The sequence below is a fragment of the Pseudomonas canadensis genome (assembly GCF_030980095.1).
Lineage (GTDB): Bacteria > Pseudomonadota > Gammaproteobacteria > Pseudomonadales > Pseudomonadaceae > Aquipseudomonas > Aquipseudomonas canadensis.
Genome location: NZ_CP133298.1, coordinates 5,770,343 through 5,828,013 on the forward strand (window position 1 = coordinate 5,770,343; position 57,671 = coordinate 5,828,013).

The following is a 57,671-nucleotide window of genomic DNA, read 5'->3' on the forward strand; positions in this document are numbered from 1 at the left end:
CAGGCCGACGCTGTCGCGCACGGCCAGGCATTCGCGTTTCACCGCCGCATGCAGGTCTTCACCGTTGCGCGGGAAGTACCAAGGGCGCTTCCACTGGCCGACGTCTTCAAATTCGGCGCCGTTCTTCACGTGCCAGGCGTGCAGCGCGGTGTAGCGCACCGGCTCGAAGATGTGCCCGCAGTGACGGCCCGCCACCGCGCCGAAGGTCACCGGCGTGTAGTTGGGACGGAACATGGTGGTGCCCATCTGCGGGATGGTCACGTTCAGCGAACGAGCGGCAATCGCCAGGCCGTTGACGTTGCCCAACTTGCCCTGGTCGGTGCCGAAGCCCAACGCGGTGTAGCGTTTGACGTGCTCCACCGACTCAAACCCTTCACGGGTCGCCAGTTCGATGGCGGCGGCGGTCACGTCGTTCTGCAGGTCGACGAATTGCTTCGGCGCCCGTGCGGTTGGCTTGTCGTGCGGCACTTGGTAGATCGCCAGCGTCGGCTCTTCCAGGCGGCTCAGGGCTTTCGGCAAGGTGCCTTCCACTGGCGCAAAACCGGCTTCGCTGGCTGCGCGCACGCCCCCTTCAAAACCGTCTGCCAGGGAATCGCCAAGGCCGTAGACACCGTTGATACCACCCACGCACACGCGTTTCTGCGGCGCTTCGCCCGGTACAAAACCGAGGATGTCTTCACGCCAGGTCGGCTTGCCGCCCAGGTGCGAAGCCAGGTGGACCACTGGGCTGTAGCCGCCAGAGCTGGCGACCAGATCGCAATCCAGCCACTCGCCTGGGCTCGTGACTTTGTGCGCTTTCACATCAATCGCAGCGACGCGGGCAGCAGTGACGTGCTTGCTGCCACGAGCCTCGATCACAGCGCTGCCGGTGAGGATTCGAATACCTTTGGCGCGGGCTTCTTCAACCAGTGCGCCGCGTGGGTTGTGGCGTACATCAGCCACGGCCACCACTTGCAGGCCGGCGTCGAGCCAGTCCAGCGCAACGCGGTAGGCGTGATCGTTGTTGGTCGACAGCACCAGTTTCTTGCCCGGCGCCACGCCATAGCGACGCACGTAAGTAGAAACCGCACCGGCCAGCATGTTGCCCGGCACGTCGTTGTTGCCGTACACCAGCGGGCGCTCACACGCACCGGTCGCCAGCACGACGCGCTTGGCGCGCACACGGTGGATGCGTTGGCGCACCACACCAATCGGCGCACGGTCACCGAGGTGGTCGGTGAGGCGTTCGTGAATGGTCAGGAAGTTATGGTCGTGGTAGCCGTTGACGGTAGCGCGGGGCAGCAGCACCACGTCCGGCAGGGCTTTCAATTCAGCAATGACGCTGGCAACCCATTCAGCGGCTGGCTTGCCGTCGAGGCTTTCGCGCGAGTCCAGCAGCGAACCGCCAAACTCTTCCTGCTCGTCAGCGAGGATCACGCGGGCACCGCTGCGGGCGGCGGCCAGTGCGGCAGCCAAGCCCGCAGGGCCGGCGCCGACGACCAGCACGTCACAGTGACGGTTGAAGTTGTCGTAGGTGTCCGGGTCGTTCTCGGTCGGCGAGCGGCCAAGACCTGCTGCCTTACGGATGTACTTCTCGTAAGTCATCCAGAACGATTGCGGGTACATGAAGGTTTTGTAGTAGAAACCCGGTGGCATCAGCTTGCCGCCGACCTTGCCAAGAATGCCCATCACGTCAGTGTTGACGTTCGGCCAGCCGTTGGTACTGGTGGCGACCAGGCCTTGGTACAGCGCCTGTTGCGTGGCGCGCACGTTGGGAATCTGGGTAGCTTCGGTGGCGCCGATCTGCAGCACCGCGTTCGGCTCTTCGGCGCCCGCAGCGAAGATGCCGCGAGGGCGCGAGTACTTGAAGCTGCGGCCGATGATGTCGACGCCGTTGGCCAGCAGGGCGGCGGCCAGTGTGTCACCTTCAAAGCCTTTGTAGCTCTGGCCGTTGAAGGTAAACGTCAGGACTTTATTACGGTCGATCCGGCCACCGTTGGACAGGCGATTGGTCTGGCTCATACCTTCTCTCCAGAGGCCTTGGCGGTGAATTGTGGCTTCTCACCGATCTTGTAGGTTTCAAGAATTTCGTAGGTCAGGGTGTCGCGGGTCGCGTTGAAGTACTGGCGGCAACCGGCGGCGTGGATCCACAGTTCGTGGTGCAGCCCGCGGGGGTTGTCGCGGAAGAACATGTAGTCGCCCCACTCTTCATCGGTGCAGGCATTCGGGTCCAGCGGGCGCGGGATGTGCGCTTGGCCGGAGGCGTGGAATTCCTCTTCGGAGCGCAGTTCGCCACAGTGAGGACAGAAGATATGCAACATAGGGAATTTCTCCTGTTAGTGGGCGACGGCCGCAGCGCCGTGTTCGTCGATCAACGCACCGTTGTGGAAACGGTCGATGGAAAAAGGTGCGGCCAACGGGTGCATTTCACCCTTGGCGAGGCTGGCGGCAAACACGTTGCCTGAGCCCGGCGTGGCCTTGAAGCCACCGGTGCCCCAACCGCAGTTGAAAAACATGTTGGGCACTGGGGTCTTGGAAATGATCGGGCAGGCATCCGGCGTGGTGTCGACGATACCGCCCCACTGGCGGTTCATGCGCACGCGGGACAGCACCGGGAACATCTCGACGATGGCCTGGATGGTGTGTTCGATCACCGGGTACGAGCCGCGCTGGCCGTAGCCGTTGTAGCCGTCGATACCGGCGCCGATCACCAGGTCGCCCTTGTCGGACTGGCTGATGTAACCGTGTACGGCGTTGGACATGATCACACTGTCGATAATTGGCTTGATCGGCTCCGACACCAACGCTTGCAGCGGGTGGGACTCAATCGGCAGGCGGAAGCCCGCCAACGACGCCATGTGCCCGGAGTTACCGGCAGTGACCACACCGACGCGCTTGGCGCCGATAAAGCCCTTGTTGGTTTCCACGCCGATGCACACACCGTTTTCCTTGCGAAAGCCGATCACTTCGGTCTGCTGGATCAAATCCACGCCGAGGGCGTCAGCCGCACGGGCAAAGCCCCAGGCTACGGCGTCGTGACGGGCCACGCCGCCGCGACGTTGCACGGTGGCGCCGAGGACCGGGTAGCGGGTGTTCTTGGAGCAATCGAGGTACGGGATCTCGTCGGCCACTTGCTTGGCGTTGAGCAGTTCGCCGTCCACGCCATTGAGGCGGTTGGCGCTGACGCGGCGCTCGGAATCACGGATGTCTTGCAGGGTGTGGCACAGGTTGTAGACGCCACGCTGGGAGAACATCACGTTGTAGTTCAGGTCCTGGGACAGACCTTCCCACAGTTTCATCGCGTGCTCGTACAGGTGGGCCGACTCATCCCATAGGTAGTTGGAACGCACGATGGTGGTGTTGCGCGCGGTGTTACCGCCGCCCAGCCAGCCTTTTTCGACCACGGCCACGTTGGTGATGCCGTGCTCCTTGGCCAGGTAGTAGGCGGTCGCCAGACCATGCCCGCCGCCGCCGACAATGACCACGTCGTAGACCTTTTTAGGGGTCGGCGTGCGCCACATTTTCTGCCAGTTTTCGTGGTGGCTGAGTGAGTGCTTGAAGAGGCCGAAGCCCGAGTAGCGTTGCATAGTCATTACTCCAAAACCGCGCTCAGCGATAAACCGGGAAATCAGCGCACAGGGCAGACACGTGCTTGGCCACGTTGGCCTCGACATCGGCATCGCCGAGGTTGTCGAGGATGTCGCAGATCCAGCCAGCCAGTTCGATGCACTGCGGCACTTTGAAACCACGCGTGGTCACCGCCGGGGTGCCGATGCGCAGGCCCGAGGTCACGAATGGCGACTGCGGGTCATTCGGCACGGCGTTCTTGTTGACTGTGATGTGGGCGCGGCCCAAGGCGGCATCCGCCTCTTTGCCGGTGAGGCCCTGACGGATCAGGCTGACCAGGAACAGGTGGTTGTCGGTGCCGCCGGACACTACATCGTAGCCGCGTTTGATAAACACCTCGGCCATGGCCTGGGCGTTGTCGATCACTTGTTGCTGATAGGCCTTGAAGCCCGGCTCCAGCGCTTCCTTGAAGCACACGGCCTTGCCGGCGATGACGTGCATCAGCGGGCCACCTTGGGCGCCAGGGAATACGGCGGCGTTGAGTTTCTTTTCGATTTCTTCGTTGGACTTGGCCAGGATCAGACCGCCCCGTGGACCGCGCAGGGTCTTGTGGGTGGTCGTGGTGACCACGTCGGCATACGGCAGCGGGTTCGGGTACAGGCCGGCGGCAACCAGGCCGGCGACGTGGGCCATGTCGACGAACAGCAGTGCGCCCACCTTGTCGGCGATCTGACGGAAACGTGGGAAATCCAGAGTCTTGGAGTAGGCAGAGAAACCGGCTACGACCATTTTCGGCTTGTGCTCGACGGCCAGGCGCTCGACTTCGTCGTAGTCGATCAGGCCGGTGTCGGTGTTGATGCCGTACTGCACCGCGTTGTACAGCTTGCCCGAGGACGACACTTTGGCGCCGTGGGTCAGGTGGCCGCCGTGGGCCAGGCTCATGCCGAGGATGGTGTCACCGGCGTTCAACAGGGCCAGGTACACCGCGCTGTTGGCGGAAGAACCGGAGTGCGGCTGCACGTTGGCGTAATCGGCGCCGAACAATTGCTTGGCGCGTTCGATGGCCAGGGCTTCGACCTTGTCCACGTGCTCGCAGCCGCCGTAGTAACGCTTGCCTGGGTAGCCTTCGGCGTATTTGTTGGTGAGGCCGCTGCCTTGAGCTTCCATCACGCGTTTGCTGGTGTAGTTCTCTGACGCGATCAGCTCGATATGATCTTCCTGACGCTGCTCCTCGGCATTCATCGCCGCCAGCAGTGCGTCGTCATATCCCTGAATCTGGTCTTGTTTGCTGAACATCGCGTCTCTCCCAGCCTTTCGTATTGTTGAGGCCCGTGCAGGGCCCTTTGATGCGATGGTAGGGCTGGCGTCAGCAGGTCAAATGCCTACGCACGCCACGCAAAGGTGCGTTTACGACATGGAATGAATTCTGCGACTCAAGCAAGGCTGTGGCGCAAGGCCAGCAGCAGCAGGAAATGCGCGGGATAGAGGGCATACGCCCAGCGGCGCATAGCCGGCGGGGAGGCATTTTTGGCGTGTCGTAACAGGACCAGGCCGAGTATTGGCGCAATCAGGCAAGTGGCCAATCCCGCCAACGCGACGGGGGAGCCACTAGCGAGCAAAACCTGCCATTGATTGGCCGCGACGCAGACCACGCAAGGCAATACGCTGAAATACCAGGGACGACGGAACACCAGCAGCATCGCCAGTGGCAGTAATACACCGAAAAAACCAAACATCAGCTGCGTGGAAAACACCACCGCAATCGTGGTCGCGATCAGCGCCAATCCGCGATCAAAAAGCGCTTTCTGCTGCCATCCTCGGGCAATAAGCAAACCCAACGCCAACGTCGGCAATACGTTCAATGTATCGGCATCATCGATAAACAGTCGGTACGGCACTTCGCTGATCACGCTGAACAGCAGCAGCCAGCCCAAATACCGCCACTGGCCCATGACAGGTGAGTTTCTCGCCCGATGCAGGTTGGCCGCAATCGCCAGGCAAAACCACGGGAACGCCAGGCGCCCCGGCACATACAGGCCGTCCAGGTTCAAACCGACATAGCGCAAGTGGTCCAGCACCATGCTCAACAGCGCCAGCCACTTGAGCAGATCCAGAGCGCCATCACGGACGCGTCCGACAGGAATCGTTTGAGTACCGTGCATAATTCCCCAGTGACTTTGCATTTACAGTACGTGCGCACCCGCGACAATCTTGGTTACAGTGCGCACCAACATCGACCACAGGAATGGGCCATGACCGACAAGAGCCAACAATTCGCCAGTGACAACTATTCGGGCATCTGCCCGGAAGCCTGGGCCGCCATGGAACAAGCCAACCAGGGCCATCAGCGCGCCTACGGCGATGATGAATGGACCCACCGCGCCGCCGACGGTTTCCGCAACCTCTTCGAAACTGACTGCGAAGTGTTCTTCGCCTTCAACGGCACTGCTGCCAACTCCCTGGCGTTGTCTTCGCTGTGCCAGAGCTACCATAGCGTGATTTGCTCGGAAACCGCCCACGTCGAAACCGACGAATGCGGCGCGCCGGAGTTTTTCTCCAACGGTTCCAAGCTGCTCACCGCTCGCACCGAAAACGGCAAGCTGACCCCGGAGTCGATCCGCGAGATCGCCCTCAAGCGCCAAGACATTCACTACCCCAAACCACGCGTGGTCACCCTGACCCAAGCCACGGAAGTCGGCAGCGTGTATACCCCGGATGAAATACGCGCCATCAGCGTGACCTGCAAAGAGTTGGGGCTGAACCTGCACATGGACGGCGCGCGCTTCTCCAACGCCTGCGCGTTCCTCGGCTGCTCGCCCGCCGACCTGACCTGGAAAGCCGGCGTGGACGTGCTGTGCTTTGGCGGCACCAAGAACGGTATGGCCGTGGGTGAAGCGATCCTGTTCTTCAACCACAAGCTGGCCGAAGACTTCGACTACCGCTGCAAGCAGGCCGGCCAACTGGCCTCGAAAATGCGCTTCCTGTCCGCGCCGTGGGTAGGCCTGCTGGAAAACGACGCCTGGCTCAAACATGCGCGTCACGCCAACCACTGCGCTCAACTGCTGAGCAGCTTGGTGGCGGATATTCCCGGCGTGGAGTTGATGTTCCCGGTGCAGGCAAACGGCGTGTTCCTGCAACTCTCGGAACCGGCGATTGCCGCGTTGACCGCCAAGGGCTGGCGTTTCTACACCTTTATCGGCAAAGGCGGCGCACGCTTCATGTGCGCGTGGGATACCGAGGAAGAACGTGTAAGAGAATTGGCGGCGGATATTCGGAAAGTGATGGAAGCCTGAAACCACGGGCCTTTCAGCGCGTTTTCAGAGACTGTTTGTACGTATTTCTGACAGTATCTATCTACCCCCTGTCTTGGATAGGATCTCGTCACCCCGAACACACGGACGCGTTACTTCGGGGCTGACTGCCTGCCGAATAATCGGTCGGAAATGGAAATCCAGCAGAGGGTTACATCATGGAATATCAGAACAACGGCAACACCCTGCAAAGCGACGGCACGATCAGCACCACCGTCATTGATTGGGATGAATTTCGGAAACACGCAAAAGTCGGTGACACCATCCGAGAGCCATCAAGGACATTGAGGATCTACGAAAAAGCCTATGAATTGACAGCATCAGGCCAGCACTTTGTAGTCCATATCTACGCCCAATAACCGTTAGCGCCTAAGACCCGCGCCGCAGACTCATGACCTGCAACGCGGGACTGTTGATCGTTCCCACGCTCTGCGTGGGAACGATCATTGGTCAGAACTCGATGCGCACATCACCCTTCGGCACGCTGCAGCAAGACAGGATGTAGCCTTCGGCTTCGTCTTCCTCAGTGATGCCGCCGTTGTGGTCCATCTCGACCTCCCCGCCCAGCTTCATCACTTTGCACGTGCCGCAGATGCCCATGCCACAGGCTTTCGGGATCAACAGCCCAAGCTTGGCCGCCGCCGCATGCACGGTTTCACCAGGGGCGACACGAATGCTTTTGCCCGACGCGATGAACTCCACCTGGTGCAGATCCGCCAGGTCGATTTCCGGCGCGTCGGCGGCTTGTTCGGCTTGTTCGACCGCATCCGCACGGGCTTCCGGCGGCGTGGCGCCGAACGATTCCTCGTGGTAACGCGTCATGTCGAAACCCGCCACTTCCAGCAGGCGCTTCACCGCGTTCATGTACGGCGTAGGCCCGCAGCAGAACACTTCGCGCTCCAGGAAGTCCGGCACCATCAGTTCGAGCATCTTGTGATTCAGGTAACCGCGATAACCCGCCCATGGCTCACCCAAGCCGTGTTTCTCGCAGATCAGGTGCAGGCTGAAGTTATCGATCCGCGACGCCATGTGTTCCAGCTCACGGTGGTAGATGATGTCCTTGGGCGAACGGGCGCTGTGGATAAACGTCATGTCGACGTTGGCGTTGGTGTCGTAGAACCAGCGCGCCATGGACATGACTGGCGTTATCCCCACACCGCCGCTGAGGTACAACACTTTCGGGCTTGGGAAGTCGATGGCATTGAACAAGCCTACCGGCCCGTGCACCGCCAGCTCTTGCCCTTCATGCAGGGTGTCGTGCAACCAGTTGGAAACCTTGCCGCCCGGCACGCGCTTGATGGTCACCGAGAAACTGTACGGCACCGACGGTGAGCTGGAGATGGTGTAGGAGCGCATGATCGGCTGGCCTTCGATTTCCAGCTCCAGGGTGACGAATTGCCCCGGCTTGAAAAAGAACAGGATCGGCTGGTCGGCCATGAAACAGAAGGTGCGCACGTCCCAGGTTTCCTGGATGACTTTGACGCAACGGACAATGTGCCGACCATTGGCCCAGGTCTGGGTGGTTACCGGATTCAGGAAATTATTGGACATGTTGTTCTCCACCGCCGACATCGGCCTTATGGTGGCGATTCTGCGTAACGCCAGAACCATCCATTTACCTATCTGCGACATTCACATACTTATCGCGACCAGGCCCCAACGACCTAGGGTTGCGCGTCGGGAACAGATTGGGCCATGTCGCCCATGGATAAGGTTCGGCCCATCGGCGGCCCCACACTCGCTCCCAACACAGACGCTTTTTTTACGCCTTGCTGCAAACCTGATTAGCCACTTATCTCGGCCACACAGAATGGCCATGAGGACACACACGATGGACGTCACCGCAACCTTAAGCTTGGGCGATCCGCTGGAACCCGCACGCAAGGCCACCGCGCAAATGCTGCAAGAGCGCGAGCGCACTTTCTCGCTGCCACAGCCGTTCTACTCTGATGAACGGCTGTTTGATATCGACATGCAGGAGATCTTCCAGAAAGAGTGGCTGATCGCCGGCATGACCTGCGAGATCCCCACCAAGGGCAACTACCTGACCCTGCAAGTAGGCAAGAACCCGATCATCGTGATCCGTGGCGCCGAAGGCGTCGTGCATGCCTTCCATAACGTGTGCCGTCACCGTGGTTCGCGCTTGTGCACCAGCGACAAGGGCAAGGTCGCCAAACTGGTCTGCCACTACCACCAGTGGACCTACGAACTGGACGGCCGCCTGCTGTTCGCCGGCACCGAGATGGGCGCCGACTTCGACATGAAGCAGTACGGTTTGAAGCCGGTGAACGTGAAGACTGCTGGCGGCTACATCTTCATCAGCCTGGCGGAGAACCCGCCGGCCATCGATGATTTCCTGTCGACGCTGAACCACTACATGGAACCCTACGACATGGAGAACACCAAGGTGGCGATTACCACCACCTTGATGGAGAAAGCCAACTGGAAGCTGGTGCTGGAAAATAACCGCGAGTGCTACCACTGCAACGCGTCGCACCCGGAACTGTTGAAAACCCTGCTGGAATGGGACGACGTCACCGACCCGCGCGCCGACCAGGCGTTCAAGGATCATGTGGCCGCCTCCGCCGCCGCCTGGGATGCCGAGAAGATCCCGTACGCGCACGCCAGCTTCGGCTTGCGTAACCGCATCGTGCGCATGCCGCTGCTCAAGGGCACCGTGTCGATGACTCTGGACGGCAAGCAGGGCTGCGCCAAACTCATGGGCCGCATCAAGAACCCGGACCTGGGCTCGATGCGCATCCTGCACCTGCCCCACTCCTGGAACCACTGCATGGGCGATCACATCATCGTGTTCACCGTGTGGCCGATCAGCGCCCAGGAAACCATGGTCACCACCAAATGGCTGGTGCACAAGGACGCCGTGGAAGGCGTGGACTACGACGTCGAGCGCATGCGCCAGGTGTGGGACGCCACCAACGACCAGGACCGTCGCCTGGCCGAAGAGAACCAGCGCGGCATCAACTCCACCGCCTACCAGCCAGGTCCATACTCCAAGACCTATGAGTTCGGCGTGGTGAACTTTGTGGATTGGTACAGCGAGCGCATGCTGAACAACTTGGGGGCCGCTCCAGCGCCGTACCTCAAAGGTGTTGCAGTTCACGAATAACCTTTTGATCTTCAGGGGGCTGGGTTGTACAAAAAACACCCAACCCTCAGATAACCCTTGATTCCCCTGCCCTCCAGCCTTTACCCAACAACTTATCCACAAAGCCACCCACAGCAATTGTGGGCAAGTACGCTTCCCTCCTGAAATTAAGTGAAAAAAATCCGTGACTTATTCCAGTCAGTCGGTCTGGCCCAGCCTTGTTCATTTATTGATCAACTGAATAGAAGCCATGATTTATATGGCCTGTAGCGGTACGCGAACACCTTATCCACAGAAGCACCAACAGACTTTGGGGGCAACTCTGAGAACGCTGTGGAAAACCACCGAAAACCTTCATAAATCGCGGTTTCCAGGGATTTCAGCCGGGGAAAAAACCAATTCGATCATATTTTGATCAATCCGATGAAAGCTTTGATTAATAAGGGCTTCAGCCGAGAGCGAACATGTTATCCACAGAAGCGCCAACAGACTATGGGGGCAAGTCGGCCTGGAGAAATGCATAAGAGCAAAGAAAAACCCAAGTAAAAACCGTCAGTTAGCCTGGTTGTTTTTCGTACAGAGGGCTGCAGGGCTTGATTCACAGGGGGCGTGGACAACCGCGAACAGGTTATCCACAGACGGGTCAACAGGGATTGTGGGTAAACCCTCTGTAGGAGCCGGCTCGCCGGCGATGACGGCGTGTCAGTCGAGACATCCATCGGCTGAACGATTGCTATCGCTGGCAAGCCAGCTCCTACGGGGGGTTAGCGCACGACGCCTTCCTCTATAAGCAGTTTGAGGATAGCTTCGGCGCCCGCTTCCGGGCTGAGGCCCTTGAGTACTTGCCCACCGCCGCCACTGGCCTTGGCCGTGGCGGCTTTCATCCGGTCGGCACCACTTTTGGCCTTGATCACCTTGAGGCGCTTTGGCCGTGGTTTGGCCGGCTGGAGCACGGCGCCTGTGAATAACTCGTCTTGTTCGATTTCGACTTCATGGGCCGCCAGCTCACCGCGCTGCGCCGGACCGTAAGCACTCTGCCGTGGTTTAGGCGCGGCGTTATCCACTGTCGCCAGGAACGGCAAGCGCACCTTCAGGCGCCGCCGCTGACCGCGTGGCAAGGCTTGCAGCACATGGGCCACGCCGCCATCGATGGACTCGACCTGCGCCAGCCCGACAATCAGCGGCCAACCCAACTGCTCGGCCAGCAGGTACGGCAACATACCCGAGCCTTCGCCGGTTTCGGCCTGGCTACCAGCGAGCACCACTTGGGCACCCGCGTCGCGCAGGTATTCACTGAGAACGGGCAAGGCATCGCTGCCCGCCGGTTGCTCCAGCACATGCAATTGCGGCAATCCCATGCCCAGGTAGCTACGCAGGGTCGGCTCATTGATGTTGCCGGCGTGCAACACCTGCAACTTATCCCCAGCCATTTGCAGGCCGAGCTCCACCGCACGCGCATCCTGTTCGGCGCGGCGCGGGCGCCCGGAGGTCGGGTGGGCGCCGATGGATACCAGGCTGATGACATTCATGTTCATGCTCATATCCTCAAGCCGCGTCGCGCTTGGCGCCGTTGCGGTAGGCCTCGACCGCAACGATCAAGGCTTGCAGAATCGCGGCGCTTTCGCCGATGACCGAGAGATCGGCGCGCTTGATCATGTCGCAACCAGGGTCGAGGTTGATCGCCACCACCTTGTCGCAGGCACCGATGCCTTGCAGGTGCTGGATCGCCCCGGAAATGCCCACGGCCACATAGACCCGCGCCGTGACCCAGGTGCCGCTGGCGCCGACCTGGCGATCACGCGCCATGAAGCCATCGTCCACCGCCACCCGCGAGGCGCCTTCGGTGGCGCCCAAGGCCGCTGCGGTCTGGTGGAACAAGGCCCAGTCCTTCACACCGTTGCCGCCGGAGAAAATGAATTCCGCTTCGGCCATGGGAATCGCCGCCGGATCCACCGCTACTGCGCCGAGGTCTTCGATGCGTGGCAGGCTGCGCGCCAGGGCTGTGGATAACTCCACGGGGAGCACTTCGTGACGGGTTTCGCTGACGGGATCGGCGCATTCAACGGCCGCCAGAATCAGGCGTGGCAGCGGACGGGCCAAGTCTTCCTGGCCCGCACCGGCGCGGCCGATGCACTCGTCGCCCTTGATCTGCCAAACCCGCGTAGCCGGGCGCTCCTTGAGGCTGGCGGCAAACCGTCGGCCCAGTTCGCCACCACCGCTGCGGCTGTCGGGCAGCAACCAGTGGCGCGGGTTGAACTGGTTATCCACAGCGCGTAAACCCTGTACCCGTTGTTCCGGTGAATAACCGTCGAATTCATGGCCGTCCAGCACCAGCAGGCGGTCGACGCCTGCGGTGGCAAACGCATTTTCCTTGTGTTCGCCAAACACCACCGCCAGCACCGCGCCGTCGCTGCCAGCCAGTTGCCGGGCCAGGCCGAGCAAGTCGCGGTCGTGGCTGCTCAAGCGACCACCGACCATATCCGGCACCACGTTGATGTAGAACGCAGGCGCCGCCACCTGATGCAGTGGCAACTGCACTTCCACGGCCGCGGTACGCTTGGCCGCGCCGCCCTGCTGGGCGCCGCTGCGGTCGATGCGCTTGATGCCATTGGGGCCGATGAAGCCGACGCCATGGACGTTCTTGCGGATGACCCCGTTAGGTCCCATCCAGCTGTGTTGCACCGGTTGCATCGCTGCGTGCAGCGGGTGCAGGCGGTTGCGGGCGATCCATTCGGCCCGCGGGTCGCGGCGGATAATGTCGCTCATTAATGCACCTCCGCAGGTTCACGCTTGATGGGAGCTTTGGTGGGCACTGCATCTTCAAGTAATGCGTCGGCCACCAGCTCGGCAATATCCTTGATCAACGGGCGCGGCTCGACTACGCCTTCCAGCATCGCCGTGCATTGCGGGCAACCCACGGCCACCAGCTCGGCGCCGGTTTCGCGGATGTCGTCCATACGCATGTCCGGGATCCGTTGCTTGCCGGGAATGTCGGTAATCGGCGCACCGCCACCTCCACCGCAGCAGCGTGAGCGGAAACCCGAGCGTTGCATCTCCTTGACCTCGATGCCCAATGCCCGCAGCACTTGGCGCGGCGCCTCGTACTCGCCGTTGTAGCGGCCCAGGTAGCAAGGGTCGTGATAGGTCACGCTGTTGCCCTTGTGCTGGCCCAGGTTCAGCGCGCCTTCGCCGATCAACTCGGCCATGAACGTACTGTGGTGCTGCACAAGGTAGTTGCCGTTGAAGGCGCCGTATTCGTTTTTCAGCACATGGAAGCTGTGCGGATCGCAGGTGACGATGCGCTTGAAGCTGTACTTGGCCAGGGTCTGGATATTGCGCGAGGCCAACAACTGGAAGGTCGCTTCATCGCCCAGACGACGGGCCACGTCGCCGCTGTCACGCTCTTCCAGGCCCAGCACGGCAAAGTCGACCTTGGCGGCTTTGAGCACTTTGACGAAGGCACGCAGGGTGCGTTGGTTACGCATGTCGAAGGCACCGTCGCCGACCCAGAACAGCACGTCGGCGCTGCCTTTTTCGCTGAGCAGCGGCAGGTTCAGGTCTGCCGCCCAGTTCAGGCGACCACCCGGTGCGAAACCGCCGGGGTTGTCGGTGGCGATCAGGTTCTCCAGCACTTCGGCGCCCTTGTTCGGCGTGGCGCCTTTTTCCAGGGTAAGGTGGCGGCGCATATCGACGATGGCGTCCACGTGCTCGATCATCATCGGGCACTCTTCCACGCAGGCGCGGCAGGTGGTGCAGGACCACAGGGTCTCGGCGTCCACCAGGCCGTTGACGATGGGCTGATGCGGGTTGCCGCTGTGTTCGCCGATCGGTTTGCCTGGATAGGGGCTACCGGCGAACTTGGCATCCGTGCCGCCAGCCAGGCCAACGACCATGTCCTGGATCAGTTTTTTCGGGTTCAGTGGCTGGCCGGCGGCGAAGGCCGGGCACGCGGCTTCGCACTTGCCGCACTGCACGCAGGCGTCGAAGCCGAGCAGTTGGTTCCAAGTGAAATCCTTGGGTTTTTCCACGCCCAACGGCGCGGTTTTATCGCTGAGGTCCAGCGGCTTCAACCCGGTGGAACGGCCACCGCCGAAACGCTCGGCGCGGCGGTGCCAGGCCAGGTGCAAGGCTCCCGCGAAGGCGTGTTTCATCGGGCCGCCCCAGGTCATGCCGAAGAACATCTCGGACACGCCCCACAGCACGCCCACGCTGAGCAACGCTGCAAGCAACCAGCCGCCGAAGTCCGCTGGCAGGATTCCAGCCACCGGCAGGGTGACCAGGAAGAAGCTGACCGAGAACGCCATGAGGCTTTTCGGCAGGCGCATCCATGGGCCCTTTGACAGACGTGAAGGCGGATTACGGCGACGCAGGTACACAAAGGTGGCGCCGACAAACATCAGCACCGACGCCAGCAGTAAGGCATAGCCAAGGATACGGCTCTGCAGGCCGAAGCCATGGACCAGAATGGCGAGCAACGCCGACAGCACAAAACCCAGCGCGGTGGCGACGTGGGTATTGGCGATGTATTTGTCGCGGGCGACCACGTGGTGCAGGTCGACCATGTAGCGCTTGGGCATGGCCAGCAGGCCGCCCAGCAGGTCGACCTTGGACGCGCGGCCACGGCGCCACATGTTCACCCGGCGCAAGGCGCCGACGACAGCAAGGCCCAGGGCGGCAAACAAGAGAATAGGCAGCAAGGTGTTCAACATGGTGAAGCTCCCGCAAGGCTCCTGTAGGAGCGAGCTTGCTCGCGAAGGTCGTCAGCGATTACGCGTCCATCCTGGATGAACACGTTGTCCTGGCGTTTTTCGCGAGCAAGCTCGCTCCTACAGGGAGGTTGCCTAGAAATCCTTGCACAAGCGCAGGGCGTCATAGATCGCAGCATGGGTATTACGCTGCGCCACACAATCACCAATGCGGAACAGCAAGTACCCATCACCCGCCTCGCTCAGGCACGGCTGCGGCTTGATCGCGAACAAGGCTTCGACGTCGATCTGGCCCTTGTTGCGCGAGCCTTCCTTGAGTGCGTAGTAGATGGCTTCGTCCGGGCGCACGCCGTTCTCGACGACCACCTGGTCCACCACCCGCTCCTCTTTGGCGCCGGTGTATTCGTTTTCCAGCACCGCCACCAGCTTGTCGCCTTCGCGGTAAACCTTTTCCAGCATCATGTCGCCGGTCATGATCACTTCCTTCGGGTACATGCTGCGGTAGTAGGTCGGGAACGACGTACCGCCAATGGCCACGCCCGGCTTGATGTCGTCGGTGACGATTTCGACCTGGCTGCCTTTGTCCGCGAGGAAATCCGCCACCGACATGCCGGTGAATTCGCAGATAGTGTCGTACACCAGCACGTTCTTGCCCGGCGCCACTTTGCCGTCGAGCACGTCCCAGCTGCTCACCACCAAGCCTTCGGCTGCGCCCCAGTGTTCGTTCTGTTCCACGTTCGGATGTCCGCCCACCGCCAGCACCACCACGTCCGGACGCACGTCCAGGATAGTGTCGGCATCGGCGGCCACGCCCAGGCGCAGGTCGACCTTCAACCGTGCCAGTTCCAGTTGGTACCAGCGGGTGATACCGGCAATCTGGTCACGTTGCGGCGCCTTGGATGCCGTGGTGATCTGCCCACCAATAAACTCTTTTTTCTCGAACAGGGTCACGTCGTGACCACGTTCGGCTGCCACGCGCGCAGCCTCCATCCCGGCCGGGCCGGCACCGACCACCACAACCTTGCGTTTGACGCCGGTGGTTTTTTCGATGATGTGCGGCACACCCATGTATTCACGGGAGGTCGCGGCGTTCTGGATGCACAACACATCCAGGCCCTGGTACTGGCGGTCGATGCAGTAGTTGGCGCCGACGCACTGCTTGATTTGGTCGATCTGGCCCATCTTGATCTTGGCGATCAGGTGAGGGTCGGCGATGTGCGCACGGGTCATGCCGACCATGTCCACATAACCGCCCTCGAGGATGCGCGTGGCCTGGTTCGGGTCCTTGATGTTCTGCGCGTGCAGCACCGGAACCTTGACCACTTCCTTGATGCCGGCCGCCAAGTGCAGGAACGGCTCCGGTGGATAACTCATGTTGGGGATCACGTTGGCCAGGGTGTTGTGCGTGTCGCAACCCGAGCCCACCACGCCGATGAAATCCAGCATGCCGGTGTCGTCGTAATACTTGGCGATCTGCTTCATATCCTCATGGGACAGGCCGTCCGGGTGGAACTCGTCACCGCACAGGCGCATGCCCACGCAGAAGTCGTCACCGACCTCGGCGCGCACGGCTTTCAATACTTCCAGGCCGAACTTCATGCGGCCTTCGAAGGTGCCGCCCCACTCGTCAGTACGCTTGTTAACCCGCGGGCTCCAGAACTGGTCGATCATGTGCTGGTGCACAGCGGACAACTCAACACCGTCCAGGCCGCCGGCCTTGGCGCGTTTGGCGGCGCTGGCGTAGTTGCCGATCACGCGCCAGATTTCTTCCGGCTCGATGGTCTTGCAAGTGGCACGGTGCACCGGCTCACGTACGCCGGACGGCGACATCAGCGTCGGCCAGTTGAAGCCGTCCCAACGCGAGCGACGGCCCATGTGGGTAATCTGGATCATGATCTTGGCGCCATGCTTGTGCATGGCGTCGGCCAGGTTCTGGAAGTGCGGGATGATGCGGTCGGTGGACAGGTTGACCGAACTCCACCATTCCTGCGGGCTGTCGATAGCCACAACAGAGGAACCGCCGCAGATCGCCAGGCCGATACCGCCCTTGGCTTTCTCTTCGTAGTACTTCACATAGCGGTCAGTGGTCATCCCGCCGTCGGTCGCGTAAACCTCGGCGTGGGCGGTGCTGAGCACGCGGTTGCGGATGGTCAGTTTGCCGATCTGGATCGGCTGGAACATTGCTTCGAAAGCCATGGCACGGTCCTCGGCTTACAACGGCTTGACGGTGAACAGGCCGTCATCGTGGCCCTCTTCGGAGCCTCCGTAGACTTGTTCGGCGACAGTGCGGATCTGGCTGCCGCGGGCTTGCAGAATCTGGTCCATGGCGCCGGCAAACCAACCAGTGAACATGTAGTCCACCTTGCGCCCGACCTTGCCGTACACGTAGACGAAGGCCGAGTGTTCGAGCTTGACGCTGGCGGTGCCTTTGTCGAGGTCGATGTCCTGGATCTTGAACAAGCCCCAGCCGCGTTGCGACAGGCGCTTCATGTAGTGCTCAAACACCGCGACGCCTTCCAGGCCATGGCATTCGGCTTCTTTTTCACACCAGTGCCAGGCGGACTTGTAGCCAGCCTTATAGAGGATTTCGGCGTAGGCATCGGCGCCCAGCACTTCTTCGATACCGATGTGGTTGTTGACGAAGAAATGGCGCGGCACGTACAGCATTGGCAGGGCGTCGGAGGTCCAGACACCGGTTTCGCTGTCGACTTCGATAGGCAATTGCGGGGCGATCTTGGCCATGGAAACTTAACTCCAGAAAAATTCTTGTTAATGCCCCCGGCGCGAACGGCCGGGGGAAAAGATGCGTTGGCGGTGGCTTATTCGCCCCAGACGTCTTTCAAGACGTTGACCCAGTTTTCGCCCATGATCTTGCGTACCACGCGCTCGGGGTGGCCGCGTTTGAGCAGGGTCTCGGTGAGGTTGGGGAACTCGCCCACGGTGCGGATGCCCAGCGGGTTGATGATCTTGCCGAAGCTGGTCAGGCGGCGGGCGTAGCCCTTGTCATGGGTCAGCATTTCGAAGAAATCCTGGCCATGGCCCTGGGTGAAGTCGGTGCCGATGCCGATGGCGTCTTCGCCGACGATGTTCATGGTGTATTCGATGGCTTCGGCATAGTCGTCGATGGTCGAATCGATGCCCTTGGCCAGGAACGGCGCGAACATGGTCACGCCGACAAAACCACCGTGGTCGGCGATGAACTTCAGCTCTTCATCGGACTTGTTGCGCGGGTGCTCTTTAAGGCCGGACGGCAGGCAGTGGGAGTAGCACACAGGCTTTTTCGATTCGAGGATGACTTCTTCGGAAGTCTTGGAGCCGACGTGGGACAAGTCGCACATGATGCCGACGCGGTTCATCTCAGCAACGATTTCACGGCCGAAACCCGACAGGCCGCCATCACGCTCGTAGCAACCGGTGCCGACCAGGTTCTGGGTGTTGTAGCACATCTGCACCACACCGACGCCGAGCTGCTTGAAGATCTCGACATAGCCGAGCTGGTCTTCAAAGGCATGGGCGTTCTGGAAGCCGAAGATGATGCCGGTCTTGCCTTGTTCCTTGGCACGGCGGATGTCGGCGGTGGTTTTCACCGGGATCACCAGGTCGCTGTTTTCACGGATCAGGGTCTGGCTGGCCACGATATTGTTGATGGTGGCCTGGAACCCTTCCCACACCGACACGGTGCAGTTAGCGGCAGTGAGACCGCCTTTGCGCATGTCCTCGAACAGGTCGCGGTTCCACTTGGCAATAATCAGCCCGTCGATAACGATGCTGTCGGCGTGCAATTCGGCTGGGCTCATCAGGCGTCCCCTTATTGGCAATTCATGCGCCGAATCGTCTGCCGGCGCTTTGGGGCCAGCATATGCCCAGGGGCCGACAGAGCCGGGTGCAAAAACGACAGGGGAATTGCCGAAAGCGTCAATCCACGACAAAGGCTGGTATGAGAGGTCTGACTGGCGGCTGTTCTTTGTCTTACGCTTGAGCCAGAATTCCCGCATCACCTGATATGAGACGGCGCAATGAAATCGATTTTCCTGGCTTTGGCACTCATCGCAACCGGCGTCCACGCGGCCGAAGACACCGACAGCACGCCGTGCGATGGCATCGAAAACGACAAGCAAACCCTGGAATGCGCCTCCTATAACAAAACCACCGCCGAGCAATTGCTCAAGGATAACTATCAGGGCCTGCTGGAACGCATGGCTTCGACCTACGGCAGCGACAAGACCAAGCTGGCGGACATTACCGCTCGTCTGAAGGATGCCCAGCAGAAGTGGGAAAAGTTACGCGATGCCGACTGCGCCGTGGACACCTTCCCGGCAGTGAACGGCACCAAGGCGTATGCGATTGCGCAGAATGATTGTCTGGCACGAATGAGCGATGAGCGGTCGGAGTTTTTGGAGTCGATCGGGCAGGAGTGACCGCTAAAACGCCTTCCTTATCGAGTTGAAGGCTATCTGCAGGTGATCACGCTGGGCTTTGTCGATATTGAGGTCAGCGCAATGCTGGTTCCACTGCGATAGGGCCTCCAACGTCTGCTCGATGTAGAGGTCAGGCTCAAGAAAGCTGAAGGGCGCACAGACCTTCTTGATTACCGTGCGTGATGGCTGACCTGCACCTGCAAAAGCGCTGGTGTGCTCATTCCCCCGACCGCTGGTATTGGCAAACGTCAGGTCGTAGGCCGGCGCCATCTGCCAGCCTGCCGATGAGCCAAAGAACGAAAAGTTTTTTGCATGATCGTCACGGTTGTGGGCCAGCGCGTTGAACACCATCAGTCGAGCCATTTTTTCTACATCCCTGGCGTTTTTGGTGATGGTGAAGGTCAGGCGCAACAGGTCACCATAATCCAGGCTCGGCATACGGAAGTCGGCATACAGAATCGCCGCGGCGGTGAGCATATGTCGCTTTGTAAGACCCACGCGATCAAAGCGCCGTGTGACGAAAAACCGCTCTATTGCGGTAGCTGTCTCTATCTCAAGTAACGCTGAGTCGGAGATTTCGACCCCCGCCATACGGGCCGTCATGGCGTAGGCCTGTTCGATAGCGCCACTGTCACGATGCTCTTCCTGGCTACGGAATTTGATCAACCAGTGTTCGTAACCTTCCGGCATCTCACCAAATGAAGAGATAGCTTGCGTCTTGTCGGATGAAAGCCCAATGACTGCCTTAGGACGTGCCCCCCCGGGGGAGCCACCCGCGAGGCGCAGTGATTCAATCACCTCTTTCGCTCCACCGGACAGCACCTCCTGTGAAGCCTGGTAAAGGGAAGCCAGGTCAAGTTCGTGCTGCTCTATCCCCTTTTCGAACGCCGGTTTGTATTCCAGCGCCCCCATACCCCGATTTCCCATATAGCCGAGCCGGTCCAACGGGCCGATCGCACGGCGCTCAATGCCCAATTGCGTGCGAAAGAAACGGTCCATCAACAAGAGCCCCCAGCCATCGGGCAGCGAATCGCTGAACACCCCTTGCAGGCCACCAAACATCAGTGTGTCTGCCGCCAACTGAGGCGCGGAAGAAAAGTCCATGTACAACGGCGCCAGGTTGAAGCCGTTAGCCAGCCAACTCGGATCATACGAAAAGTAAATGCCTCGGCCAGGCGCATCTACCAGCTCTCCCACTCGCGAACCCTGCAACATCACGTGCAGTGCAGAAACTTTTTTCATCGACGTCCTCGAAGCCTGGTTTGGCTTTTTAGTTCCTGAAGACTGAGTGGCGGCGGTGCACTGAACAAATTCGCCATTTGCTCCCCTACTCCCAGACTCATCGCGATCAGTAACAAAGCATCCAGTGACACCTTGCCGGTCGTTTCAAACCGCTTGAGTGTGGATTCAGCCACTCCGGACTGGACTGCCAAGGCTCGGCGAGAAAGGTTTTTGCTCAGCCGCAGAGCCTTGGCATTACCGGCGATCTGCAAGGCAATCTCGCCAGGGGCGTAGAGAATATGAGTAAGGGCCATGGTTCGACCTCGAATGAGTGTTGCCAAGTGTAGCAGGCACGAAATAATCAGATTAAACAATGGATACCAGGTTATCCAATAAACGATAAAAAATCCTATAAAGGACAATATATAGCCCTTTATATCAAAAAGTCCTTAACCTGATTTGCAGTCTCTTTGACCCCCATCGAAAGGTAAGCGACCATCTGCGCCATCTCACCTCCTTCAAGGCCAAACCATGAAAACCTGCGGCATCGAAATCAAAGGCAGCGAAGCCATCATCGCCGTCACCTCCCTGGACAACCAGGCGCTGACCCACGTTGCCCTGGCCACCAAAAAGATCGCCCTCGACGATGATGACGAGGCCGCCAACGTCAAAGCCTTCGCGGCCCAGGTGAAGGCGTTCGTGCAGGAAAACGCCGTCGAGCGTATCGCGATCAAGAAGCGCAGCAAGAAAGGCGAGTTCGCCGGTGGCCCGACGACGTTCAAGATTGAAGGGGTGTTTCAGTTGCTGGAGGGAGTTGAGGTGACGCTGCTGTCGCCGCAGACCATCAATGCACAGAATAAGAAACACAACTTTGATCTACCGGCGACGCTGAACAAGTATCAGCATGAGGCGTACAAGGCGGCATGTTCAGCGCTGGTCAAGAAATAAGCCACACTGCAGATCCAGTGTGGGAGCGGGCTTGCTCGCGAAGGCGGTGTGTCAGTATCAGAAGTGCTGACTGACACGCCGCCTTCGCGAGCAAGCCCGCTCCCACATTTGATCTCTGTGTTCTTCAGGCAGCTGCACGGCGCCGGTGCTGCAGCCAATCCCCGAAGGATTTGTCCTCCAGGGCATAACCCCCCCGGCTCGACTTCCATACCAGCTCTTTATCGCGCAGGGCATCGATACAGGCCTGAATGGTCTGCGTGCCTGGCACCACGTCGCTGCCCATGTCTTCCAAGGCCTTGCTGACGGCCGTGATGGTGCTGTCGGTAAACGGCGCGAACGGTTCGTTGTTCTGTGAGCGCTCCACCATCACTTCCAGCACCGCACGCTGGGGAATGGTGAGGGCGTTCCAGGCACTTTCGAACTCGGTCCAAACGCCGGCGCGCAGCAGTTCGGCGCGACTGTGCAGCAGTTGGCCCAGATTGCTCGCCTCCCCCAGTTCCAACGCCACTTCACCAATGATGGTGCGCAACATTTCCGGGCGACGGCCCACCAGCTCAAACGCTTCATCGATGTCGGCAGCATTGAACTGGTTGGTCTTGGCCAGAAGGCCGTTGAGGTACACGGTGTAGGCCTGTGTGAATGCTTTGCCCAGCAGTGGAAATGGCGTGATGCTGGACCCGAAGAACGGCTGGCTTTTACCTAATACCAGGTGGGCAAGCTTGTCGCGATTGGACCCCGTGAACACCAGGCGCAACCCGCTGCCCTCGCCTTCACGGCCTTGGTTGAGCTGGTCCCGTGCGGCCTTGAGGGCAAACATCGCATTAACACCGGCTTCGGTGGTGAGCGCGTGTTGCGCTTCGTCGATCACCAGCACGACGGTTTTCTCGGCAGCGCTGTGAAGCAACTCCAGCGCTTGCGTCAGTGTCGCGCCAGCAGGCAATTGCGGCTTGGTGAAATCCCAGGACAAGGTGCGCAGGAAGCTGAGCTTTTCAATGCCGATATTCTTGGCCAGCTTGCGGATGCCCTTTTCAAAGGGCACCAGGGCACCGGCGATGGCACTGGAGATCAGGTCGGCGGGGTCTTTTTCTTTGTCCGCCCATAGATCGACATACACAGCCAGCCAACCACGCGCCTGGCATTGCGGAACAAGGTCCTCACGCAAAAAAGTACTTTTGCCCGTGCGACGCGGCGCCGCGAGAAACAAGCCAGAGGTGAAATCCTGAATACCGGCGCCCACCAGGCCATCGGCAATGCTGCTTGCCAGGTCGGGGCGGCGGAACACGAAGCCGCTGTTCTTGGACATGCTTTTATACCCAATTATGGAAAGGACTATAAATTATAGTCGTGAGTATAATTGACTATAATCAGCCGTCAAACGACCTCCCGTCGCCGATCTTCCCTTGGGCATTTCGCAAACCGTGCCCGATAACTCCGCGTGAAATACGACGGCGACTCAAACCCGCAGGCAATGCTCACTTCCAGCACACTCATACCGCTTTGACGTAAGAGCTGCCGGGCTTTCTCCAGGCGCAGGCCGAGGTAGAAGTTGCTCGGGGTGTCATTCAAATGCAGGCGAAACAGCCGCTCCAGCTGGCGCCGGGTGACCTTGATCGCCTCAGCCAGGGCCAATGTGCTCAGGGGCGGCTCAGTGTGCTGCTCCATCTCGCCGATCACCTGCACCAGCTTCTTGTTGTTGATGCCGTAGCGCGTGGCGATCTGCATGCGCTGGTGGTCTTTGCGTGGACGGATGCGGCCGAGCACGAATTGCTCGGAGACCTGGATCGCCAGTTCGGGGCCGTGGGCCTGGGCGATCAGGTCGAGCATCAGGTCGATGGACGCTGTGCCGCCAGCGCAGGTGATGCGACGGCGGTCGATCTCGAACAGCTCCTGGGTCACGGTGAGCTGTGGATAAGATTCCTTGAAGGCGTCGATGGCCTCCCAGTGCAGGGTCAATCGGTGGCCGTCGAGCAGGCCCGCTTCGGCGAGGACGCAGGCGCCGGTGTCAATGGCGCCGAGGGTCACGCCATCATGGTCGAGACGGCGCAACCAGTGTTCCAACGCGGGGGTGGCGAATTGCAGCGGTTCGAAGCCGGCCACCACCAGCAAGGTCGCGCCTTTCTTCAGCGGCTCCAACGCGGCATCGGCGTTGACCGACATGCCATTGCTCGCCAGCACCGCGCCGCCATCGGCACTCAACACATGCCAGCGGTACAACTCGCCACGAAAGCGATTAGCCACCCGCAGCGGTTCCAGCGCGGAGATAAAGCCGATGGCCGAGAAGCCCGGCATCAGCAGAAAGTAGAAATCCTGGGACATGGTGGCGCTCTCGTAGGACGGGCAGCGTGGCACTGTGATACTCCCGTTCTCGGGTGGATTCAAGGGGGCAGGTCGCTGCAGTGCAAGAGCTGGTCGCCGCCGTGCGTTTTGTCGCCCCAAAAGCTACGTAACTTGGCTCCACGGTGCACAAAGACACCGGCCCCCACAATAACGACCTGCCGAGGGATCCACCATGAACCGACTGATCAGCCGCTGTGTGCTTGCACTCAGCGCCAGCGCCATCTTGAGCACCAACGTACTGGCTGCCGACGCGGCATCCTGCCAGAACGTGCGCATGGGCGTGGTGAACTGGACCGACGTAATCGCCACCAGCGCCATGACTCAAGTGTTGCTCGACGGCCTCGGCTACAAGACCAAACAGACCAGCGCCTCCCAGCAAATCATCTTCGCCGGCATCCGCGACCAGCGCCTGGACTTGTTCCTGGGTTACTGGAACCCGCTGATGACCCAGACCATCACGCCGTTCGTCGACGCCAAGCAAGTCAAAGTCCTCGACAAGCCCAGCCTGGAAGACGCGCGCGCCACCCTCGCCGTGCCGACTTACCTGGCGGACAAGGGCCTGAAAACCTTCGCTGACATCGCCAAGTTCGAGAAAGAACTGGGCGGCAAGATCTACGGCATCGAGCCAGGCTCGGGCGCCAACACCCAAATCAAGGCGATGATTACCAAGAACCAGTTCGGCCTGGGCAAGTTCCAGCTGGTGGAATCCAGTGAAGCCGGCATGCTCGCCGCCGTCGACCGGGCGGTGCGCCGCAAGGAAGCCGTGGTGTTCTTCGGCTGGGCGCCGCACCCGATGAACGTCAACGTCGCCATGACCTACCTCACCGGCAGCGACGACGCCCTGGGCCCGAACGAAGGCATGGCCACCGTCTGGAGCGTCACCGCGCCGAACTACGCCGAGCAATGCCCGAACGTGCACAAACTGCTGACCAACCTGACCTTCACCGCCGCCGACGAGAGCCGGATGATGCAGCCGCTGCTGGATCACAAGGACGCCATCGAGTCCGCCAAGCAGTGGCTCAAGGATCACCCGCAAGACCAGGCGCGCTGGCTGGAAGGGGTGACGACCTTCGACGGTAAGCCGGCCGCGGCCAACCTGCAACTGACCAGCAAATAACTTTTTCTGAACCACCGTTTCGCAGCTCAACCGGGCTGCGAACGGCACCACCACGCCTGTAAGGAACCGCCTAATGAACCACGACGTCATCATCACCTGCGCACTCACCGGTGCTGGCGACACGACCAGCCGCAGCCCACACGTGCCGGTCACCCCCAAACAAATCGCCGCCGCCGCCGTGGAAGCTGCCAAGGCCGGCGCCACCGTTGTGCACTGCCATGTGCGCGACCCTGAAACCGGCAAGTTCAGCCGCGACGTCGCCCTGTACCGCGAAGTGATGGAGCGCATCCGTGAGGCCGACATCGACATCATCGTCAACCTCACCGCCGGCATGGGCGGCGACCTGGAGATCGGCGGCGGCGAGAACCCGATGGCGTTCGGCCCCAACACCGACCTGGTCGGCCCGTTGACCCGCCTGGCTCACGTGGAAGAGTTGCTGCCAGAAATCTGCACCCTGGACTGCGGCACGCTGAACTTTGGCGATGGCGACACTATTTACGTCTCCACCCCGGCGCAACTGCGGGCCGGCGCCAAGCGCATCCAGGAACTGGGCGTGAAGGCCGAGCTGGAGATCTTCGACACCGGCCACCTATGGTTCGCCAAGCAGATGATCAAGGAAGGCCTGCTCGACGACCCGCTGTTCCAACTGTGCCTGGGCATCCCATGGGGCGCGCCGGCGGACACCACCACCATGAAAGCCATGGTCGACAACCTGCCCGCCGACGCGGTGTGGGCCGGCTTCGGCATCGGCCGTATGCAAATGCCGATGGCGGCGCAAGCGGTGCTGCTGGGCGGCAACGTGCGGGTCGGCCTGGAAGACAACCTGTGGCTGGACAAAGGCGTGCTCGCCACCAACGGCCAGTTGGTGGAACGGGCGAGCGAAATCCTCAGCCGCCTGGGTGCACGGGTCATGACCCCGGCCGAAGGTCGCGTGAAGATGGGCCTCACCAAACGCGGCTAACCCTCTGCCGAAACGCATCAAAAATGTGGGAGCGGGCTTGCTCGCGAATGCGGTGATTCAGCACCGAATGCATCAACTGACACACTGCATTCGCGAGCAAGCCCGCTCCCACAAGAAATCACCGAACTCCTCAGGAATGTGGCCCATGAGCTTTATAACAGAAATCAAAACCTTCGCCGCCCTCGGCAGCGGTGTCATCGGCAGCGGCTGGGTATCCCGCGCCCTGGCCCATGGCCTGGATGTAATCGCCTGGGACCCGGCGCCCGGTGCCGAAGCCGCACTGCGCAAACGTGTCGCCAACGCCTGGGGCGCCCTGGAAAAACAAGGCCTGGCGCCGGGTGCGTCTCAGGACCGCCTGCGCTTTGTCGCCACCATTGAAGAGTGTGTGAAAGACGCCGACTTCATCCAGGAAAGCGCCCCGGAACGCCTGGAACTGAAACTCGACCTGCACAGCAAGATCAGTGCTGCGGCCAAGCCGAATGCGTTGATTGGGTCGAGCACCTCCGGCCTGTTGCCGAGCGAGTTCTACGAGGGCTCGACCCACCCTGAGCGGTGCGTGGTCGGCCATCCGTTCAACCCGGTTTACCTGCTGCCACTTGTGGAAGTGGTCGGCGGCAAGAACACCGCGCCGGAAGCCGTTCAAGCCGCGATCAAGGTGTACGAATCCCTCGGCATGCGCCCCCTGCATGTGCGCAAGGAGGTCCCAGGCTTTATCGCCGACCGCCTGCTTGAAGCGCTGTGGCGTGAGGCCCTGCATCTGGTCAATGACGGCGTGGCCACCACCGGCGAAATCGACGACGCGATCCGCTTTGGCGCGGGCTTGCGCTGGTCGTTCATGGGTACCTTCTTGACCTACACCCTGGCCGGCGGCGACGCCGGCATGCGCCACTTCATGGCGCAGTTCGGCCCGGCGCTGCAATTGCCGTGGACCTACCTGCCGGCGCCGAAGCTGACCGACAAGCTGATCGACGATGTAGTCGACGGCACCAGCGATCAACTGGGCAAACACAGCATTTCGGCGCTGGAGCGCTATCGTGATGACTGCCTGCTGGCGGTGCTGGAGGCGGTGAAAACCACCAAGGCCAAGCACGGCATGACCTTCGCCGAATAACGGAACCCCTGACATGCCCGCACTCACCACCTACACCACCCAGGTCCACCCCGACTGGGTGGACTACAACGGCCATCTGCGCGACGCGTTCTACCTGCTGATCTTCAGCTACGCCACCGACGCGCTGATGGACACCCTGGGCCTGGACAGCGAAAACCGCGAAGCCAGCGGCCATTCACTGTTCACCCTGGAGCTGCACCTCAACTACCTGCACGAAGTGAAACTCGGTGCCGACGTGGAGGTGCATACCCAACTGATCGCCTTTGATGCCAAGCGCCTGCACCTCTATCACAGCCTGCATTTAGTGGGCGATGAAAAGGAGCTGGCGGGCAACGAGCAGATGCTACTGCACGTTGATCTGGCGGGCCCGAATTCGGCGCCGTTCACCGAGGCCACATTGGAAAAACTCACGGCTATCAGTGCGGAGCAGGCCGACCTGCCGCGCCCCGCACTGCTTGGCCGAGTGATTGGACTGCCGCTGAAAAAATAGCCACCCAAAAAACAATAAGGAGCCACCATGCAAACTGCCGCCGCTGTTGCCGATTTCCGTACTTACCCGAAGATTTGCGACATCGCGGACGTCAGGGTGCTGGAGGATCAAATCCTTGTGCAGTGGGTGGATGGACGGGTCAGCCCGTTTCATCATCTATGGCTGCGGGATAACTGCCCGTGCACGGAATGCGTGTACAGCGTGACCCGTGAGCAGGTGCTGGAGATTGTCGACGTGGATGCCAATCTCAGTGCGGCCTCTGCATGCATTGATCAAGGCAATCTGAGCCTGGAATGGAGCGGCGGGCACCGCAGCCAATACGATCCCGGCTGGCTGCGGGCCCATGCCTACGACGATGAATCCCGTGCCGAACGCCGTGCGGCAAAGCCCCATTCGCAGCTGTGGGACAGTCGCTTCCAACTGCCGGCGTTCGAATACAAGGCCGTCATGGAAGACCCGAACGCGCTACTGCAATGGTTGCTGGCGCTGCGCGATTCAGGCCTGACGCAAATCCGGGGCGTCCCAACCGAGCCCGGCTCCCTGGCGCTGATCGCCAAGCGCATATCCTTTATCCGCGAGAGCAACTTCGGCGTGCTGTTCAATGTGCAATCCAAGGCCGATGCCGACAGCAATGCCTACACCGCTTTCAACCTGCCCTTGCACACTGATCTGCCCACGCGGGAGCTGCAACCGGGCCTGCAATTCCTGCATTGCCTGGTGAACGATGCCAGCGGTGGCGAGAGCATTTTTGTCGATGGGTTTGCCATCGCCCATGCGTTGCGCACAGAAGACCCAGAAGCGTTTCGCGCACTGTGTGAAATACCCGTGGAGTTTCGCAACAAGGACCGTCACAGCGACTATCGCCGCCTGGCGCCGATCATTGCGCTGGATGCCCTGGGGGAGGTGGCGGAGATTCGCATGGCCAACTTTCTGCGCGGGCCGTTCGAGGCCAGTGTGGAACAGATGCCCTTGCTGTATCGGGCCTACCGGCGGTTTATTGCAATGACGCGGGAGGACCGTTTTCGGCTGGTCAAGCGCCTGAACCCGGGCGAGTTGTGGTGCTTCGACAACCGCCGCACCTTGCATGCACGCAATGCTTTTGATCCCAGTTCGGGGGCGCGGCACTTCCAGGGATGCTATATCGACCGGGATGAATTGCTCTCGCGCATCCTGGTGTTGCAGCGCTAGTCCGTGCCGGCGATGGCGTCCGTGTAATCAGCACAAATCCCAGGCAAAAAAAGCCCCGATCCAGCCGTGACTGGATCGGGGCAGAGTGCCTTGTGTGAGCGTGACATCCTGAGGGTGACCAAACCTTCAAGCTGAGTGCCTGAATTCAGTGTGCCCATTAATGCGTTCGGTAAACGGCCCGAAAACGACATGCTCATAGCCATCTGAGGCATTCGTGCAATCGGCCCTTGCCGACCGCTTGGGTGGCTACCAGAATCCAGTTCAAGCCCCGTTCCCTTTACCAGGATAAACGTCATGATGCATGCGGATTTGATTGACCAGGATGACCTGCTGGGCCAACTGCGCTCACTGGGTTTCGAAGTGTCCAGTGGCGCCACCGCCGAACAGGCCTGCGAGTGCGCCGTACGCGGTTTGAGCCCGGCGCGGGCCAAGGCCCTCAAGGGCATGGTTGAGCAGATGTATACCGGCAGCGCGACGATTCTGCCGGCCGTGAGGCAGGCGATCGACAAGCAGCTGTTGCCGGCATTGGTGCAGTTCAAACAGAACTCCGGCGCCTGATAAATCGTTGTGGTGAGCGGGCTTGCCCCGCTCACCACAGTAAGCCCGCTCACCACAACAGAACGTTCACCAAAAGGTCTAGAGCCTTACGCTGGCGAACGTCGATTCGTTTCTGGCCTGACTCAACGCCGACATCGGCCCCGACAACGGTGACAACACCAGTGCCTGCGGAATTGGCATCATCGCCACTTGCTGGGTGGTGTTGGAACCCACACGCTCATCCCGTGGCGGAATGCCGAAGTATTCGCGGTAGCACTTGGAGAAATGCGGTGTGGAGACAAACCCGCACACCGACGCCACTTCGATGATCGACATCGGCGTTTGCTTGAGCAACTGCCGTGCACGGATCAGGCGCAGCTTGAGGTAGTAACGCGACGGCGAACAATGCAGGTATTTCTGGAACAGGCGCTCCAACTGGCGACGCGACACGGCGACGTACACCGCCAGTTCGTCCAGGTCGATCGGTTCTTCCAGGTTGGCTTCCATCAGCGCGACGATTTCCTGCAGCTTCGGCTGGTTGGTGCCGAGCATGTGCTTGAGCGGCACACGCTGGTGATCCTGTTCGTTGCGGATGCGTTCGTACACGAACATCTCGGAGATCGCGGCCGACAGTTCACGGCCGTGGTCGCGGCTGATCAGGTGCAGCATCATGTCCAGTGGTGCGGTGCCGCCGGAGCTGGTGAAGCGGTTGCGGTCGAGGGTGAACAGGCGTGTGCTCATGGCCACACGGGGGAAGGCTTCCTGCATCGAGGCCAGGCATTCCCAGTGCACGCTGCAATCAAACCCATCGAGCAAACCGGCGCAGGCCAAGGCCCAACTGCCGGTGCACACCGCGCCGAGGCGACGGGACTGACGCGCCTGGCTTTGCAGCCACGACACATGCTCACGGGTAACGGTGCGCTGGATGCCCACGCCGCCGCACACGATCACGGTGTCCAGGGCCGGAGCTTTGTGCATGGAAGCATCGGGGGTGATTTGCAGACCGTCGCTGGCCCACACCTGGTTTCCGTCGACGCTCAAGGTCGTCCAGCGATACAGCTCGCGGCCGGAAAGCTGGTTGGCCATGCGCAGGGGTTCGACTGCGGAGGCCAGGGAAATCAGCGTGAAATTGTCCAGCAGCAAAAAGCCGATGGATTGAGGCGCACGGTTCTGGGGTTGGGCCCCGGAGTTGAACGACGTCATCGCGGTATCTCCTCACACAAAGCGGGTGATGGCCTCAGGCGAGGCTCTTGTTATTGCGCTCTTCATCCAGCGAGGAGAGAGGCTTTGAATTGATAGAGCAAATGCCATGCCTAAAATTGAATGGCCATCCAATAACTCCTAAAAACGACCTGATGACGCGTCTAGATAAGCCCGCGCCGCGAGTACGGATATAGCTGAAATCAGCCGTAGGAATGAGTCTGCCCACGGGGCGTGAGCAGATCGGTAGCACTTGTGGGAAGGCGCTTTGCGGGTGTGGGAAAAGTCTGTCACCCCAAGCACGGGTGACAGCGGGTCGGGCGGGAAATCGTTCGGTAGCTACTTATCTGTTTGCGACGCGCTAAAAGGTGGCGCTTTTGCATCCGGGTGTTCACTTTATGCGCAATGTTGTCTGGACTACCGTATTCGCGAGCACGCCCGCTCCCACACTTGACCGCGTTCTCATGTTGGAACTCGATCAAATCTGGGAGCGGCGGTGCGACGATTCGACTTGCTCGCGAATACAGGCGACGCGGTCTCAACATTCAACAGCGCTGACCGCCAACCCACCCCGCGATGTCTCTTTGTATTTGTCATGCATATCCGCCCCGGTATCGCGCATGGTGCGAATCACCCGGTCCAGAGAGATAAAGTGCTGGCCATCGCCACGCAGCGCCATTTGCGCCGCGTTGATCGCCTTCACTGCCGCAATTGCATTGCGCTCGATGCACGGCACTTGCACCAGCCCACCCACCGGGTCGCAGGTAAGGCCCAAGTTATGTTCCAAGCCGATTTCGGCGGCGTTGCACAGCTGTTCCGGCGTGGCGCCAAGGATCTCGGCCAAACCAGCAGCCGCCATCGCGCAGGCCGAACCCACTTCACCCTGGCAACCGACTTCGGCACCGGAGATCGAGGCGTTCTTCTTGCACAGGATCCCCACCGCCGCCGCACCCAGCAGGTAGTCGACCACATTGGCTTCGGTGACTTCCTCGCTGAACTTCATGAAGTAGTGCAACACCGCCGGGATAATCCCCGCCGCGCCGTTGGTGGGTGCGGTGACCATGCGTCCACCGGCGGCGTTTTCCTCGTTGACTGCCAGGGCGAACAGGTTGACCCATTCCATGGCGCTCAAGGTCGAACCGATCACGTTCGGCTTACCCAACTCTTGCAGGCTGCGATGCAACTTGGCGGCGCGGCGGCGCACGTTCAGGCCGCCAGGCAGGATGCCTTCGTGCTTGAGGCCCTGCTCCACGCAATCCTGCATGGCGCGCCAGAGTTTCATCAGGCCGCTGCGAATTTCTTCTTCGGAGCGCCAGGTTTTTTCGTTAGCCAGCATCAACTCCGCGACGCGCAGGTTGTGGGTCTTGCACAACTGCAGCAGCTCCACCGCGCTGGAAAAGTCGTAAGGCAACTCGGTACGGTCCATATCGGCCACGCCGCTTTGCGCCTGGGCTTCATCCACTACAAAACCGCCGCCTACTGAATAGTAGGTATCGCGGTGCAGTTCACCCTTGTCACCGAACACCACCAGTGTCATGGCGTTGGGGTGGAACGGCAGGTTTTCGTCGAGCAGGCGCATGTCCCGCGCCCACACGAAGGGCACCGGCAGGCGCCCGTCCAGCAGCAACGTGTCGGTCTCGCGCAGGGTGTGAATGCGCAGGCCGATTTGCGACGGATCGATCGCGTCCGGCCATTCGCCCATCAGGCCCATGATGGTCGCGGTATCGCTGCCGTGGCCGATGCCGGTGGCGGACAAGGAGCCGTAGAGCTGAACTTCGACGCGCCGCACTTGTTCCAACAGTTCACGTTCACGCAAGCCTTGAACGAACAACGCCGCGGCGCGCATGGGGCCGACGGTGTGAGAACTCGAAGGCCCGATGCCGATCTTGAACAGGTCGAAAACACTGATAGCCATTAACGTGGAACTCCGCAGGTGAACAGGCCGGACACCAACGAGCTGCTACGCTCAGATCGCCCAGATGGCGGCATCATCAAGCTTTTACTTGCCGTCACGGCGTCTCACACCGACGCACTCATGCTCACAAGCGTCGCTACGGTGCGATCACCTGTTTTGGCCGTTTTTAGCGGTGCAGATGGGCAAAACCTGCAGTTTTGCCGCTGGAAAAATCTGTAAGCGACGTCACCGACACTGGATACGACCATCCCTGTACTGGATACGACGCCCCCTGTAGGCGTCAGATTTTCACTGGTACATGATCAGTCTCGACTCGTTTGCAAGGCACCGTGCCAGAGCTGTTGTCGCACGCACCAACCGCAACACTTATAAAGCGCGGCGAATGCCGCCAGAAAAAACACAGGAGTCTACCCAGATGAAAGGTTCACCCTCGTTGTTGTTGGCCGCCATGCTGAGTCTGCCAGTCATGGCGCACGCCGCAGAACCGGCACAATGTCAGACCGTCAACTTCTCCGATGTCGGCTGGACCGACATCACCGTCACCACCGCGACCACCAGCGAGATCCTCAAGGGCCTGGGCTACAAGCCGCGCACCACGATGATTTCGGTACCAGTGACCTACAAGTCCCTGGCCGACGGCAAGAACATGGACATCTTCCTCGGCAACTGGATGCCGACCATGGAAAACGACATCAAGCAGTACCGTGATGCCGGCACCGTGGAAACCGTGCGCGCCAACCTGGAGAACGCCAAGTACACCCTGGCCGTCCCGGAAGCGCTGTACAACAAGGGCCTCAAGGACTTCGCCGACATCGCCAAATTCAAGGATGAGCTGGGCGGCAAGATCTACGGCATCGAGCCAGGCAATGACGGCAACCGCACCATCCAGACCCTGATCGACAAAGACGCCTTCGGCCTGAAAACCGCCGGCTTCAAAGTCGTCGAATCCAGCGAAGCCGGCATGCTCTCCCAGGTCGAACGCGCCACCAAGCGCGACCAGGCCATCGTGTTCCTCGGCTGGGAACCGCACCCGATGAACACCCGCTTCAAGATGAAGTACCTGACCGGCGGGGACGACTCGTTCGGCCCCAACTACGGCCAGGCCACCATCTACACCAACACCCGCAAGGGCTACACCGAGGAATGCAGCAACGTGGGCCAGTTGCTGAAAAACCTGGTGTTCACCCTGAACATGGAAAGCACCCTGATGGGTAACGTCCTGGACGACAAACAAAAGCCTGACGCCGCCGCCAAGGCCTGGCTGAAAGCCAACCCACAAGTCCTCGACACCTGGCTCGCCGGTGTCACTACCGTAGATGGCAAACCAGGACTCGACGCCGTTAAAGCCTACCTCGCCAAGTAATGTTGTCCCCGGGGCGGTGCGCTGCCCCGGGATGTTTTCCCTCTTCGCATGTGGACATTCACTACCATGCTGACTGAACAGAAAATCCCACTAGGCCAGTACATCGCTGCCTTCGTCGAATGGTTGACCCAACACGGCGCCAACTACTTCGACGCAATCGCATCGACCCTGGAAACGATGATCCACGGCGTGACGTTCGCGCTGACCTGGTTCAATCCGCTGGCATTGATCGGTCTGATTGCGCTGCTGGCTCACTTTATCCAACGTAAATGGGGACTGACTGTTTTTGTCATCGCCTCCTTCCTGCTGATCCTCAACCTGGGGTACTGGCAGGAAACCATGGAGACCCTGGCGCAAGTGCTGTTCGCCACCCTGGTCTGCGTGGTCATCGGTGTGCCGCTGGGCATTGTTGCCGCGCACAAACCGTTGTTCTACACCATGATGCGGCCGGTGCTCGATCTGATGCAGACCGTACCGACCTTCGTCTACCTCATCCCTACCCTGACCCTCTTCGGGCTGGGTGTGGTGCCTGGGCTGATTTCCACGGTGGTGTTCGCGATTGCCGCGCCGATCCGTCTGACCTATCTGGGTATCCGTGATGTACCGCAAGAGTTGATGGACGCCGGCAAGGCCTTTGGCTGCTCGCGCCGTCAGTTGCTCTCGCGCATTGAACTGCCCCACGCCATGCCGAGCATTGCCGCCGGCATTACCCAATGCATCATGCTGTCGTTGTCGATGGTGGTGATCGCGGCCCTGGTGGGCGCCGACGGCCTCGGCAAACCCGTGGTCAACGCACTCAACACCGCCGACATCGCCCTGGGCTTTGAAGCCGGTCTGGCGATCGTGCTGCTGGCCATCATGCTCGACCGCATCTGCAAACAACCCGACGCTAAAGTAGGGGGTGATGCATGAGCATTATCCGATTCGACAAAGTCGACGTGATCTTCTCCAAAGACCCACGTGAAGCGCTCAAGCTGCTGGATCAGGGCATGAGCCGTAATGAGATCCTGAAAAAGACCGGGCAGATTGTCGGCGTTGAAAAAGCCAGCCTGGATATCGAGAAAGGCGAAATCTGCGTGCTGATGGGCCTGTCGGGCTCCGGCAAATCCAGCTTGTTGCGCTGCATCAATGGCCTCAACACCGTCAGCCGTGGGCAACTGTTCGTGGAACATGAAGGTCGCCAGATCGACATCGCGTCCTGCACACCTGCCGAGCTGAAAATGATGCGCACCAAACGCATCGCCATGGTGTTCCAGAAATTCGCCCTGATGCCTTGGCTGACGGTGCGCGAGAACATCAGCTTCGGCCTGGAAATGCAGGGCCGTCCGGAGAAGGACCGGCGCAAGCTGGTGGACGAAAAGCTCGAACTGGTAGGCCTGACCCAATGGCGCAACAAGAAGCCGGACGAACTCTCCGGCGGCATGCAACAGCGCGTCGGCCTGGCCCGCGCGTTGGCAATGGACGCCGACATCCTGCTGATGGACGAACCCTTCTCCGCCCTCGACCCGCTGATCCGCCAAGGCCTTCAGGACGAGTTGCTGGAGCTGCAACGCAAGCTGAGCAAGACCATCGTGTTCGTGAGCCACGACCTCGACGAGGCGCTCAAACTGGGCAGCCGCATCGCGATCATGAAAGACGGCAAGATCATCCAGTACAGCGTGCCGGAAGAGATCGTGCTGAACCCGGCGGACGACTATGTGCGCACCTTCGTCGCGCATACCAACCCGCTGAACGTGCTGTGCGGGCGCAGCCTGATGCGCACACTGGACAACTGCAAGCGCGTCAACGGTTCGGTGTGCCTGGACCCGGGCGGCGACTCGTGGCTGGACCTGGCCGAAGGCAACACCATCAAGGGTGCCCGTCAGAATGGCGCGGTGATGAATTTGCAGAACTGGGCACCGGGGCAAGCGGTGGAAGGTTTGGGCCGAGTGCCGACGCTGGTGGACTCGAACATCGGCATGCGCGATGCGTTGCAGATTCGCTATCACACCGGGAACAAGCTGGTGTTGCATGACAACAACCAGGTAGTGGGGATCTTGGGCGACAGCGAGCTTTACCATGCCCTGCTGGGCAAGAACCTCGGCTGACAGATACCGCAAAAGCAATTGAAGAAACAATGTGGGAGCTGGCTTGCCTGCGATAGCGGTGGTGAATTCACTACCGCTATCGCAGGCAAGCCAGCTCCCACAGTTGATCCCATTCCAACATTGGAACAGTGGTGCCAGTGAAGACACCACCTAGCTCACGTATCAGCTATAGACACGGCCAAGGAGCTGCCGATGGCTTTCAAACTGATCGAGCACGTCCCGGGTGATCTGTTCTTGGGCGAAGCCCATCAGGTCGTACTCCTGAGGTCCGTTGTGCAGGTAGACCTCGGCGCGGTAGTAACGCGTACGCTCTTCCTCGGGCAGGTCGCTCGGTGCCGACGAGTAAGCATCCAGGCTCACTTCGTAGACAAACGGGTTGCCCTCTTCCATCTCGATGCGCACACCGATGCAGCGCTTGGATTTACCCAGCAGTGTCTGCACCTCCAGCCCCTGTTCACGCAACGCCGTCGCCGCTTCTTCCAGCGCCGGGGTGACGTGCTTGTCCATAAAGCGTTGCACGGTGCCTTGGCTCGGCTGCAGGTCCAGCGCGGTCAAACGCTCGCTGAAACCACGGCGGCCACGCTCAGCCAGTTGCGCCTGCTCCTGTTCGATGGCCACATCCTGGCGCATGGCTTTGTGCAAGCCGAACATAAAGAAGATCAACACCACCGAGAACGGCAGCCCGGCCAGCACCACCATGGTCTGCATGGCTTCGAAGTTGCCGGCGAACAACAGACCGATGGTCACCAGGGTGATCACCGCCGACCAGAAGATCCGCAACCAGTGCGGCGCATCTTCGTCCACGTTGCCGCCTTTGCACGACAGGTTGGCCATCATCACCGCGCCGGAATCCGCCGGGGTCAGGAACAGCACGAAGCCTACGAAAATCGACACACCGATGACGATTTTCGACGCAGGGTAATGCTCAAGCAGTTGATAGATGGCCATGGACGGCTGTTCCAGCGCGGTCTTGCCCAACGCCACCGCACCGTGGTTCAGCACGAGGTCCAAAGCCGAGTTGCCGAAGATCGACAGCCACGCCAGGGTAAAGCCCAGCGGGATCAGCAGCACGCCGGCCACCAGTTCACGCACCGTGCGTCCACGGGAAATACGCGCGATGAACATGCCCACGAATGGCGCCCAGGAAATCCACCAGGCCCAGTAGAACAGGGTCCACAGGCCCATCCAGCGTTCGGTTTTGTCGGCGTCGCCTTCGTACACGTAGAGGTCGAAGGTTTTCAGGATGATGCCGTTGAGGTAGTCACCGGTGTTCTGCACCAAGCCGTTGAGCAAGTGCAGGGTCGGGCCGAACAGCAGCACGAAGATCAGCAGGCCGCTGAACAGCACGATGTTGAGGTTGGACAGGCGGCGGATGCCGTTCTCCACGCCCGACACAGCGGCGATGGTCGCCACGGTGCTCATCACGATGATCACAATCAGCAGGTTGGTGTTGCTGTGTTCCATGCCGAACAGGTTTTCCAGCCCGGACGACACCTGCATCGAACCAATCCCCAGGTTCGTCACCAGGCCCAGCAGCGTCACGAACATGCCGAAACCGTCCACCGCGTGTCCGGCCGCGCCTTTCACCCAACGCTCGCCCACCAGCGGGTACAGCGCCGAACGCAAGGCCAGCGGCTGGTTATGGCGATACGCGAAGTACGCCACGGCCAGGCCGACCAGGGCGTAGATCGCCCAGCCGTGCAAGCCCCAGTGCAGGAAGGTCAATTGCAGCGCCTGGCGTGCGGCGCCATTGCTGGCGGCAGCGCCTTCGGGCGGGTTGAAGTAGTGGTCCAGCGGCTCGGAAGCGCCGAAGTACAGCAGCGAAATGCCGATGCCCGACGAGAACAACATGCCGGCCCAGGCGCCGTAGCTGAAGTCCGGGGTGTCGTCCTTGCTGCCCAGTTTCAATTTGCCGTAGGAGGAAAACGCCAGGCCGACCACAAACACCAGGTAGGCGGCGATGACCACCATGTAGTACCAGCCAAAGCTTTTCGACAGCCACGCCTGGGCGACACCGAGCATGCGCCCGGCCTCCTGCGGGGCGATGATCAGGATGGCAGTCAACAACAGAATCAACGCGGTGGAGGTGTAGAACACCCAACCGTTGACCCGCACCTTTTCTGGCGGGGTCTTTATAAGAGAGGCAGAACTCATGGCGCAGATGCTCCGGGCAGTGCGAGAGAGAAACACAAGGCAACGGTTATCCCGGGACATCGATTTTTCGGCAGTCGACGGACGGGTGTTATAAAGACACCCCTTAAATCCCTGCACCCCATGAGCGCAGTGCCCAGGGACGTTTCAGGGGTTTAACCAGGTGCCAGATGTCGTGACTACATGTAGGAAATACCTGTAGGACGCGACCATTTGTCGCAGATCTTATTCTTTGTTGATTGAACGTTCAATCAAAACAAAATAGACTGGCCCTCAAGCCGACGGACGTTGATCGCCCATCGGCAGGCCTAAGGAGAGGTGCTACATGCCCAAGGTCGGTATGCAACCCATACGCCGCCAGCAGTTGATCGAAGCCACGCTAACGGCCATCGATCAGGTCGGAATGGGAGATGCCAGCATTGCGCTGATCGCCCGTTTGGCCGGCGTCTCGAACGGCATCATCAGTCACTACTTTCAGGACAAGAACGGCCTGATCGCCGCGACGATGCGGTACTTGATGAATGTGCTGATCGAGAACGTCCACGAACGCAGGCTCGCACTGAAGGATGACAGCCCACGGGCGCACCTTCAGGTGATCATCGAGGGCAACTTCGATGCCAGCCAGGTCAACGGCCCGGCAATGAAAACCTGGCTGGCCTTCTGGGCCACCAGCATGCACCACCCGTCATTGCACAGGTTGCAGCGGATCAACGATCAACGTCTGTATTCCAACCTGTGCTGCCAGTTCCGCCGAGTGCTGCCGCTGCCGCACGCACGCAAAGCAGCCCGAGGCCTGGCGGCCCTGATCGACGGTTTGTGGTTGCGCGGCGCCCTGTCGGGAGACGCTTTCGACACGGCGCAGGCGCAACGGATCGCTTACGAATACATGGATTTCCAATTGGCCAAGCAGGTGAGTTAGAGCACACACAACCGCTCAACCCCTGAACTGCTGCCGCTCAGTGTTGCCACACCCTTATGGCCCACTGTTCGGCGGTTAACGCCAACCACTTATGCACTTGCGAGGACTTTATGGCCCGTTTCGACCTGCAAAAACTCTACATTGACGGCGGTTACAGCGACGCTGGCAGCGATGCCACCTTCGACGCCATCAACCCGGCTAACGGTGAAGTTCTCGCCCAAGTGCAACGCGCCACTAAAGAAGACGTTGAACGTGCCGTGGTCAGCGCCGAAAAAGGCCAGAAAATCTGGGCCGCCATGACCGCCATGGAACGTTCGCGCATCCTGCGTCGTGCCGTCGACATCCTGCGCGAGCGCAACGACGAACTGGCCGCCCTGGAAACCCTGGACACCGGTAAATCCTTCTCCGAAACCAAGTACGTCGACATCGTCACCGGCGCTGACGTGCTGGAATACTACGCAGGCCTGGTGCCAGCCATCGAAGGCGAGCAGATCCCACTGCGTGACACCTCGTTCGTCTACACCCGCCGTGAGCCGCTGGGCGTGGTTGCCGGTATCGGCGCGTGGAACTACCCGATCCAGATCGCCCTGTGGAAATCCGCACCGGCACTGGCCGCCGGTAACGCGATGATCTTCAAGCCGAGCGAAGTCACCTCGCTGACTACCCTGAAACTGGCCGAGATCTACACCGAAGCCGGCGTTCCGGCAGGCGTGTTCAACGTGCTGACCGGCAGCGGCCGTGAAGTCGGCACCTGGCTGACCGAACACCCGCGCATCGAGAAAGTCTCGTTCACCGGTGGCACCGACACCGGCAAGAAAGTCATGGCCAGCGCTTCCAGCTCTTCGCTCAAAGACGTGACCATGGAACTGGGCGGTAAGTCCCCGCTGATCATCTTCGATGACGCCGACCTCGACCGCGCCGCCGACACCGCGATGATGGCCAACTTCTACAGCTCCGGCCAGGTCTGCACCAACGGCACTCGCGTGTTCGTACCGAAGCACCTGCAAGCTGCGTTCGAAGCCAAGATCGTTGAGCGTGTCGCGCGCATTCGCGTTGGCAACCCGGAAGACGAAAACACCAACTTCGGTCCGCTGGTCAGCTTTGCCCACATGGAAAGCGTGTTGGGCTACATCGCCAAGGGCAAAGAGCAAGGCGCCCGCCTGCTGTGCGGTGGCGACCGCCTGACCGACGGCGAATTCGCCAAAGGCGCCTTCGTGGCCCCGACCGTGTTCACCGACTGCACCGACGACATGGTCATCGTGCGTGAAGAAATCTTCGGCCCAGTGATGAGCATCCTCACCTACGAAACCGAAGAAGAAGTGATCCGCCGCGCCAACGACACCGACTTCGGCCTGGCTGCTGGCCTGGTGACCAAAGACCTGAACCGCGCCCACCGCGTGATTCATCAGCTGGAAGCGGGTATCTGCTGGATCAACGCCTGGGGCGAGTCCGACGCGAAGATGCCGGTCGGTGGCTACAAGCAGTCGGGTGTTGGCCGTGAGAACGGCATCAGCTCGCTGAACAACTTCACCCGCATCAAATCGGTACAGGTTGAGTTGGGCGACTACGCCTCGGTGTTCTAAGAACCCGAGCCTTGTAGTGCCTTTGAGGCCGCCATCGGGGGCAAGCCCCCTCCCACCTTTGACTGTGTAAACCCGATCAAATGTGGGAGGGGGGCTTGCCCCCGATGAGGCCCGACCTGACCACACATCAAAGAGGGTGCATCCAATGTCCCAAGAATACGATTACATCATTGTGGGGGCCGGCTCCGCCGGTAACACCCTGGCGACCCGTCTGACCGAAGACGAAGGCGTCACCGTCCTGCTGCTGGAAGCCGGCGGTCCGGACTACCGTCTCGACTTCCGTACCCAGATGCCAGCCGCCCTGGCCTTCCCACTGCAAGGCCGCCGCTACAACTGGGCCTACGAAACCGATCCAGAGCCACACATGGACGGCCGTCGCATGGAGTGCGGTCGCGGCAAGGGCCTCGGCGGCTCTTCGCTGATCAACGGCATGTGCTACATCCGTGGCAACGCCATGGATTACGACAACTGGGCGAAATTGCCAGGCCTGGAAAACTGGACCTACCTCGACTGCCTGCCCTATTTCCGCAAGGCCGAAACCCGCGACATCGGCCCGAACGACTGGCACGGTGGCGATGGCCCGGTCAGCGTGACCACGCCGAAAGCCGGCAATAACCCACTGTTCCACGCCATGGTCGAAGCCGGCGTGCAGGCCGGTTACCCGCGTACCGAAGACTTGAACGGCTACCAGCAAGAAGGCTTCGGCCCGATGGACCGTACCGTCACGCCGAACGGCCGTCGCGCCAGCACCGCACGCGGTTACCTGGATACCGCCAAGAAGCGCTCCACGCTGACCATCGTCACCCACGCCCTTACCGACAAGGTGTTGTTCGAAGGCAAGCGTGCCGTTGGCGTGCGTTACCTGATCGGCGCTGCCGAAGAGCGCGTTGAAGCCCGCGCGCGCAAAGAAGTGCTGGTGTGCAGCGGCGCAATCGCTTCGCCGCAGCTGCTGCAACGCTCCGGTGTCGGTCCGGCCAAGCTGCTGGAAAGCCTGGACATCCCGGTAGTACACGACCTGCCAGGCGTCGGCGAAAACCTGCAGGACCACCTTGAGCTATACCTGCAATATGCGTGCACTCAGCCCGTGTCGCTGTACCCGTCGCTGCTCTGGTACAACCAGCCGGCGATCGGCGCCGAGTGGCTGTTCAACGGCACCGGCATTGGCGCCAGCAACCAGTTCGAAGCGGGCGGTTTCATCCGTACCCGTGAAGAATTTGAATGGCCGAACATCCAGTACCACTTCCTGCCGGTGGCGATTAACTACAACGGCAGCAACGGTGTGAAAGAGCACGGTTTCCAGGCGCACATGGGCTCCATGCGTTCCCCAAGCCGTGGCCGCGTGCAATTGAAGTCGAAGAACCCACGGGACTACCCGAGCATCCTCTTCAACTACATGGCCACCGAGCAGGACTGGCAGGAATTCCGCGACGGCATCCGCCTGACCCGTGAAATCATGCAGCAGCCGGCACTCGACCAGTACCGTGGCCGCGAGATCAGCCCCGGCATTGACGTGCAAACCGATGAGCAGCTCGACAAGTTCATCCGCGAGCACGCCGAGACTGCGTTCCACCCGTCCTGCTCGTGCAAGATGGGCACCGATGAGATGGCCGTAGTGGACGGCGAAGGCCGCGTGCATGGCATGCAGGGCCTACGCGTTGTGGATGCGTCGATCATGCCGATCATCACCACCGGTAACCTGAACGCGCCGACGATCATGATCGCCGAGAAAATCGCCGACAAGATCCGTGGCCGCCAGCCGCTGCCGCGCAGCACCGCCGACTACTACGTGGCGGGCGATGCGCCGGTGCGTGGCAAGCCGATGCGTGAAGTGGGCCCTTCGGCGCAATAACGCTGAACCTTGTGGCCAACAGGCTTTGTGTGTGTGTGGTCAGCGGGCTTGCCCCGCGCTGGGCTGCGCAGCGGCCCCAAAAATCTTGGGAGCGCTTCGCACTCCAGCGCGGGGCAAGCCCGCTCACCACAAAAAGCCTGCTCACCACAATAAGCTCAAGCTACACAAATGGTTGCCTTTCCTTGATCAGCTCCCAGCCCAGGCCTACTCTGTTTGCCTGCCCGCGACGAGCCGCCCACAAGGAAGGCCCCATGTTCGACCACCACGCCACACTCAAAAAACACTTCACAGCCCTGCGCACGCGCGCCGAATTCTTCTCGCTGCGCTACGTACGCGAGTCCGGCCAATACCTGGCCGTACGCAAAAACGTCGCTGAACCACCGCACCTGAACCACGACGAAGGCGCCATGCTCACCGTGCGTCTCAACGGTGTGGAAGCCTACGCGGCGACCAACGATCTATCCCTGCCTGGCCTGCAAGCCGCCCTTGAGCGTGCCGAACAGCAAGCCCGGTTGATCAAACCCCACGCCCTGCTCGACCTGCGTGACCAGCATGTCTCCAGCGATGTGGCGGACTACCTGTCCCCCGAACTCAATCAGCCTTTCCCGTCCCTGAGCGACTGCTACCAATTGCTGGGCGACGAATCTGCCGCTGTGCCCAAGGACGAGCGCTTGGTGAGCTGGGAAGTCAGCCTCGGCCTGACACACGTCGAGCAGATCTACCTCAACAACGCCGGCGCCGAGCTGCGCCAGGCCCAGCGCTTCGTGTTCCCCGGCGTCAATGTCACGGCCTACGATGGCAACGACAGCCAGAGCCGCACCCTGGGCGGCAGCAACTTTGGCCAGCAAGGTGGCTTTGATGTGATCAGCCGCTTCGGCCTGGTCGGCGCAGCGCCACGCATTGCCGACGAAGCCCTGCAACTGCTGCTCGCGCCCAACACCCCCAACGGCCCGCGCGACCTGTTGCTGATGCCTGACCAGATGATCCTGCAGATCCACGAATCCATCGGCCACCCGCTGGAGCTGGACCGCATCCTGGGTGACGAGCGCAATTACGCCGGCACCAGTTTTGTGAAGGCCAGCGACTTCGGCCATCTGCACTATGGCTCCAAGTTGCTCAACGTGACGTTCGACCCGGACATCCCAGAGCAACTCGCCAGCTACAGTCATGACGACGACGGCACGCCCGCCAGCAAGCAGTTCCTGATCCGCGAAGGGTTGCTGCTCAAACCGCTGGGCGGTGCGCTGTCGCAATTCCGTTCGGGTATGAGCGGCGTGGCCAATAGCCGGGCCAGCAGTTGGAACCGTGCGCCCATCGACCGCATGGCCAACCTGAACATCGAAGCGGGCGACAAGAGCCTGGCACAACTGATCGGCGGTATTGAAAGCGGCATCCTGATGTCGACCAACCGCTCATGGTCCATCGACGATGCGCGCAACAAATTCCAGTTCGGCTGCGAATGGGGTCAATTGATCGAGAACGGCGAGCTGAAAGGTGTGGTGAAGAACCCTAACTACCGCGCCATTTCTGCCAACTTCTGGCGCAACCTCAGCGCGGTCGGTGACGCCAGCACCTTCAAGGTCCTGGGCACGCCGAACTGCGGCAAAGGCGAACCCAATCAGGTGATCCGCGTCGGCCATGCGTCACCGGCCTGCGTATTCAGTGATGTCGACGTATTTGGGGGAGACGCCTGATGAACAACTTCAAGGCATTGGTGGAGTGGCTCAAACACGCCATCACCGACAATGAACAATTCCACCTCGGCTATGCGGATGAAGCGTCCGAATTCGTGCGCTTCAATCACGCCAAGGTGCGCCAGGCGGGCCAGGTGCAACAGGCCAGCCTCAACCTGAAACTGATCAACGATGGCCGCCACGCCGACCTCGGCATCACCCTTGCCGGCGAGCCCGAGCTGGACCGCCAGCGTTTGGCCGATGGCCTGCAACAGTTGCGCGAAACCCTGCCGCTGCTGCCACAAGACCCGTACCTGCTGCTGAACCACAACGCCTGGCAAAGCAACAACGAACAAACTCGCCCGCTGCCGGAACTGGCCCAAGTACTGGAAGACATCAGCCGGGCCGCCCAAGGCGTGGACCTGGTCGGCTTTTATGCGGCCGGCCCCATCAGCCGGGGCTTTGCCAGTTCATCGGGCGCCTTCGGCTGGCACCAGGCCAATAGCTTCAACTTCGACTTCAGTCTGTTCCACGCCAATGGCGAAGCGGTAAAGGCCAGCTACGCCGGGCACACTTGGGACAGCGCCGAGTTTGCCGCGCGCTTCCAGCAGGCCCGCGAGCAGCTTGAGTTCCTCGGCCGTCCACTGCACAAGCTGGCCCCCGGACACTATCGCGCCTACCTCGCCCCGGCGGCGATTGAAGAAATCATCAGCATCATCACCTGGGGCGGGTTTTCCGCCCAAGCCATCGCCAGCAAGGGCAGTTCGCTGCAAAAGCTGTATGCCGGTGAACAGTCCCTGAGCCCGCTGGTGACAGTTGCGGAACAGATCAGCGGCTCCCTGAGCCAGGCGTTTTCCACCGAAGGTTACCCGCGCGGCGACGTCACGCTGATCAAGGCGGGGCAAGCCGATGGCCAATTGATCAACTCGCGCAGCGCGGCTGAATATGGTTTGAGCACTAACGGCGCAAGCAGCGATGAATCGCCCAGCGCGTTACAGATGGCCGCCGGCAACTTGGCCCAGGCCGATATCCTCAAGCAGTTGGGCACCGGGTTGTACATCAGCAACCTGTGGTACCTGAACTATTCGGACCTGCCGGCGGCCCGCCTGACCGGCATGACGCGCTTCGCCACCTTCTGGGTGGAAGACGGCGAGATCAAGGCGCCGGTCAGCACCATGCGTTTTGATGACAGCGTCTACAACCTGCTCGGCGCGCAGTTGGAAGCGCTGACCGCTGATCGGGAACTGCTGCTGTCGGCCAGCACCTACAGCCAGCGCAACACCGCCTCAAATCTGCTGCCAGGGGCCTTGGTCAAACGCCTGACCTTAACCTTGTAAATAAAAAACCCTTGTGGGAGCGAGCAAGCCCGCTCCCACACTGTCTTGCGGTTACTTCCGACACCTCGACTCAATCCTTCCTACCGTCAAATCCCATCTCACGCTTGCTCCAGCGTGCTCAGTTGTCGCGCTTAAAAAACCTCGTTATAAGGGTTAGTGGCATCCCGCCACCCCCACCCACGAGAGCACGACCTTGCCCGGGAAGGGCAAGCTGGAGCGTTGACATGAACCATGGAAGTTTTGTCATTGAAAAGCTGTTCAAGCACTACAACGTTCATGTTGAGCAACTGGGAAACGATTCGCAAAAAAAGACCATCCTGATGGTCAACGGCGCGCTGTCCACTACGCGCTCCTTCGCTCGCACCAGCAAATGCCTGGCCGAGCACTTCAATGTGTTGCTGTTCGACCTGCCGTTCTCCGGCTATTCCCGCGAACACAACACTGACCTTGACCTGGTGACCAAGGACGACGAGGTGCAGATGCTGCGCGCCCTGGTCGAGCGCTTCCAGGTCAACCATCTGGTGTCGGCCTCCTGGGGCGGCATCTCCACGTTGCTGACCCTGGCGCACAACCCGCCCTCCATCGAAAGCTCAGTGGTGATGGCCCTCGCGCCCAACCTCAACCAAGCCATGCTCGACTATGTGGAACGTGTACGCGTATTGATCGAAGCGGACGACAAGTCCGCCGTCGGCCACTTGCTCAATGAAACCGTGGGCAAGTATTTGTCGCCCCGGCTCAAGCGCAACAACCACCGGCACTTGTCGACCATGGCCACCACCGAATACCGCCAGGCGCGTTTTCATATCCACCAAGTGTTGGCCTTGGGCGATGGCAACTACCTGCCGGCACTGCGGCAGATTGAAACGCCGGTGCACTTCCTCAACGGCGCCCTGGACGAATACACCCCCGCCGCCGAGGCCCAGTTGTTCAAGCAATACGTGGGGCGCAGCAGTTTTGCTGTGGCCGAACATACTGGCCACTTGCTCGACCTTGAATCCAACGAAGCCGCCGTGGCGGTGCACCGTGAACTGCTGGATTTCCTGGTGGGAAAACGCGCGACGAATGGCGCATAATCGCCAACACATAGCCTGCTAACCAAAAAGGGTTTCCATGCCGAACCGCGTCCCGCTCGATGCCAAGACCGCCCGCTGGCTCCCCTGGGTGGTCGCGATTGCCTTCTTCATGCAGTCGCTGGACGGGACGATCCTCAACACGGCATTACCGGCCATGGCCCGGGACCTCGCGGAAAACCCGCTGCGCATGCAAGGGGTGGTGATCGCCTACATGCTCACCGTCGCCTTGCTGATCCCGGCCTCGGGCTGGATCGCCGACCGCTTCGGCACCAAGAAAATCTTCTTCGGCGCAATCATGCTGTTCAGCATTGGCTCACTGCTGTGCGCGCTATCCAGCAGCTTGACCATGCTGGTGGGCGCTCGGGTGATCCAAGGCCTGGGCGGTGCGCTGATGCTGCCCGTGGGCCGGCTGGTGGTGTTGCGTGCGTATCCGCGCTCCGAACTGGTGCGCATCATGGGCTTCATCACCATTCCCGGTTTGCTCGGCCCGTTGCTCGGCCCGACCATGGGCGGCTGGATGGTGCAATACCTGACGTGGCACTGGATCTTCCTGATCAACCTGCCGGTGGGCATGATCGGCTGCTACGCCGTGTGGAAATTCATCCCCGACCTGCGTGGCAGTGAACGCACGCGCTTCGACGGGATCGGCTTCCTGCTGTTTGGCGCCGCGATGGTGTTGATCACCATCGCCATGGAAGGCCTGGGCGAGCTGCACTTGCCGCACCTGCGGGTGATGTTGCTGCTGTTCGGCGGCCTCGCGTGCCTGGCGGCATATTGGCTGCGCGCCGGGCATATCGATAACCCACTGTTCTCGCCGGTGCTGTTCAAGACCCGCACCTTTGCCGTGGGCATCCTCGGCAACCTGTTCGCGCGGCTGGGCAGCGGCGCCCTGCCGTTCCTGGTGCCGCTGCTGTTGCAAGTGGCGCTGGGGTATTCACCGTCGGAAGCCGGCATGAGCATGCTGCCCCTGGCGGCGGCGGCGATGTTTGCCAAGTCCGTGGCACGCCCGCTGATCGAACGCTTGGGCTACCGCATCGTGCTGACTGGCAACACCCTGGCGCTGGGCATCATGCTGGCGAGCATGGGATTGGTCACAGAACACACGCCCTACCCGCTGCTACTGGGCATGCTGGCGGTATTGGGGGCGATCAACTCGCTGCAATTCACCGCGATGAACACCGTCACCCTGATCGACCTCGATGACGCCCAGGCCAGCAGCGGCAACAGTTTGCTGTCGGTGGTGGCGCAGTTGTCGTTGAGCCTCGGGGTCGCCTGCGCCGGTGCACTGCTCGGCGGATTTACCGCTGAAACCGGCAATGACGGCGTGAGCACGGTCCTCGGCGCGTTCCAACTGACCTTCCTCACGGTGGGCATCATGGCGATGCTGGCGGCGGCGATCTTCCTGCAACTGTCGCCAAAAGACGGCAAGCGTGCAGCCAGTCCCGAGCAGCATATCGAGCATTAACAGGCTTCTCGTCTAGAACTTGCGGGGAAAATCCCACAGGGCTGGTACACTGCGCGACATTTTGTTTTGCAGAGCCAGTCCCGTGACTACCATCGCCACCGCTTTTAATACTTTGCCCCTGTCCGCCGCCATGCTGGCTAACCTCGACTCGCTGGGTTATGTCGAGATGACGCAGATCCAGGCGCAAAGCTTGCCGGTGATCCTCAAGGGGCTGGACCTGATTGCCCAGGCCAAGACTGGCAGCGGCAAGACCGCCGCCTTCGGCATCGGCCTGTTGAACCCGATCAACCCGCGCTACTTCGGCTGCCAGGCCCTGGTGATGTGCCCGACCCGTGAGCTGGCCGACCAGGTCGCCAAGGAAATCCGCCGTCTGGCCCGTGCCGAAGACAACATCAAGGTGCTGACCCTGTGCGGCGGCGTGTCCCTTGGCCCGCAGATCGCTTCCTTGGAACACGGCGCCCACGTTATCGTCGGCACGCCAGGCCGTATCCAGCAGCACTTGCGCAAGGGCTCGCTGGTACTCGACGGCCTGAACACGCTGATCCTCGACGAAGCCGACCGCATGCTCGACATGGGCTTCTACGACGCCATCGAAGACATCATCAGCAAGACCCCGCCACGCCGCCAGACCCTGCTGTTCTCGGCCACCTACCCGGTGAGCATCAAGCAGTTGGCCTCCAAGTTCATGCGCGCGCCGCAGCAAGTGAAAGCCGAAGCGTTCCACTCCGATGACCAGATCGAGCAGCGTTTCTTCGAGATCTCGCCGGAAGAGCGCATGGACGCGGTGACCAAAGTCCTGGCGCATTTCCGCCCGGCCTCCTGCGTGGCGTTCTGCTTCACCAAGCAGCAAGTGCAGGAAACCGTGGATCACCTGACGTCCAAGGGTATTTCCGCCGTCGGCCTGCATGGCGACCTGGAACAGCGCGACCGTGACCAGGTGCTGGCGATGTTCGCCAACCGCAGTACCTCAGTGCTGGTCGCTACCGACGTTGCCGCCCGTGGTTTGGACATTGATTCGCTGGACATGGTGATCAACGTCGAATTGGCCCGCGACTCGGAAATCCACATCCACCGCGTCGGCCGTACCGGTCGTGCCGGTGAGACCGGCATCGCCATCAGCCTGGTCGCCCCGTCCGAAGCGCACCGCGCCCAGGCCATCGAGCAACTGCAGAAGTCGCCGTTGAACTGGGACCAACTGGACAACCTCAAGCCGCAAAGCGGTGGTCCGTTGCTGCCACAGATGAGCACCCTGTGCATTGCGGCCGGGCGTAAAGACAAGGTTCGTCCAGGCGACATCCTTGGCGCACTGACCGGTGAAGCGGGCATCCCGGGTGCCCAGGTCGGCAAGATCGCGATCTTTGATTTCCAGGCCTTCGTGGCCGTGGAGCGCGGGATCGCCAAGCAGGCATTGCAGCGCTTGAACGACGGCAAGATCAAGGGCCGCTCGTTGCGCGTACGAATTTTGTAACACTCTCCAATCCAATGGAGACCCATTGTGGGAGCGGGCTTGCTGTGGTGAGCGGGCTTGCCCCGCGCTGGGTTGCGAAGCAGCCCCAAAATCTTGGGAGCGCTACGCACTCCAGCGCGGGGCAAGCCCGCTCACCACAACAGCCCTCTCCCACATTCAATTGCATTTCATATCAAGTTTTTGTGAGGACACTGCTGTGCGCTCGACCGAAGTTGTGATCATTGGCGCCGGCGCCGCAGGCTTGATGTGCGCCCTGACCGCCGCCGGGCGTGGACGCAAGGTGATGTTGATCGACCATGCCAACAAGGCCGGCAAGAAGATCCTGATGTCCGGTGGTGGCCGCTGCAATTTCACCAATATGTACACCGAGCCGGCCAACTTCCTCTCGCATAACGCGCATTTCTGCAAATCCGCCCTGGCCCGCTACACCCAATGGGACTTTATCGGGCTGGTGGCCAAGCACGGCGTGCCGTACCACGAGAAGAAGCTCGGCCAACTGTTCTGCGATAACAAGTCCAGCGACATCCTCGGCATGCTGCTCGATGAGTGCATCCAGGTCGGCGTGAGCCTGCATCTGGACACATCGATCCAGGAAATCGCCAAGCTCGACAGCGGCTACCAGTTGCAGACCACCCTGGGTGAGCTGCGCTGCGAATCCCTGGTGATCGCCACCGGCGGCCTGTCGATTCCCACCCTGGGCGCCACCGGTTTTGGTTATCAGGTGGCCAAGCAATTCGGCCACGAACTGCTGCCGACGCGCGCCGGGCTGGTACCGTTCACCATCACCGATCAGCTCAAGGACTTGTGCGGCGAGTTGTCGGGCACGTCGGTGGATTGCCTGGTGAGCTGCAACGGCCAGAGCTTTCGCGAAAACATCCTGTTCACCCACCGCGGCCTGAGTGGGCCGGCGATCCTGCAGATTTCTTCGTATTGGGAATCCGGCGACACGGTGGAAATCAACCTGCTGCCCGACCATGACGCCCACACTTGGCTGCAACAGCAACAGGTCGAGCGTCCCAACAGCGAGCTGAAAACCCTGCTGGGCGAGATCTTCACCAAGAAGATGGCCAACCTGCTGGCGGACACCTGGTTTGCGTCCAAGCCGATGAAGCAGTACACCCACGCCGAAATTGCCGACATCGCGCAAAAACTCGGCAACTGGCAATTGGTGCCGGCAGGCACCGAGGGTTATCGCACGGCGGAAGTCACGCTGGGTGGTGTGGACACACGGGAAGTGTCGTCCAAGACCATGGAATCGCTGAAAAGCCCCGGTCTGTACTTTATCGGTGAAGTGCTGGATGTGACCGGTCACCTGGGTGGCTTCAACTTCCAGTGGGCCTGGGCTTCAGGTTACGCGGCGGCGCAGTACGCCTGATCGGCGCAGTGGAATAAATTTTGCTGTTGGATGTGATCGCCACGCTTGCCGTGGCGTCCTTGATAGCTCAATTTAGCGGCATCGTCCCGGAAGACTCCAGACTTCATGTCATCGACCTCGTTCAAGCAGTCCATGCGGCGCCTGTGGGCGCTGGATAAATTCAGTTACAGCATTCGGGTGTTCATCGCCCTCACCGGCAGCATGGCGCTGTGCTGGTATCAGGATGAAATGACGCTGCTGATCCCATTGTTCCTGGGGATTATCGCCAGCGCCCTGGCCGAGACCGATGACAGTTGGCAAGGCCGTCTCAATGCCCTGGCGGTGACGCTGGTGTGTTTCAGCATTGCCGCGCTGTCGGTGGAGCTGCTGTTCCCTTATCCCTGGATCTTCGCGATCTCCCTGGCCCTTGCCACCTTCTGCCTGACCATGCTCGGCGCCTTGGGCGAGCGCTATGGCGCGATCGCATCGGCAACGCTGATCCTGTCGGTGTACACCATGATCGGCGTGGACCAGCGTGGCGGCGCCGTTTCCGACTTCTGGCACGAGCCGCTGCTGCTGGTGGCCGGTGCGGCCTGGTACGGCGCACTGTCGGTGCTGTGGCAGGCGCTGTTTTCCAACCAGCCGGTGCAGCAAAGCCTGGCGCGGTTGTTTCGCGAGCTGGGGCGTTACCTCAAGCTCAAGTCGTCGCTGTTCGAGCCGATTCGCCAGCTGGACGTGGAAGCGCGCCGCCTGGAACTGGCCCAGCAAAATGGGCGGGTTGTGGCCGCGCTGAATGCGGCGAAGGAAATCATCCTGCACCGCGTGGGCAATGGTCGCCCTGGCTCGAAAGTCAGCCGCTACCTCAAGCTGTACTTCCTCGCCCAAGACATCCACGAACGCGCCAGCTCGTCCCATTATCCCTACAACGCCCTGGCCGAGGCCTTCTTCCACAGCGATGTACTGTTCCGTTGCCAGCGCCTGCTGCGCCAGCAGGGCAAGGCGTGCCAGGCCCTGGCCGAGTCGATCCAGCTGCGCCAGCCGTTCATCTATGACGACAGCTTCGCCGAGGCCCTGGGTGACCTAAACGCCTCCCTGGAACACCTGCGCATCCAGAGCAACCCGGCCTGGCGCGGCCTGCTGCGCTCGTTGCGCGCGCTGGCGGCCAACTTGTCCACCCTGGACCGCCTGCTGGGCGACGCCAGCAACCCCGACAGCCTGGCGGACGCCACCGACAGCAACCTGCTGGACCGCGCCCCGCGCAACCTCAAGGAAATGTGGACGCGCCTGCGTACGCAGATGACGCCCACCTCGTTGCTGTTCCGCCATGCCCTGCGCCTGTCCCTGGCGCTGACCGTGGGCTACGGCATGTTGCATGCGATTCACGCCTCCCAAGGCTACTGGATCATCCTGACCACGCTGTTCGTGTGCCAACCGAACTACGGCGCCACGCGGCGCAAGCTCGGCCAGCGGATCATCGGCACCGCCATCGGCCTTACTGTTGCCTGGGCGCTGTTCGATCTGTTCCCGAGCCCGTTGGTGCAGTCGATGTTCGCCATCGCCGCCGGCCTGGTGTTCTTTATCAACCGCACCACCCGCTACACGCTGGCCACCGCCGCTATCACGCTGATGGTGCTGTTCTGCTTCAACCAGGTGGGTGACGGTTACGGGCTGTTCCTGCCGCGTCTGTTCGATACCCTGCTCGGCAGCTTGATTGCGGGCCTGGCGGTATTCCTGTTCCTGCCGGACTGGCAGGGCCGCCGCTTGAACAAGGTGTTGGCCAACACCCTGACCTGCAACAGCATCTACCTGCGCCAGATCATGCAGCAGTACGCCGCCGGCAAAAGCGACGACCTGGCCTACCGTCTGGCCCGACGCAATGCACACAACGCCGATGCGGCGCTGTCGACCACCCTGGCGAACATGTTGATGGAGCCTGGGCACTTCCGTAAGGAGGCGGATGTGGGCTTCCGCTTCCTGGTGCTGTCGCACACGTTGCTCAGCTATTTGTCAGGGCTGGGCGCGCACCGCGAAACCCAGTTGCCGGCCGAGGTGCGTGAACATCTGATCGATGGCGCCGGGAATACCTTGGCGGCAAGCATCGATGAAATCGCCACGGGATTGGCCAACAAGCAGCCGATTGCGATCCAGAGCGATGCCGAGGAAGCGTTGGCAGCCGACCTGGAGCAGATGCCGGATGAGATCGATGAGGGGCAGCGATTGGTGCAGACGCAATTGGCATTGATTTGTCGTCAACTGGGGCCGTTGCGCACGCTGGCGGCGCACCTGATCAAGGACACCAGCGCGGCTTAGGCCGCTACATCCCATGCTGCTTCATCAACCGCGCATAACTGCCATCGGCCTTCATCTTGGCAATCTCTCGATCAAAGCTGGCGACGATCTGTTCATGCTCGGGGTTCTTCAAACTCACCAGGATATGCAGGCTGTTTTCGCTCAACGGCTTGGGTAAAAACTCCACCGAATTGCGCACCCGAGCCGATTCACGCGACAGGTAATAACGCGCCACATATTCGTCCTCCACCGTAAGCCGAACCCGCTGCGCCGCGAGCATGCGCACCGCCATGGCGAAATTGTGCACCGGCACTTTCTGCAACTGCGCATCGCCATCGAACGCCGATGAATAGGCATACCCACGCACCACCGCGATGGGGTAGTCGTGCAGTTGCTCAAGGTTCTGGAATTCAATGGGATCGTCACGCCGCTTGATGAAACGCACGCGGTTGAGCAGGTACTCGTCGGAGAATTGCCCAAACTGCGTGCGCGCATCGTCATACCAGGCGTTCACCAAAACGTCATAACGACCGTCGCCCACGCCCATCAACGCCCGGGCCCAAGGCACCTGTTCGAAGTCACTGGCATAACCCGCGCGGGCCAGGGCAGTGCTGACGATATCGGTGGCCAGCCCGCCATTGATCAAGGTGGCGTCGGTAAAGGGTGGCCAGGCATCCGCTACCAGGCGCAGACGTTGCGCGAACGCTGGCTGAACCAGTAGCAACACTCCAATCAAAGCAACGGCACGAGAGAATCGCGGCATGCTCAAAGTCCTTGGCAGGCAGGCGGTGGCCTTAGCTCAGGCGGGGCCTGAGGTTCTAACAGTAGCTCAGATTACACAAAGAAACCGGCGCAGGACGCACTCAATGATGGCAATTTGATTTCACTCACAAAAATAGCCGATTTAGACACAAACGCCTGCCGCGCTTACTATCCGCAACAGACATCTATATAGAGAACATGCCATGACCGTTGAATGGGTTTGCAAGCACCACGATGTCCTGGGCAAGGAGCAGCTTTACGCCATCTTGCGCCTGCGCAACGAGGTCTTCGTTGTCGAGCAGAAATGCGTCTACCAGGATCTCGACGGGCAGGATCTTTCCGGCGACACCCACCATTTGATGGCCTGGCAGGACGACCAACTGGTGGCCTACCTGCGCCTGTTGGACCCAGAGACTCAAGGCGGTGACGTGGTGATCGGCCGCGTGATTGTGGCACCGGTGGCGCGTGGCACCGGATTGGGGCATCGGATGATGGAAGAAACACTCAAGCGGATTGAGGACATCTGGCCTGAAACACCGATTTTCCTGTCAGCCCAGGCGCATTTGCAGGGCTACTACGGGCGTTATGGATTTGTGGTGGCGGGTGAGGAATACCTTGAGGATGACATTCCGCACATTGGCATGCGAAAAGGTCAGGGGTAACCCAGCACCTGCTTGATCTGCGCCAGATTTGCTTCGATCCAGCGCCGATCGATCGCTCCCCAGTTGCGAATCCGATAGTGCCCGGCGTGGTTGCGGGCACCGTCCTCCTGCTCGAATTCACACAAGATATCCAGGTCGGCCAACGCCGCAATCGTGTCCTGCGCCGTGCGCCGGGGCATGCCGGTAACGTCGGTCAACGCCGGGACATTGCTGGCCTGCCCGCTGTCGATCAGGTAAGCCACATACAGGCGGCGGTAGAAGCTGCTCTTGGTCTTGCTCACATCCATGGTCGGTCGCCTTGTGGTCAGGGTTTGCCCTGCAGGTCGCGGTACGTGAGGTAGACGCGCAGGTCGAATTCCACCTGATGGTAGCCCGGCATCATGTACTCACAGAGTTTATAGAACGCTTTGTTGTGGTCCGACTCCTTGAAGTGCGCCAGTTCGTGCACGACGATCATGCGCAGAAACTCCGGCGCGGCTTCCTTGAACAGCGCGGCAATGCGAATCTCTTTTTTCGACTTGAGGTTGCCGCCCTGCACCCGGGAGATCGTGGTGTGCAGGCCGAGGGCGCGGTGCGTCAGGTCCAGGCGGTTATCGAACAACACCTTGTCGATGGCCGGCGCGTTGCGCAGGTGTTCCTGCTTCAAGGCCAGGGCGTAAGCGTACAGCGCCTTGTCGCTCTGTACGGCGTGGCGTTCGGGGTAACGTTGTTCCAGATAGGCACCCAACTGGTCCTTGGCAATCAGTTGGCGCACTTGTTCCTGGAGGGCGGCGGGATAGGCCTGGTGGTATTTCAGCGCGGTCATGGGGTCTGCAACAGGTTCGGATGGCCGTCAGTGTAACGAATTCAGCCCAGACGGGCGCGGCACCAGTCCGTCACTTCCTCGGCCATCAACGGCTGCGCCGCCAAAGGGCCTTGGATAAACGGGCAACCGTTGGCCTTGAGCCATTGGGCTTGCTCCTGGGTTTCGACGCCCTCAGCCACCACCACAACCTCAAAATGCCCACACAGCTCAATGATGCTGCGCGCCATCACCGCGTCGCGCGCGGAACCCGGCAGGCGCGCAACCAATTGCGGGTCGAGCTTGAGCGTATCGAACGCCAGATCGCGCAGATGCGCCAGGGAGCAATTGCCCAGGCCAAAGTCATCCAGGGCAATGCGCACGCCGATCTGGCGCAACAGCTTGAGCTGCTTGGTCGACTCTTCCAGGTTACTCATCAGGCAGTCTTCGCTGATTTCCACCTCCAACTGTCGCCCCTGCAACCCATGTCGCTCCATCACCTGCTGCAGTTGGCTGGCCAGGTTGGGCATATTGAACTGGTTGCTGGACAGACTCACGCTCAGCACCAGCTCATCACCAAACGTTGCTTGCCACACTTGGCGCTGCGCGGCGACCTGTTGATAAATCCAGGTGCTGAGCTGGCTGATCAACCGCGCCTCTTCCAGCAACGGCAGAAACAACCCCGGAGGTACATCGCCAACACTCGGATGCTGCCAGCGCAACAGCGCTTCAACGCCACGCAGGCGGCCGTCCTCCAGAGAAACTTGAGGCTGATAGACCAGGGTGAAATCCTTGTTCTGAATCGCCGTGCGCACACTGTCTTCGAGCATCAGGCGCGAGCGGGCGCGGCCGTTCATTTCCTGGTCGTAGTAGCGATATTGCTGACGGCCCGCGCGCTTGGCTTCGTACATCGCAATGTCAGCGGCGCGCAGCAGGCCGTTCAGGTCCGAGCCACAATCCGGGAACGTGGCGATACCGATGCTGACACCCAGCATCACATCCAGGCCGTCGATCTGCTGGCACACCGACACTCGTTCGATCAGTTTTTCCGCAATCTTCGCAGCTTGCTCCGGGAATTCCAGTTCCAGCAATGCCGTGAATTCATCCCCACCCATGCGCCCGAGCATGTCGCCAGATCGCAAACAGGCCTGCATCTGTTCCGAGACCCAGCGCAACACCCGGTCGCCTGCGTCATGTCCCAACGAGTCATTAACCCGCTTGAAGCCATCCAGGTCCAGATACAGCAACACCAGAGATAGCTCATTACGCTCGCTGCGCAGCAGTGTGTTCTCTGCTGCCTGGTGGAAACCACGCCGGTTCAACAACCCGGTCAACGGGTCGGTGACGGCCTGAAACTCCAGTTGCTGGTGCAGATGACGCACTTCGGACATGTCCAGCACCGTCACCACCATGGCCTTCTGCTCCGCAGGCAACGGCGCGCAAGACAGCGCCACCGGCACCTGCTGACCGCGACCGGTGCGTAAAATGGCGTCATGCTGGCGCCACGTTTCGCCTTTGCGGTACGCCTCGAACATCGCGAACCCCAGCCAGGCCGGCACATGGGGTTTTTGCAGAAAACTCAGGAAGCTCTCTCCCTGCAATTCCGTCATGGTGGCATTCAGCAGCCGCGAAATAGCCGGGTTGGCGTACTCGATCACACTGCCCTCGCCTACCACCAGAATGCCCTCGGCGGCGTTATCCAGCACCGAGGCATTAAAGGCACGGGCGGACTCAAGTTCATGGCTCAGGCGCTGCAAGGCACGGCGATTACGCTGGTGCTCCAACAGGGCTTGGACCTTGGGCTTGAGGATATTCGGGTCAAACGGCTTGAACAGATAATCGACGGCACCACTGGCATAGCCTTCCAGCACCGCTGCGGGCGACTGGGCGTTGGCCGTGAGGAAGATGATTGGCGTCATGCGTGTGCGTTGGCTGCCACGCATCAGCCGTGCCACTTCAAAACCGTCCATGCCGGGCATCCGCACGTCCAGCAACACTAGGTCGACTTCGTGAGCGAGCAGTAGCTCCAAGGCTTCCAGGCCGGAAGCGGCGGTAATCACCCGCCAGTCTTCGCGCTGCAAAAGCGCACGCATGCTGATGAGATTTTCCGGGTAGTCATCGACCACCAGAAGAACCGAACTGCCATCGCCGTGGTGTGGAGCGCATTCCATGCTACGTCTCTTCCTTGGGAGCCACTCCGGTCAATTCTGAGAGAAAACCCGGACAAACGCTGAGGCCTCACTCTATCCCCGGTTCCAAAAAAGCAGAAGTAACGGCAGTGCCATCATTGCGCCAATTTTCAGGAAGCCGACTAACGGTCAACCGCTACAGCCCACGATTCATGGGAAACATGGCTTTTTGGCATTCCTTTGACGCCAATAAATTGCCAGCAAACGTTTAACAAGACGGTTAACACCACCTATAAAGAACCTGTCTGGCCCACGGGCCAAAGCCTTCACCTTCCGTAAAAAGGCAAATGCCATGATCGACCTTTCCACCTGGAACCTCAGCATCCCGGTAGGCTCCCCGCCCGCGACCATCGACACCCCGAAGCTGATGAACGGCTTCAAAGACCAGTATTTCCAGGCCGAAGGCAGCAACGTGCAATTCTGGACACCCGTCACCGGCACTCGCACCGAGAATGCCGTGTACCCGCGCAGCGAATTGCGTGAAACCTACGCCGATGGGCGGTTGCGCAACTGGACCTACCCCGACGCGGACAACTTCCTGCGCGCCACGCTGG

49 protein-coding genes (2 of these 49 running past the window's edge) are annotated in these 57,671 nt (G+C 60.7%); 26 read left to right on the top strand and 23 right to left on the bottom strand.

Annotation, left to right across the window (positions count from 1 at the left end; translation table 11 throughout):
• From RB216_RS26925 to RB216_RS26945, 5 genes are all read right to left on the bottom strand, one after another.
• A protein-coding gene (locus tag RB216_RS26925; protein ID WP_308908079.1) for a sarcosine oxidase subunit alpha crosses the window boundary here: on the bottom strand, nucleotides 1-2,001 show its 5' portion. Its footprint begins 1,017 nt before the window's first position; the window shows 2,001 of its 3,018 coding nt (coding positions 1-2,001); the start codon lies at nucleotides 1,999-2,001; its stop codon lies off the left edge, out of view.
• The gene (locus RB216_RS26930) at nucleotides 1,998-2,300 is read right to left on the bottom strand and encodes a sarcosine oxidase subunit delta (RefSeq protein ID WP_010207083.1); all 303 of its coding nucleotides are present in this window, start codon (nucleotides 2,298-2,300) and stop codon (nucleotides 1,998-2,000) included. The genes RB216_RS26925 and RB216_RS26930 overlap by 4 nt, the downstream gene beginning before the upstream one ends.
• A gap of 15 nt (nucleotides 2,301-2,315) precedes the next feature.
• Entirely contained in the window at nucleotides 2,316-3,566 is a 1,251-nt protein-coding gene (locus RB216_RS26935; RefSeq protein WP_010207084.1) for a sarcosine oxidase subunit beta, read from the bottom strand.
• A gap of 22 nt (nucleotides 3,567-3,588) precedes the next feature.
• Nucleotides 3,589-4,842, bottom strand: coding sequence for a serine hydroxymethyltransferase (gene glyA / locus RB216_RS26940; protein WP_068936259.1), 1,254 nt, complete (start codon nucleotides 4,840-4,842; stop codon nucleotides 3,589-3,591).
• Between the two features lie 137 nt (nucleotides 4,843-4,979).
• Nucleotides 4,980-5,708: a TraX family protein gene (locus RB216_RS26945; protein WP_308908080.1), complete on the bottom strand. Its 729-nt coding sequence runs from the start codon at nucleotides 5,706-5,708 to the stop codon at nucleotides 4,980-4,982.
• Nucleotides 5,709-5,798: 90 nt separating this feature from the next.
• On the opposite strand from RB216_RS26945, the gene RB216_RS26950 reads away from it, so the two are divergent.
• Both RB216_RS26950 and RB216_RS26955 read left to right on the top strand, forming a co-directional pair.
• Nucleotides 5,799-6,839: a threonine aldolase family protein gene (locus RB216_RS26950; protein ID WP_028618222.1), complete on the top strand. Its 1,041-nt coding sequence runs from the start codon at nucleotides 5,799-5,801 to the stop codon at nucleotides 6,837-6,839.
• A gap of 176 nt (nucleotides 6,840-7,015) precedes the next feature.
• On the top strand, nucleotides 7,016-7,216 hold the full coding sequence (locus RB216_RS26955; protein ID WP_028618223.1) for a hypothetical protein: 201 nt from the start codon (nucleotides 7,016-7,018) through the stop codon (nucleotides 7,214-7,216).
• A 91-nt stretch (nucleotides 7,217-7,307) separates the two neighbouring features.
• On the opposite strand, the gene gbcB is transcribed toward RB216_RS26955, so the two are convergent.
• Nucleotides 7,308-8,408, bottom strand: coding sequence for a glycine betaine monooxygenase reductase subunit (gbcB, locus tag RB216_RS26960; protein WP_028618224.1), 1,101 nt, complete (start codon nucleotides 8,406-8,408; stop codon nucleotides 7,308-7,310).
• A 280-nt stretch (nucleotides 8,409-8,688) separates the two neighbouring features.
• On the opposite strand from gbcB, the gene gbca reads away from it, so the two are divergent.
• Nucleotides 8,689-9,984, top strand: a complete 1,296-nt coding sequence (gene gbca / locus RB216_RS26965; protein WP_068936255.1) for a glycine betaine monooxygenase oxygenase subunit — start codon at nucleotides 8,689-8,691, stop codon at nucleotides 9,982-9,984.
• A 743-nt stretch (nucleotides 9,985-10,727) separates the two neighbouring features.
• On the opposite strand, the gene etfB is transcribed toward gbca, so the two are convergent.
• The 6 genes from etfB to RB216_RS26995 form a co-directional block, all read right to left on the bottom strand.
• Entirely contained in the window at nucleotides 10,728-11,498 is a 771-nt protein-coding gene (etfB, locus tag RB216_RS26970; protein WP_122686847.1) for an electron transfer flavoprotein subunit beta, read from the bottom strand.
• A 10-nt stretch (nucleotides 11,499-11,508) separates the two neighbouring features.
• The gene (gene etfA, locus RB216_RS26975) at nucleotides 11,509-12,729 is read right to left on the bottom strand and encodes an electron transfer flavoprotein subunit alpha (RefSeq protein WP_028618227.1); all 1,221 of its coding nucleotides are present in this window, start codon (nucleotides 12,727-12,729) and stop codon (nucleotides 11,509-11,511) included.
• Nucleotides 12,729-14,672 (bottom strand): dimethylglycine demethylation protein DgcB, encoded by a 1,944-nt coding sequence (gene dgcB, locus RB216_RS26980; protein WP_068936249.1) that lies wholly within the window; start codon nucleotides 14,670-14,672, stop codon nucleotides 12,729-12,731. The genes etfA and dgcB overlap by 1 nt, the downstream gene beginning before the upstream one ends.
• A gap of 132 nt (nucleotides 14,673-14,804) precedes the next feature.
• Nucleotides 14,805-16,865, bottom strand: a complete 2,061-nt coding sequence (gene dgcA / locus RB216_RS26985; RefSeq protein WP_016977794.1) for a dimethylglycine demethylation protein DgcA — start codon at nucleotides 16,863-16,865, stop codon at nucleotides 14,805-14,807.
• A gap of 15 nt (nucleotides 16,866-16,880) precedes the next feature.
• A complete protein-coding gene (locus RB216_RS26990) occupies nucleotides 16,881-17,411 on the bottom strand; it encodes a DUF5943 domain-containing protein (protein ID WP_016977793.1) in 531 nt (176 codons plus the stop codon).
• A 77-nt stretch (nucleotides 17,412-17,488) separates the two neighbouring features.
• Nucleotides 17,489-18,466: a dipeptidase gene (locus RB216_RS26995; RefSeq protein ID WP_005792153.1), complete on the bottom strand. Its 978-nt coding sequence runs from the start codon at nucleotides 18,464-18,466 to the stop codon at nucleotides 17,489-17,491.
• 219 nt (nucleotides 18,467-18,685) lie between these two features.
• Here RB216_RS26995 and RB216_RS27000 point away from each other — a divergent pair, with 219 nt between their 5' ends.
• Nucleotides 18,686-19,087: a lysozyme inhibitor LprI family protein gene (locus tag RB216_RS27000; RefSeq protein WP_016977792.1), complete on the top strand. Its 402-nt coding sequence runs from the start codon at nucleotides 18,686-18,688 to the stop codon at nucleotides 19,085-19,087.
• A gap of 3 nt (nucleotides 19,088-19,090) precedes the next feature.
• On the opposite strand, the gene RB216_RS27005 is transcribed toward RB216_RS27000, so the two are convergent.
• Complete coding sequence (locus RB216_RS27005; RefSeq protein WP_308908081.1) at nucleotides 19,091-20,329, bottom strand: type II toxin-antitoxin system HipA family toxin; 1,239 nt, start codon at nucleotides 20,327-20,329, stop codon at nucleotides 19,091-19,093.
• On the bottom strand, nucleotides 20,326-20,622 hold the full coding sequence (locus RB216_RS27010) for a helix-turn-helix domain-containing protein (RefSeq protein WP_308908082.1): 297 nt from the start codon (nucleotides 20,620-20,622) through the stop codon (nucleotides 20,326-20,328). The genes RB216_RS27005 and RB216_RS27010 overlap by 4 nt, the downstream gene beginning before the upstream one ends.
• Before the next feature lie 217 nt (nucleotides 20,623-20,839).
• On the opposite strand from RB216_RS27010, the gene RB216_RS27015 reads away from it, so the two are divergent.
• A complete protein-coding gene (locus RB216_RS27015; protein ID WP_028618231.1) occupies nucleotides 20,840-21,256 on the top strand; it encodes a DUF3010 family protein in 417 nt (138 codons plus the stop codon).
• Between the two features lie 124 nt (nucleotides 21,257-21,380).
• Here the strand turns inward: RB216_RS27015 and RB216_RS27020 are convergent, their stop codons facing one another.
• Both RB216_RS27020 and RB216_RS27025 read right to left on the bottom strand, forming a co-directional pair.
• Nucleotides 21,381-22,559, bottom strand: a complete 1,179-nt coding sequence (locus RB216_RS27020; RefSeq protein WP_099493082.1) for an AAA family ATPase — start codon at nucleotides 22,557-22,559, stop codon at nucleotides 21,381-21,383.
• A 68-nt stretch (nucleotides 22,560-22,627) separates the two neighbouring features.
• On the bottom strand, nucleotides 22,628-23,572 hold the full coding sequence (locus RB216_RS27025; RefSeq protein WP_028618233.1) for a GlxA family transcriptional regulator: 945 nt from the start codon (nucleotides 23,570-23,572) through the stop codon (nucleotides 22,628-22,630).
• Nucleotides 23,573-23,765: 193 nt separating this feature from the next.
• Here RB216_RS27025 and RB216_RS27030 point away from each other — a divergent pair, with 193 nt between their 5' ends.
• From RB216_RS27030 to RB216_RS27055, 6 genes are all read left to right on the top strand, one after another.
• Nucleotides 23,766-24,710, top strand: coding sequence for a choline ABC transporter substrate-binding protein (locus tag RB216_RS27030; RefSeq protein ID WP_177059237.1), 945 nt, complete (start codon nucleotides 23,766-23,768; stop codon nucleotides 24,708-24,710).
• A 73-nt stretch (nucleotides 24,711-24,783) separates the two neighbouring features.
• Entirely contained in the window at nucleotides 24,784-25,671 is an 888-nt protein-coding gene (gene cdhC / locus RB216_RS27035; RefSeq protein WP_010207113.1) for a 3-dehydrocarnitine:acetyl-CoA trimethylamine transferase CdhC, read from the top strand.
• 145 nt (nucleotides 25,672-25,816) lie between these two features.
• Complete coding sequence (locus tag RB216_RS27040; protein WP_308908083.1) at nucleotides 25,817-26,782, top strand: L-carnitine dehydrogenase; 966 nt, start codon at nucleotides 25,817-25,819, stop codon at nucleotides 26,780-26,782.
• A 13-nt stretch (nucleotides 26,783-26,795) separates the two neighbouring features.
• A complete protein-coding gene (locus RB216_RS27045; protein ID WP_078050497.1) occupies nucleotides 26,796-27,272 on the top strand; it encodes a thioesterase family protein in 477 nt (158 codons plus the stop codon).
• Between the two features lie 27 nt (nucleotides 27,273-27,299).
• A complete protein-coding gene (locus RB216_RS27050) occupies nucleotides 27,300-28,460 on the top strand; it encodes a gamma-butyrobetaine dioxygenase (protein WP_122686856.1) in 1,161 nt (386 codons plus the stop codon).
• A 294-nt stretch (nucleotides 28,461-28,754) separates the two neighbouring features.
• Nucleotides 28,755-29,018 (top strand): hypothetical protein, encoded by a 264-nt coding sequence (locus RB216_RS27055; protein WP_028618238.1) that lies wholly within the window; start codon nucleotides 28,755-28,757, stop codon nucleotides 29,016-29,018.
• Between the two features lie 78 nt (nucleotides 29,019-29,096).
• Here the strand turns inward: RB216_RS27055 and gbdR are convergent, their stop codons facing one another.
• On the bottom strand, nucleotides 29,097-30,200 hold the full coding sequence (gene gbdR, locus RB216_RS27060; RefSeq protein ID WP_005792167.1) for a choline metabolism transcriptional regulator GbdR: 1,104 nt from the start codon (nucleotides 30,198-30,200) through the stop codon (nucleotides 29,097-29,099).
• 535 nt (nucleotides 30,201-30,735) lie between these two features.
• A complete protein-coding gene (locus tag RB216_RS27065) occupies nucleotides 30,736-32,112 on the bottom strand; it encodes an L-serine ammonia-lyase (RefSeq protein ID WP_028618239.1) in 1,377 nt (458 codons plus the stop codon).
• 415 nt (nucleotides 32,113-32,527) lie between these two features.
• Between RB216_RS27065 and RB216_RS27070 the strand changes: the two genes are divergently transcribed.
• From RB216_RS27070 to choV, 3 genes are all read left to right on the top strand, one after another.
• On the top strand, nucleotides 32,528-33,475 hold the full coding sequence (locus tag RB216_RS27070; RefSeq protein ID WP_028618240.1) for a choline ABC transporter substrate-binding protein: 948 nt from the start codon (nucleotides 32,528-32,530) through the stop codon (nucleotides 33,473-33,475).
• Between the two features lie 66 nt (nucleotides 33,476-33,541).
• The gene (choW, locus tag RB216_RS27075; protein WP_016972877.1) at nucleotides 33,542-34,387 is read left to right on the top strand and encodes a choline ABC transporter permease subunit; all 846 of its coding nucleotides are present in this window, start codon (nucleotides 33,542-33,544) and stop codon (nucleotides 34,385-34,387) included.
• Nucleotides 34,384-35,562: a choline ABC transporter ATP-binding protein gene (gene choV / locus RB216_RS27080; RefSeq protein ID WP_028618241.1), complete on the top strand. Its 1,179-nt coding sequence runs from the start codon at nucleotides 34,384-34,386 to the stop codon at nucleotides 35,560-35,562. Before choW ends, choV begins: the two co-directional genes overlap by 4 nt.
• A 162-nt stretch (nucleotides 35,563-35,724) precedes the next feature.
• On the opposite strand, the gene RB216_RS27085 is transcribed toward choV, so the two are convergent.
• The gene (locus tag RB216_RS27085; protein ID WP_236317518.1) at nucleotides 35,725-37,659 is read right to left on the bottom strand and encodes a BCCT family transporter; all 1,935 of its coding nucleotides are present in this window, start codon (nucleotides 37,657-37,659) and stop codon (nucleotides 35,725-35,727) included.
• A gap of 379 nt (nucleotides 37,660-38,038) precedes the next feature.
• Here RB216_RS27085 and betI point away from each other — a divergent pair, with 379 nt between their 5' ends.
• From betI to yccS, 10 genes are all read left to right on the top strand, one after another.
• Nucleotides 38,039-38,632 (top strand): transcriptional regulator BetI, encoded by a 594-nt coding sequence (gene betI, locus RB216_RS27090; RefSeq protein WP_028618243.1) that lies wholly within the window; start codon nucleotides 38,039-38,041, stop codon nucleotides 38,630-38,632.
• 110 nt (nucleotides 38,633-38,742) lie between these two features.
• A complete protein-coding gene (gene betB / locus RB216_RS27095) occupies nucleotides 38,743-40,215 on the top strand; it encodes a betaine-aldehyde dehydrogenase (RefSeq protein WP_028618244.1) in 1,473 nt (490 codons plus the stop codon).
• Between the two features lie 145 nt (nucleotides 40,216-40,360).
• The gene (gene betA / locus RB216_RS27100; protein WP_028618245.1) at nucleotides 40,361-42,064 is read left to right on the top strand and encodes a choline dehydrogenase; all 1,704 of its coding nucleotides are present in this window, start codon (nucleotides 40,361-40,363) and stop codon (nucleotides 42,062-42,064) included.
• A gap of 251 nt (nucleotides 42,065-42,315) precedes the next feature.
• On the top strand, nucleotides 42,316-43,758 hold the full coding sequence (locus tag RB216_RS27105) for a TldD/PmbA family protein (protein WP_028618246.1): 1,443 nt from the start codon (nucleotides 42,316-42,318) through the stop codon (nucleotides 43,756-43,758).
• Complete coding sequence (locus RB216_RS27110) at nucleotides 43,758-45,074, top strand: TldD/PmbA family protein (protein ID WP_068937844.1); 1,317 nt, start codon at nucleotides 43,758-43,760, stop codon at nucleotides 45,072-45,074. Before RB216_RS27105 ends, RB216_RS27110 begins: the two co-directional genes overlap by 1 nt.
• 224 nt (nucleotides 45,075-45,298) lie before the next feature.
• Complete coding sequence (locus RB216_RS27115) at nucleotides 45,299-46,147, top strand: alpha/beta fold hydrolase (protein WP_068937843.1); 849 nt, start codon at nucleotides 45,299-45,301, stop codon at nucleotides 46,145-46,147.
• A 37-nt stretch (nucleotides 46,148-46,184) separates the two neighbouring features.
• Nucleotides 46,185-47,612, top strand: coding sequence for a multidrug transporter subunit MdtD (gene mdtD / locus RB216_RS27120; RefSeq protein ID WP_016977771.1), 1,428 nt, complete (start codon nucleotides 46,185-46,187; stop codon nucleotides 47,610-47,612).
• A gap of 130 nt (nucleotides 47,613-47,742) precedes the next feature.
• Nucleotides 47,743-49,080 carry an ATP-dependent RNA helicase DbpA gene (gene dbpA, locus RB216_RS27125; RefSeq protein ID WP_233081520.1) on the top strand — a complete coding sequence of 446 codons (1,338 nt, stop codon included), beginning with the start codon at nucleotides 47,743-47,745 and terminating at the stop codon, nucleotides 49,078-49,080.
• A 196-nt stretch (nucleotides 49,081-49,276) separates the two neighbouring features.
• Nucleotides 49,277-50,455 (top strand): BaiN/RdsA family NAD(P)/FAD-dependent oxidoreductase, encoded by a 1,179-nt coding sequence (locus RB216_RS27130; protein ID WP_028618249.1) that lies wholly within the window; start codon nucleotides 49,277-49,279, stop codon nucleotides 50,453-50,455.
• 105 nt (nucleotides 50,456-50,560) lie between these two features.
• Nucleotides 50,561-52,744, top strand: coding sequence for a YccS family putative transporter (yccS, locus tag RB216_RS27135; protein WP_028618250.1), 2,184 nt, complete (start codon nucleotides 50,561-50,563; stop codon nucleotides 52,742-52,744).
• A gap of 4 nt (nucleotides 52,745-52,748) precedes the next feature.
• On the opposite strand, the gene RB216_RS27140 is transcribed toward yccS, so the two are convergent.
• Nucleotides 52,749-53,486 carry a substrate-binding periplasmic protein gene (locus RB216_RS27140; protein ID WP_308908084.1) on the bottom strand — a complete coding sequence of 246 codons (738 nt, stop codon included), beginning with the start codon at nucleotides 53,484-53,486 and terminating at the stop codon, nucleotides 52,749-52,751.
• Between the two features lie 202 nt (nucleotides 53,487-53,688).
• Here RB216_RS27140 and RB216_RS27145 point away from each other — a divergent pair, with 202 nt between their 5' ends.
• Nucleotides 53,689-54,147: a GNAT family N-acetyltransferase gene (locus RB216_RS27145; RefSeq protein ID WP_122686864.1), complete on the top strand. Its 459-nt coding sequence runs from the start codon at nucleotides 53,689-53,691 to the stop codon at nucleotides 54,145-54,147.
• On the opposite strand, the gene RB216_RS27150 is transcribed toward RB216_RS27145, so the two are convergent.
• Genes RB216_RS27150 through RB216_RS27160 form a run of 3 tightly spaced genes read right to left on the bottom strand, consistent with a single transcriptional unit; the run spans nucleotide 54,138 to nucleotide 57,099 of the window.
• Entirely contained in the window at nucleotides 54,138-54,434 is a 297-nt protein-coding gene (locus tag RB216_RS27150) for a winged helix-turn-helix domain-containing protein (RefSeq protein ID WP_016977764.1), read from the bottom strand. The two genes, RB216_RS27145 and RB216_RS27150, sit on opposite strands and share 10 nt — an antisense overlap.
• Before the next feature lie 17 nt (nucleotides 54,435-54,451).
• Nucleotides 54,452-54,952: a M48 metallopeptidase family protein gene (locus tag RB216_RS27155; protein ID WP_308908085.1), complete on the bottom strand. Its 501-nt coding sequence runs from the start codon at nucleotides 54,950-54,952 to the stop codon at nucleotides 54,452-54,454.
• A gap of 41 nt (nucleotides 54,953-54,993) precedes the next feature.
• Nucleotides 54,994-57,099 carry a putative bifunctional diguanylate cyclase/phosphodiesterase gene (locus RB216_RS27160; RefSeq protein ID WP_028618253.1) on the bottom strand — a complete coding sequence of 702 codons (2,106 nt, stop codon included), beginning with the start codon at nucleotides 57,097-57,099 and terminating at the stop codon, nucleotides 54,994-54,996.
• Nucleotides 57,100-57,409: 310 nt separating this feature from the next.
• On the opposite strand from RB216_RS27160, the gene RB216_RS27165 reads away from it, so the two are divergent.
• Nucleotides 57,410-57,671, top strand: partial view of a polysaccharide lyase family 7 protein gene (locus RB216_RS27165; protein ID WP_016977762.1) — the start only. The gene runs 404 nt beyond the window's last position; 262 of the gene's 666 nt are visible here — the first part of the coding sequence; it begins with the start codon at nucleotides 57,410-57,412; the stop codon falls past the right edge of the window.

Excerpts from the sequence above, each read along its gene's own strand:
- RB216_RS26930 (WP_010207083.1), bottom strand. The coding sequence starts at position 2,300 with ATGTTGCATATCTTCTGTCCTCACTGTGGCGAACTGCGCTCCGAAGAG.
- RB216_RS26935 (WP_010207084.1), bottom strand. The coding sequence starts at position 3,566 with ATGCAACGCTACTCGGGCTTCGGCCTCTTCAAGCACTCACTCAGCCAC.
- glyA (WP_068936259.1), bottom strand. The coding sequence starts at position 4,842 with ATGTTCAGCAAACAAGACCAGATTCAGGGATATGACGACGCACTGCTG.
- RB216_RS26945 (WP_308908080.1), bottom strand. The coding sequence starts at position 5,708 with ATGCACGGTACTCAAACGATTCCTGTCGGACGCGTCCGTGATGGCGCT.
- RB216_RS26950 (WP_028618222.1), top strand. The coding sequence starts at position 5,799 with ATGACCGACAAGAGCCAACAATTCGCCAGTGACAACTATTCGGGCATC.
- RB216_RS26955 (WP_028618223.1), top strand. The coding sequence starts at position 7,016 with ATGGAATATCAGAACAACGGCAACACCCTGCAAAGCGACGGCACGATC.
- gbcB (WP_028618224.1), bottom strand. The coding sequence starts at position 8,408 with ATGTCCAATAATTTCCTGAATCCGGTAACCACCCAGACCTGGGCCAAT.
- gbca (WP_068936255.1), top strand. The coding sequence starts at position 8,689 with ATGGACGTCACCGCAACCTTAAGCTTGGGCGATCCGCTGGAACCCGCA.
- etfB (WP_122686847.1), bottom strand. The coding sequence starts at position 11,498 with ATGAACATGAATGTCATCAGCCTGGTATCCATCGGCGCCCACCCGACC.
- etfA (WP_028618227.1), bottom strand. The coding sequence starts at position 12,729 with ATGAGCGACATTATCCGCCGCGACCCGCGGGCCGAATGGATCGCCCGC.
- dgcB (WP_068936249.1), bottom strand. The coding sequence starts at position 14,672 with ATGTTGAACACCTTGCTGCCTATTCTCTTGTTTGCCGCCCTGGGCCTT.
- dgcA (WP_016977794.1), bottom strand. The coding sequence starts at position 16,865 with ATGGCTTTCGAAGCAATGTTCCAGCCGATCCAGATCGGCAAACTGACC.
- RB216_RS26990 (WP_016977793.1), bottom strand. The coding sequence starts at position 17,411 with ATGGCCAAGATCGCCCCGCAATTGCCTATCGAAGTCGACAGCGAAACC.
- RB216_RS26995 (WP_005792153.1), bottom strand. The coding sequence starts at position 18,466 with ATGAGCCCAGCCGAATTGCACGCCGACAGCATCGTTATCGACGGGCTG.
- RB216_RS27000 (WP_016977792.1), top strand. The coding sequence starts at position 18,686 with ATGAAATCGATTTTCCTGGCTTTGGCACTCATCGCAACCGGCGTCCAC.
- RB216_RS27005 (WP_308908081.1), bottom strand. The coding sequence starts at position 20,329 with ATGAAAAAAGTTTCTGCACTGCACGTGATGTTGCAGGGTTCGCGAGTG.
- RB216_RS27010 (WP_308908082.1), bottom strand. The coding sequence starts at position 20,622 with ATGGCCCTTACTCATATTCTCTACGCCCCTGGCGAGATTGCCTTGCAG.
- RB216_RS27015 (WP_028618231.1), top strand. The coding sequence starts at position 20,840 with ATGAAAACCTGCGGCATCGAAATCAAAGGCAGCGAAGCCATCATCGCC.
- RB216_RS27020 (WP_099493082.1), bottom strand. The coding sequence starts at position 22,559 with ATGTCCAAGAACAGCGGCTTCGTGTTCCGCCGCCCCGACCTGGCAAGC.
- RB216_RS27025 (WP_028618233.1), bottom strand. The coding sequence starts at position 23,572 with ATGTCCCAGGATTTCTACTTTCTGCTGATGCCGGGCTTCTCGGCCATC.
- RB216_RS27030 (WP_177059237.1), top strand. The coding sequence starts at position 23,766 with ATGAACCGACTGATCAGCCGCTGTGTGCTTGCACTCAGCGCCAGCGCC.
- cdhC (WP_010207113.1), top strand. The coding sequence starts at position 24,784 with ATGAACCACGACGTCATCATCACCTGCGCACTCACCGGTGCTGGCGAC.
- RB216_RS27040 (WP_308908083.1), top strand. The coding sequence starts at position 25,817 with ATGAGCTTTATAACAGAAATCAAAACCTTCGCCGCCCTCGGCAGCGGT.
- RB216_RS27045 (WP_078050497.1), top strand. The coding sequence starts at position 26,796 with ATGCCCGCACTCACCACCTACACCACCCAGGTCCACCCCGACTGGGTG.
- RB216_RS27050 (WP_122686856.1), top strand. The coding sequence starts at position 27,300 with ATGCAAACTGCCGCCGCTGTTGCCGATTTCCGTACTTACCCGAAGATT.
- RB216_RS27055 (WP_028618238.1), top strand. The coding sequence starts at position 28,755 with ATGATGCATGCGGATTTGATTGACCAGGATGACCTGCTGGGCCAACTG.
- gbdR (WP_005792167.1), bottom strand. The coding sequence starts at position 30,200 with ATGACGTCGTTCAACTCCGGGGCCCAACCCCAGAACCGTGCGCCTCAA.
- RB216_RS27065 (WP_028618239.1), bottom strand. The coding sequence starts at position 32,112 with ATGGCTATCAGTGTTTTCGACCTGTTCAAGATCGGCATCGGGCCTTCG.
- RB216_RS27070 (WP_028618240.1), top strand. The coding sequence starts at position 32,528 with ATGAAAGGTTCACCCTCGTTGTTGTTGGCCGCCATGCTGAGTCTGCCA.
- choW (WP_016972877.1), top strand. The coding sequence starts at position 33,542 with ATGCTGACTGAACAGAAAATCCCACTAGGCCAGTACATCGCTGCCTTC.
- choV (WP_028618241.1), top strand. The coding sequence starts at position 34,384 with ATGAGCATTATCCGATTCGACAAAGTCGACGTGATCTTCTCCAAAGAC.
- betI (WP_028618243.1), top strand. The coding sequence starts at position 38,039 with ATGCCCAAGGTCGGTATGCAACCCATACGCCGCCAGCAGTTGATCGAA.
- betB (WP_028618244.1), top strand. The coding sequence starts at position 38,743 with ATGGCCCGTTTCGACCTGCAAAAACTCTACATTGACGGCGGTTACAGC.
- betA (WP_028618245.1), top strand. The coding sequence starts at position 40,361 with ATGTCCCAAGAATACGATTACATCATTGTGGGGGCCGGCTCCGCCGGT.
- RB216_RS27105 (WP_028618246.1), top strand. The coding sequence starts at position 42,316 with ATGTTCGACCACCACGCCACACTCAAAAAACACTTCACAGCCCTGCGC.
- RB216_RS27110 (WP_068937844.1), top strand. The coding sequence starts at position 43,758 with ATGAACAACTTCAAGGCATTGGTGGAGTGGCTCAAACACGCCATCACC.
- RB216_RS27115 (WP_068937843.1), top strand. The coding sequence starts at position 45,299 with ATGAACCATGGAAGTTTTGTCATTGAAAAGCTGTTCAAGCACTACAAC.
- mdtD (WP_016977771.1), top strand. The coding sequence starts at position 46,185 with ATGCCGAACCGCGTCCCGCTCGATGCCAAGACCGCCCGCTGGCTCCCC.
- dbpA (WP_233081520.1), top strand. The coding sequence starts at position 47,743 with ATGCTGGCTAACCTCGACTCGCTGGGTTATGTCGAGATGACGCAGATC.
- yccS (WP_028618250.1), top strand. The coding sequence starts at position 50,561 with ATGTCATCGACCTCGTTCAAGCAGTCCATGCGGCGCCTGTGGGCGCTG.
- RB216_RS27140 (WP_308908084.1), bottom strand. The coding sequence starts at position 53,486 with ATGCCGCGATTCTCTCGTGCCGTTGCTTTGATTGGAGTGTTGCTACTG.
- RB216_RS27145 (WP_122686864.1), top strand. The coding sequence starts at position 53,689 with ATGACCGTTGAATGGGTTTGCAAGCACCACGATGTCCTGGGCAAGGAG.
- RB216_RS27150 (WP_016977764.1), bottom strand. The coding sequence starts at position 54,434 with ATGGATGTGAGCAAGACCAAGAGCAGCTTCTACCGCCGCCTGTATGTG.
- RB216_RS27155 (WP_308908085.1), bottom strand. The coding sequence starts at position 54,952 with ATGACCGCGCTGAAATACCACCAGGCCTATCCCGCCGCCCTCCAGGAA.
- RB216_RS27160 (WP_028618253.1), bottom strand. The coding sequence starts at position 57,099 with ATGGAATGCGCTCCACACCACGGCGATGGCAGTTCGGTTCTTCTGGTG.